General features: G+C 47.7%; 53 protein-coding genes (2 of these 53 cut by a window edge). 21 read left to right on the top strand and 32 right to left on the bottom strand.

What is annotated here, in order from left to right:
• Positions 1 to 245, bottom strand: partial view of a hypothetical protein gene (locus KE626_RS21745; RefSeq protein WP_211975088.1) — the 5' portion only. It extends 79 nt beyond the left edge of the window; only the first 245 of its 324 coding nucleotides appear in the window; the start codon lies at positions 243 to 245; the stop codon falls past the left edge of the window.
• A 191-nt stretch (positions 246 to 436) separates the two neighbouring features.
• Here KE626_RS21745 and KE626_RS21740 point away from each other — a divergent pair, with 191 nt between their 5' ends.
• On the top strand, positions 437 to 1,117 hold the full coding sequence (locus KE626_RS21740; RefSeq protein ID WP_211975087.1) for an RNA polymerase sigma factor: 681 nt from the start codon (positions 437 to 439) through the stop codon (positions 1,115 to 1,117).
• Here the strand turns inward: KE626_RS21740 and KE626_RS21735 are convergent.
• Positions 1,095 to 1,580, bottom strand: coding sequence for a MarR family winged helix-turn-helix transcriptional regulator (locus KE626_RS21735; protein ID WP_211975086.1), 486 nt, complete (start codon positions 1,578 to 1,580; stop codon positions 1,095 to 1,097). The two genes, KE626_RS21740 and KE626_RS21735, sit on opposite strands and share 23 nt — an antisense overlap.
• A gap of 19 nt (positions 1,581 to 1,599) precedes the next feature.
• Positions 1,600 to 4,047: an outer membrane beta-barrel family protein gene (locus tag KE626_RS21730; protein ID WP_211975085.1), complete on the bottom strand. Its 2,448-nt coding sequence runs from the start codon at positions 4,045 to 4,047 to the stop codon at positions 1,600 to 1,602.
• A gap of 235 nt (positions 4,048 to 4,282) precedes the next feature.
• On the opposite strand from KE626_RS21730, the gene KE626_RS21725 reads away from it, so the two are divergent.
• Positions 4,283 to 4,966 carry a TMEM175 family protein gene (locus KE626_RS21725; protein ID WP_211975084.1) on the top strand — a complete coding sequence of 228 codons (684 nt, stop codon included), beginning with the start codon at positions 4,283 to 4,285 and terminating at the stop codon, positions 4,964 to 4,966.
• 17 nt (positions 4,967 to 4,983) lie between these two features.
• Here the strand turns inward: KE626_RS21725 and KE626_RS21720 are convergent, their stop codons facing one another.
• The gene (locus tag KE626_RS21720) at positions 4,984 to 5,550 is read right to left on the bottom strand and encodes a dihydrofolate reductase family protein (RefSeq protein ID WP_211975082.1); all 567 of its coding nucleotides are present in this window, start codon (positions 5,548 to 5,550) and stop codon (positions 4,984 to 4,986) included.
• Between the two features lie 11 nt (positions 5,551 to 5,561).
• Positions 5,562 to 5,906 carry a DUF1801 domain-containing protein gene (locus KE626_RS21715; protein WP_211975080.1) on the bottom strand — a complete coding sequence of 115 codons (345 nt, stop codon included), beginning with the start codon at positions 5,904 to 5,906 and terminating at the stop codon, positions 5,562 to 5,564.
• Positions 5,907 to 6,110: 204 nt separating this feature from the next.
• Here KE626_RS21715 and KE626_RS21710 point away from each other — a divergent pair, with 204 nt between their 5' ends.
• Together KE626_RS21710 and KE626_RS21705 are read left to right on the top strand one after the other, a co-directional pair.
• The gene (locus tag KE626_RS21710) at positions 6,111 to 6,902 is read left to right on the top strand and encodes a hypothetical protein (protein ID WP_211975079.1); all 792 of its coding nucleotides are present in this window, start codon (positions 6,111 to 6,113) and stop codon (positions 6,900 to 6,902) included.
• On the top strand, positions 6,899 to 8,830 hold the full coding sequence (locus tag KE626_RS21705; RefSeq protein ID WP_211975077.1) for a prolipoprotein diacylglyceryl transferase family protein: 1,932 nt from the start codon (positions 6,899 to 6,901) through the stop codon (positions 8,828 to 8,830). Before KE626_RS21710 ends, KE626_RS21705 begins: the two co-directional genes overlap by 4 nt.
• A gap of 122 nt (positions 8,831 to 8,952) precedes the next feature.
• Here KE626_RS21705 and leuB read toward each other — a convergent pair whose 3' ends face one another.
• The 12 genes from leuB to KE626_RS21645 all read right to left on the bottom strand — a co-directional run bounded on the left by leuB (position 8,953) and on the right by KE626_RS21645 (position 21,316).
• Positions 8,953 to 10,026, bottom strand: a complete 1,074-nt coding sequence (leuB, locus tag KE626_RS21700) for a 3-isopropylmalate dehydrogenase (RefSeq protein WP_211975075.1) — start codon at positions 10,024 to 10,026, stop codon at positions 8,953 to 8,955.
• Positions 10,027 to 10,045: 19 nt separating this feature from the next.
• Positions 10,046 to 11,569 (bottom strand): alpha-isopropylmalate synthase regulatory domain-containing protein, encoded by a 1,524-nt coding sequence (locus tag KE626_RS21695; RefSeq protein WP_211975074.1) that lies wholly within the window; start codon positions 11,567 to 11,569, stop codon positions 10,046 to 10,048.
• 18 nt (positions 11,570 to 11,587) lie between these two features.
• Positions 11,588 to 12,184, bottom strand: coding sequence for a 3-isopropylmalate dehydratase small subunit (gene leuD, locus KE626_RS21690; protein WP_211975072.1), 597 nt, complete (start codon positions 12,182 to 12,184; stop codon positions 11,588 to 11,590).
• 40 nt (positions 12,185 to 12,224) lie between these two features.
• The gene (gene leuC, locus KE626_RS21685) at positions 12,225 to 13,628 is read right to left on the bottom strand and encodes a 3-isopropylmalate dehydratase large subunit (RefSeq protein ID WP_211975070.1); all 1,404 of its coding nucleotides are present in this window, start codon (positions 13,626 to 13,628) and stop codon (positions 12,225 to 12,227) included.
• 321 nt (positions 13,629 to 13,949) lie between these two features.
• Positions 13,950 to 14,393, bottom strand: coding sequence for a hypothetical protein (locus KE626_RS21680; protein ID WP_211975068.1), 444 nt, complete (start codon positions 14,391 to 14,393; stop codon positions 13,950 to 13,952).
• A 108-nt stretch (positions 14,394 to 14,501) separates the two neighbouring features.
• The gene (locus KE626_RS21675; protein WP_211975067.1) at positions 14,502 to 15,614 is read right to left on the bottom strand and encodes an ABC transporter permease; all 1,113 of its coding nucleotides are present in this window, start codon (positions 15,612 to 15,614) and stop codon (positions 14,502 to 14,504) included.
• Entirely contained in the window at positions 15,611 to 16,717 is a 1,107-nt protein-coding gene (locus tag KE626_RS21670; protein ID WP_211975065.1) for an ABC transporter permease, read from the bottom strand. Before KE626_RS21670 ends, KE626_RS21675 begins: the two co-directional genes overlap by 4 nt.
• Before the next feature lie 9 nt (positions 16,718 to 16,726).
• A complete protein-coding gene (locus KE626_RS21665) occupies positions 16,727 to 17,470 on the bottom strand; it encodes an ABC transporter ATP-binding protein (protein ID WP_211975064.1) in 744 nt (247 codons plus the stop codon).
• 12 nt (positions 17,471 to 17,482) lie between these two features.
• Positions 17,483 to 18,397, bottom strand: a complete 915-nt coding sequence (locus KE626_RS21660) for an ABC transporter ATP-binding protein (RefSeq protein ID WP_211975063.1) — start codon at positions 18,395 to 18,397, stop codon at positions 17,483 to 17,485.
• Positions 18,394 to 19,344 carry an HlyD family secretion protein gene (locus KE626_RS21655; protein WP_211975062.1) on the bottom strand — a complete coding sequence of 317 codons (951 nt, stop codon included), beginning with the start codon at positions 19,342 to 19,344 and terminating at the stop codon, positions 18,394 to 18,396. Before KE626_RS21655 ends, KE626_RS21660 begins: the two co-directional genes overlap by 4 nt.
• A 13-nt stretch (positions 19,345 to 19,357) precedes the next feature.
• A complete protein-coding gene (locus tag KE626_RS21650; protein WP_249207625.1) occupies positions 19,358 to 20,629 on the bottom strand; it encodes a TolC family protein in 1,272 nt (423 codons plus the stop codon).
• A 66-nt stretch (positions 20,630 to 20,695) separates the two neighbouring features.
• Positions 20,696 to 21,316 (bottom strand): TetR/AcrR family transcriptional regulator, encoded by a 621-nt coding sequence (locus KE626_RS21645; RefSeq protein ID WP_211975061.1) that lies wholly within the window; start codon positions 21,314 to 21,316, stop codon positions 20,696 to 20,698.
• Positions 21,317 to 21,436: 120 nt separating this feature from the next.
• On the opposite strand from KE626_RS21645, the gene KE626_RS21640 reads away from it, so the two are divergent.
• On the top strand, positions 21,437 to 22,150 hold the full coding sequence (locus KE626_RS21640) for a DUF2071 domain-containing protein (protein WP_211975060.1): 714 nt from the start codon (positions 21,437 to 21,439) through the stop codon (positions 22,148 to 22,150).
• Positions 22,151 to 22,291: 141 nt separating this feature from the next.
• On the top strand, positions 22,292 to 24,826 hold the full coding sequence (locus KE626_RS21635; protein WP_211975059.1) for a phosphocholine-specific phospholipase C: 2,535 nt from the start codon (positions 22,292 to 22,294) through the stop codon (positions 24,824 to 24,826).
• 230 nt (positions 24,827 to 25,056) lie between these two features.
• On the opposite strand, the gene pafA is transcribed toward KE626_RS21635, so the two are convergent.
• Positions 25,057 to 26,715, bottom strand: a complete 1,659-nt coding sequence (gene pafA, locus KE626_RS21630) for an alkaline phosphatase PafA (protein ID WP_249207623.1) — start codon at positions 26,713 to 26,715, stop codon at positions 25,057 to 25,059.
• A 358-nt stretch (positions 26,716 to 27,073) separates the two neighbouring features.
• On the opposite strand from pafA, the gene KE626_RS21625 reads away from it, so the two are divergent.
• Together KE626_RS21625 and KE626_RS21620 are read left to right on the top strand one after the other, a co-directional pair.
• The gene (locus KE626_RS21625) at positions 27,074 to 29,380 is read left to right on the top strand and encodes a WG repeat-containing protein (protein ID WP_211975058.1); all 2,307 of its coding nucleotides are present in this window, start codon (positions 27,074 to 27,076) and stop codon (positions 29,378 to 29,380) included.
• A 13-nt stretch (positions 29,381 to 29,393) separates the two neighbouring features.
• Positions 29,394 to 31,697 (top strand): WG repeat-containing protein, encoded by a 2,304-nt coding sequence (locus KE626_RS21620; RefSeq protein WP_211975056.1) that lies wholly within the window; start codon positions 29,394 to 29,396, stop codon positions 31,695 to 31,697.
• 105 nt (positions 31,698 to 31,802) lie between these two features.
• Here KE626_RS21620 and KE626_RS21615 read toward each other — a convergent pair whose 3' ends face one another.
• Positions 31,803 to 33,404 carry an ABC-F family ATP-binding cassette domain-containing protein gene (locus KE626_RS21615; RefSeq protein ID WP_211975054.1) on the bottom strand — a complete coding sequence of 534 codons (1,602 nt, stop codon included), beginning with the start codon at positions 33,402 to 33,404 and terminating at the stop codon, positions 31,803 to 31,805.
• Positions 33,405 to 33,712: 308 nt separating this feature from the next.
• Here KE626_RS21615 and KE626_RS21610 point away from each other — a divergent pair, with 308 nt between their 5' ends.
• The 4 genes from KE626_RS21610 (at position 33,713) to KE626_RS21595 (ending at position 35,573) form a co-directional block, all read left to right on the top strand.
• On the top strand, positions 33,713 to 34,234 hold the full coding sequence (locus KE626_RS21610) for an RNA polymerase sigma factor (protein WP_211975053.1): 522 nt from the start codon (positions 33,713 to 33,715) through the stop codon (positions 34,232 to 34,234).
• Complete coding sequence (locus KE626_RS21605; RefSeq protein ID WP_211975052.1) at positions 34,215 to 34,472, top strand: hypothetical protein; 258 nt, start codon at positions 34,215 to 34,217, stop codon at positions 34,470 to 34,472. Before KE626_RS21610 ends, KE626_RS21605 begins: the two co-directional genes overlap by 20 nt.
• A gap of 1 nt (position 34,473) precedes the next feature.
• Positions 34,474 to 35,097: an ATP-dependent Clp protease proteolytic subunit gene (locus KE626_RS21600; protein ID WP_211975051.1), complete on the top strand. Its 624-nt coding sequence runs from the start codon at positions 34,474 to 34,476 to the stop codon at positions 35,095 to 35,097.
• A gap of 104 nt (positions 35,098 to 35,201) precedes the next feature.
• On the top strand, positions 35,202 to 35,573 hold the full coding sequence (locus KE626_RS21595) for a VOC family protein (protein WP_211975050.1): 372 nt from the start codon (positions 35,202 to 35,204) through the stop codon (positions 35,571 to 35,573).
• Here KE626_RS21595 and KE626_RS21590 read toward each other — a convergent pair whose 3' ends face one another.
• The 3 genes from KE626_RS21590 to KE626_RS21580 are packed head-to-tail and all read right to left on the bottom strand — an operon-like array spanning position 35,574 to position 41,343.
• Positions 35,574 to 36,962: an efflux transporter outer membrane subunit gene (locus KE626_RS21590; protein ID WP_211975049.1), complete on the bottom strand. Its 1,389-nt coding sequence runs from the start codon at positions 36,960 to 36,962 to the stop codon at positions 35,574 to 35,576. It abuts the gene before it with no gap.
• Between the two features lie 41 nt (positions 36,963 to 37,003).
• Entirely contained in the window at positions 37,004 to 40,162 is a 3,159-nt protein-coding gene (locus KE626_RS21585; RefSeq protein WP_211975048.1) for an efflux RND transporter permease subunit, read from the bottom strand.
• A gap of 41 nt (positions 40,163 to 40,203) precedes the next feature.
• Positions 40,204 to 41,343, bottom strand: a complete 1,140-nt coding sequence (locus KE626_RS21580) for an efflux RND transporter periplasmic adaptor subunit (RefSeq protein ID WP_211975046.1) — start codon at positions 41,341 to 41,343, stop codon at positions 40,204 to 40,206.
• Positions 41,344 to 41,685: 342 nt separating this feature from the next.
• Here KE626_RS21580 and KE626_RS21575 point away from each other — a divergent pair, with 342 nt between their 5' ends.
• On the top strand, positions 41,686 to 42,825 hold the full coding sequence (locus KE626_RS21575) for a TlpA disulfide reductase family protein (protein WP_211975044.1): 1,140 nt from the start codon (positions 41,686 to 41,688) through the stop codon (positions 42,823 to 42,825).
• Positions 42,826 to 43,043: 218 nt separating this feature from the next.
• Here the strand turns inward: KE626_RS21575 and KE626_RS21570 are convergent, their stop codons facing one another.
• From KE626_RS21570 to KE626_RS21555, 4 genes are all read right to left on the bottom strand, one after another.
• Complete coding sequence (locus KE626_RS21570; RefSeq protein ID WP_211975043.1) at positions 43,044 to 43,460, bottom strand: VOC family protein; 417 nt, start codon at positions 43,458 to 43,460, stop codon at positions 43,044 to 43,046.
• A gap of 101 nt (positions 43,461 to 43,561) precedes the next feature.
• Positions 43,562 to 44,668 (bottom strand): ABC transporter permease, encoded by a 1,107-nt coding sequence (locus KE626_RS21565; protein WP_211975042.1) that lies wholly within the window; start codon positions 44,666 to 44,668, stop codon positions 43,562 to 43,564.
• Between the two features lie 14 nt (positions 44,669 to 44,682).
• A complete protein-coding gene (locus tag KE626_RS21560) occupies positions 44,683 to 45,450 on the bottom strand; it encodes a DUF1295 domain-containing protein (RefSeq protein ID WP_211975041.1) in 768 nt (255 codons plus the stop codon).
• Entirely contained in the window at positions 45,447 to 46,427 is a 981-nt protein-coding gene (locus KE626_RS21555; RefSeq protein WP_211975040.1) for an NAD-dependent epimerase/dehydratase family protein, read from the bottom strand. The genes KE626_RS21560 and KE626_RS21555 overlap by 4 nt, the downstream gene beginning before the upstream one ends.
• A 125-nt stretch (positions 46,428 to 46,552) precedes the next feature.
• On the opposite strand from KE626_RS21555, the gene KE626_RS21550 reads away from it, so the two are divergent.
• The 4 genes from KE626_RS21550 to KE626_RS21535 all read left to right on the top strand — a co-directional run bounded on the left by KE626_RS21550 (position 46,553) and on the right by KE626_RS21535 (position 49,836).
• On the top strand, positions 46,553 to 47,380 hold the full coding sequence (locus KE626_RS21550; RefSeq protein ID WP_211975039.1) for a helix-turn-helix domain-containing protein: 828 nt from the start codon (positions 46,553 to 46,555) through the stop codon (positions 47,378 to 47,380).
• A 423-nt stretch (positions 47,381 to 47,803) separates the two neighbouring features.
• The gene (locus tag KE626_RS21545; protein WP_211975038.1) at positions 47,804 to 48,709 is read left to right on the top strand and encodes an SMP-30/gluconolactonase/LRE family protein; all 906 of its coding nucleotides are present in this window, start codon (positions 47,804 to 47,806) and stop codon (positions 48,707 to 48,709) included.
• A gap of 57 nt (positions 48,710 to 48,766) precedes the next feature.
• Entirely contained in the window at positions 48,767 to 49,129 is a 363-nt protein-coding gene (locus KE626_RS21540; protein ID WP_211975037.1) for a hypothetical protein, read from the top strand.
• Between the two features lie 65 nt (positions 49,130 to 49,194).
• Positions 49,195 to 49,836, top strand: coding sequence for a murein L,D-transpeptidase catalytic domain-containing protein (locus tag KE626_RS21535; RefSeq protein WP_249207621.1), 642 nt, complete (start codon positions 49,195 to 49,197; stop codon positions 49,834 to 49,836).
• Here the strand turns inward: KE626_RS21535 and KE626_RS21530 are convergent.
• Both KE626_RS21530 and KE626_RS21525 read right to left on the bottom strand, forming a co-directional pair.
• A complete protein-coding gene (locus KE626_RS21530; RefSeq protein ID WP_211975035.1) occupies positions 49,819 to 50,823 on the bottom strand; it encodes a phosphotransferase in 1,005 nt (334 codons plus the stop codon). The genes KE626_RS21535 and KE626_RS21530 overlap by 18 nt on opposite strands.
• A 30-nt stretch (positions 50,824 to 50,853) precedes the next feature.
• Positions 50,854 to 51,390, bottom strand: coding sequence for a GNAT family N-acetyltransferase (locus KE626_RS21525; RefSeq protein ID WP_211975034.1), 537 nt, complete (start codon positions 51,388 to 51,390; stop codon positions 50,854 to 50,856).
• Between the two features lie 49 nt (positions 51,391 to 51,439).
• Between KE626_RS21525 and KE626_RS21520 the strand changes: the two genes are divergently transcribed.
• Positions 51,440 to 52,117 (top strand): YiiX family permuted papain-like enzyme, encoded by a 678-nt coding sequence (locus tag KE626_RS21520; RefSeq protein ID WP_211975032.1) that lies wholly within the window; start codon positions 51,440 to 51,442, stop codon positions 52,115 to 52,117.
• Between the two features lie 28 nt (positions 52,118 to 52,145).
• Here the strand turns inward: KE626_RS21520 and KE626_RS21515 are convergent, their stop codons facing one another.
• The 3 genes from KE626_RS21515 to KE626_RS21505 form a co-directional block, all read right to left on the bottom strand.
• A complete protein-coding gene (locus KE626_RS21515; protein ID WP_211975031.1) occupies positions 52,146 to 52,589 on the bottom strand; it encodes an SRPBCC family protein in 444 nt (147 codons plus the stop codon).
• A gap of 38 nt (positions 52,590 to 52,627) precedes the next feature.
• Positions 52,628 to 52,966, bottom strand: a complete 339-nt coding sequence (locus KE626_RS21510; protein WP_211975030.1) for an ArsR/SmtB family transcription factor — start codon at positions 52,964 to 52,966, stop codon at positions 52,628 to 52,630.
• Between the two features lie 157 nt (positions 52,967 to 53,123).
• Complete coding sequence (locus tag KE626_RS21505; protein WP_211975029.1) at positions 53,124 to 54,299, bottom strand: alpha/beta hydrolase-fold protein; 1,176 nt, start codon at positions 54,297 to 54,299, stop codon at positions 53,124 to 53,126.
• A gap of 94 nt (positions 54,300 to 54,393) precedes the next feature.
• Here KE626_RS21505 and KE626_RS21500 point away from each other — a divergent pair, with 94 nt between their 5' ends.
• The 3 genes from KE626_RS21500 to KE626_RS21490 are packed head-to-tail and all read left to right on the top strand — an operon-like array spanning position 54,394 to position 56,446.
• Complete coding sequence (locus KE626_RS21500; protein WP_211975028.1) at positions 54,394 to 55,170, top strand: GDSL-type esterase/lipase family protein; 777 nt, start codon at positions 54,394 to 54,396, stop codon at positions 55,168 to 55,170.
• Positions 55,171 to 55,186: 16 nt separating this feature from the next.
• Positions 55,187 to 56,095, top strand: a complete 909-nt coding sequence (locus KE626_RS21495) for a DUF6929 family protein (RefSeq protein ID WP_211975027.1) — start codon at positions 55,187 to 55,189, stop codon at positions 56,093 to 56,095.
• Between the two features lie 36 nt (positions 56,096 to 56,131).
• Positions 56,132 to 56,446 (top strand): hypothetical protein, encoded by a 315-nt coding sequence (locus tag KE626_RS21490; RefSeq protein WP_211975025.1) that lies wholly within the window; start codon positions 56,132 to 56,134, stop codon positions 56,444 to 56,446.
• Here KE626_RS21490 and KE626_RS21485 read toward each other — a convergent pair.
• A protein-coding gene (locus KE626_RS21485) for an ABC transporter permease (RefSeq protein ID WP_211975024.1) crosses the window boundary here: on the bottom strand, positions 56,427 to 57,671 show its 3' portion. It continues 1,158 nt past the right edge of the window; only the last 1,245 of its 2,403 coding nucleotides appear in the window; its start codon lies off the right edge, out of view; the stop codon is at positions 56,427 to 56,429. The genes KE626_RS21490 and KE626_RS21485 overlap by 20 nt on opposite strands.

Here is a 57,671-nt window from a genome sequence, read left to right as displayed (position 1 = left end):
TCCAGCATTTCCATGAGCAACAGCTTCCTTGCGGAGCCGTTCTGCCCGGTAAGTTTCATACCTTCGTATTTGGCCAGTTGCTCGTGCAGAGAGGCTTCCATCGTTTTTAATAAGCCGGGAAATGCGTCCATGCTGGTAGCGGTGATCAGCTTACCCTTGGGTGTTTGTTTTAGCTCCTGGATGCGCTGATGGGTTAATTCAGGCATTTTTATTCCCTGGAGGTTAAAAATTTTGCTCTTATTCATCGGCATACACGGGTTTAAAGGTTAATACTAATACACAGTCATGGGTTAAAAAGGTACCATAACACTGGTATTTCTGTCGTCTACGTACAGGCTTCCAGGTTATTAGAGTACAAAAAATGGCGCGGGTTACAAATAGCTGAAACTTTTTTGTAACTTTTCTGATATTGATCCTCTAATAAACATTAAGACCTATGGAAAAAGCGTCGTTAACCGAAATGGAAATTGATAATGAGATTATCAATAAGATACTGGCTGGAGATAAAAAACTGTTTGAACAGCTGATGCGTCGTCACAATGCCAGCCTTTTCAGGATTGGTATGTCGATCCTCAACCATGATGCCGACGTGGAAGATGTAATGCAGACCACCTATATCAATGCTTATCAGCACCTGGCCGGTTTCAGGCAGGAAGCGGCCTTTGGTACCTGGTTAAAGCGAATAATGATTAATGAATGTAATCAGCAGCTGAAGCGGCGGAAAAAGATGATAAAGGAAGACATCTCCGTATTAGATCACCAGGCCGATAGTACAACCGGCACAAAGGAGTCGCCGGTGGCCACCGTTATTAACAAGGAATTGAACCAGGCGCTGGAGCAGGCTTTGCTTCATGTCCCGGAAAAATACCGGATCGTATTTGTAATGCGGGAAATAGAACAGCTCGGTAATACGGAAACGGCCCGGCTGCTCGATATTTCGCCGGTGAATGTAAAAGTAAGATTGCTGAGAGCCAAGCTGATGCTGCGCGGCAAAATATCAGCGTACTATAAACAGGACCTGGTTTTCCCGTTCCACCTGATCAGGTGCGACCGGATTGTTTACGGCGCCCTGGATCAGCTGGGGATAACACCGCTCAGGAATTTTCCAACAGCGTAATTTTTATCCGTTTATACATGCTTCGCTCGTCGAGCGATTTTTCAAGTTCTGTTAGTACCTGTAACAAATCGGCGCTGGCGGTAGACAGCCACTTCCTGTTTTCTTCTTTAATAACTTTTAAAACAGGACCAATCTTTTTATGCATTTGTTTGCCGGCAGGAGTCAGCGAGAGCAGTCTCCTCCGGCCATCTTTGCTATCCACGGCGGCTTTGATCAGTTCTTTCTCCAGCATCTGTTCGGCAAACTGTACTACGGCGGCATGACTCAATTGTAAAGCCGTGGATATTTCAGTGATGGCCATCACTTTTTCCCTGCTAAGCAGCTCCAGCACCAGGTACCATTTGGCCTCAAAGTCCAGTTCGGATTCCCTGTAGATCTGGCTTACATCCTGCGACAACCGTTCGCTGAGCCGCTTTAAGCGGGTAGCCAGGGCCAGTTCCTCCAGTTCGTTTACTAAGTTCATGCAGTGAATGTATAAATTTTTATCCGGCCCTTCGTTTTTCTTCCTCCGCACCGCCCGTTTTTCTGCGGATGGCGCCGGCATTATTACCGCCAAATTTATAGCTGAAGGTAATGGTGGCTACACGGGTATCTCTTTTTTGAATAAAGGTTTCGCCATAGCCCGTCAGCCTTGTCACGGCATTGGTTTTATTGGTAAAAAAGATGTCGCTGATATTTAGTTTCACGGCGGCTTTCCGGTTCCAGAGTTGCCGCTGGGCGCCGGCGTTGATGAACCAGAAGCTGCCCACATCGAGGAAGCCATAGTAGGACCGGCTTTCATAACTGCCGGTAATTTCCAGGGTAGTCAAACTGTTGATGGTAATGGTATTTACAGAATTGAAATTAAATGATATCCTGCTAACATCGAGGTTGGTATTAACCAGGTTGCCAATATACCGGCCATAGTACAGCAATGCAGTGTTGGTGCTGCTCAGCCATTTGCTGACGGTGATAGGAAAACCAAAGCTCACATTGTAGTAGTCGTACTTAGCCAGGTTCCTGTTGGTTTGGATCACCGTATTGGGATCGGTATCGGGCGACAATACAGACAAGATATTATCTTTCGTTCTGCTGTAGCCAATCTTTGTAATGTACTGCTGGCGGAAGGTATGTGTTAACTCAAAAGAATTGGTGATTTCTGGCAGCAGGAAAGGGTTGCCGGTGGAAGAGGTAAGCGGGTCCAGGAATACCCGGAAAGGATTTAGCTGGCGATAGGAGGGCCGGTCTATCCGGCGGCTCATAGACAATCCCAGGTCATGCTGTTTATTTATTTCATATCCAATGTAGCCGCTTGGAAAAAGCTGTGTGTAGTTGCGGTTGAAATTTTCTGTATTGGTGATCTGTTGCCCTTTGGCAATCGTGTTTTCCATCCTTAATCCCAGTTGTATGCTGAGTTTGGCCCATTTTTTTTCGGCGTTGACATAGGCCGCATTGATATTTTCTTTATAAATAAAATGATTGCTTTTCCCTTTGTCCGGTATGTTGCCACCGTTGCTCCGGTCAAAAAACTGCACATCGTTATCGGAGGTTACCCAGCTGCTTTTGATACCGGCATCCAGTTTAATGCCGGCATTTTTCAAGGGATGGGTATAGTCAATTTTGAAAGACCGGATACTGAGTTCCCCGTTTAAGTCACCGAATAATTGATAGGGCGCCCGGTATTCATTTTCATGTATATCGAAATAGCGGGTGTTGTATAGTTGGGTTTCGCCAAGCGTATACCGGGCGTAATCCAGGTCGGCCGTAAGTTCCCGGCCGTTGCTGTCCAGTGTATGTTTATAGTTCAGGTTAATGCTGCCATTGTTCCGGCCCGGTTGTGTATTACCCAGCGTAATAAACGAACCGGTGTTTTCCTGTTGTGCATTTATCGTATGTGCTACACTGTTAGTACTGATCCTGTTGGTACTGAAAATTCCATTGGCAGCAAAACCTACCACAATGTTTTTTCCTATGCTGTAGTCTGCACCAATGCGGGCATTGTGGCTGCTATTGCGGTATTTGAAAAAGTTGTTGTAGTTATTGGCCCCGGTGAATTCGTCTTTGTTATTATAAAATTGCCGGTAGATAGTAAGATCATTGAGGTCTTCCCGCCACGTGTAATTATAGGAACCAAAAATATTCAGGTGCTGCTGTTTGCTGTTGAAGCTGAGCGACGGATTTAATTTAGGATACCTTCCCTGTCCGTAACTGAATGACACATTCCCATTGGTACCGGCTTTTTTTCCTTTCTTCAACCGGATATCAATGATACCGGCATTGCCGGCAGCATCATACCTGGCAGAAGGATTGGTGATCAGGTCGATGTTTTCTATCTGGCTGGCCGACATATTTCTCAGCATATTGGCCAGATCCTGTCCTGTCATTGGTACCTGTTTACCATCAATCATAACGAGTACGCCCTGCCGGCCGCGCATCGCTATATTATCGTTCTGGTCAATGGTAATGCCCGGCGCCTTTTCCAGTACCTCAAGGGCGGTGCTGCCAACTGCCGTTAGAGAGCCGGCTACATTCAATACGGTTTTATCGTATTGCTGTTGCACAAAAGGTTTGTTGGCCACTACCGAAGCCTCTTTCAGACTGGTGCTGCGCGGTTGTAAGGTAATGGTTCCCAGTTGCGTGGACTGGTGATGGACAATAGGCGCCGATTGGTAGGGGCCGAAATACATGCTTTGCGTTACAAGCAGGTAGGTGCCGGCGGGTATCTTTTCAAAATTAAAATTACCAAGTGTGTCGGCATATTCTATCTTGATGAGTTTCTTGTCTGCTGCCAGCAGTAGCTGGATGATAACATCTTTCACCGGCGCGGGTTGCTCCGCTGCGATCCGGCCGCCTATGTCGAAAACAGGCGCTTTTGCCTGGGGATAGCTCTTATTTATGTAAGTAGTAACGGAAATTAATAAAGCAAATAACCACTTGTATTTATAGTTCATTTAGGTGCTTTTATGCTGTTAAATTAGTTGTTTAAGGGGTATTTTGCGATGAATTTGGATGTGTGGTAAATGTAATGGCTTACTAAGTATTTTTTAAAAGAAGAGTGGTAAGGGACGTCATGGGCCATATGACGGCGATCACTGCATTTTAACTGCAGTTAATACCTTTAGTATTGCTGCTGAGCTGTTTTTTCGGCTGTACTGTATTCACCAAAATCTAGCCTCCCTATTTGTTATGTCACATTCCCGGACACGTTTTCAGATCGAACGAATGATCCTGTTCAGCGATGCTGTATTTGCCATTGCGATTACCTTACTGATCATCGAAATCAAAGTTCCGCATTTACAGGATGACTACAACAATGCCCGCGTAATACATGCCTACCTGGAGCTGGCGCCGAAGTTCCTGGGTTTTTTTGTCAGTTTTTTCTTTATAGGATTATACTGGACGGTGCATCACCAGCTGATGGGCTACCTGGTAAACTATAATCAGCCACTGGTATGGCTTAACCTGTCATTCCTGCTATCTATCGTGTTATTTCCATTCAGTACTGCGCTGGACAGCGAGTACGCGGGTACAAATTTTATCAGTCCTTTCGCGGTGTACACGCTGAACGTGGTATTTTCCGGTGTGATGATAGCCGTTTTATGGAAGTATATCAGCGATCCCCGGCATCAGTTAAGCGAAGGATTGGAAAACCGGTTATTTGTGAGATACCAGCAGAAAAGAGCGCTGACTGTTCCTGCGGTTTTTGCCGGTGTATTTCTGCTGGGGTTATTGTTGCCGTATCACGGTATGAGTCGTATATTCCTGCCCGTTATACCGTTTGTGATGGTGGCGTTAAAACGAAAATACGATAAGCAGATGAAAGTGCCGGTAGTGGCGACCGCAGAGGAGACGGCAGAAGGGGAGGCGTAGCCTCCCCCCATTCACCATTATTTTTTCTCATAGTGCAGCATCATCACGCCGGAAGTAAATGCGTGACTGTTCAATAGTTTGAGGCCCACTTTATCTTTGATCCCTTTGAATAAAGGAATACCTTCTCCGAGTAATACGGGGTTCACAAACAGCCAGAATTCGTCCACCAGGTTGAATTGCATCAGTGTTTGGGTGGCGCCGGGGCTGCCGAACATGATGATTTCCTTTCCTTCTTTCTTTTTCAGATCACCGATCTGCTTATCGATATCATGACTGATCACCGTAGTTTTATCCCGCTGTTGCCCGTTCATGGTTTTGGAGATCACCAGTTTGTCTACGTTGTTATACCAGGCGCCGTGCTCTATTTCATGCTTGCCGGCATTGGGCTGATCGGCTGCTGTAGGCCAGTAGGCATCCATCATATCAAAGGTTACGCGTCCGTAGATAGCGGTATCGGCATTGTTGGTGCGGTCGCCGGCGAAATCAAATATTTCGTCATCTACATGGATCCAGTCCATTTCTCCATTTAGGCCGGCTACGAAGCCGTCGAGGGACACGTGCATAAAGGAAACTATTTTTCTCATATAGTTGTTTTTTAAAGTGATTTACTTGCTTTTTTTAACAGGTCGCCCAGTTGTTTATAATCAACCGCCTGACCGTCTTTGATGGTGGCTGTTTTCCGGTCGGCCGCGGTGGTCGGCTGGAAGAAACCCTTGATCTCCGCCAGTTCTGTGGCGTTGAAGATCATAAAGGACATCTTATCTTTTGCAGCATGTATGACCGCTGCATATTTCCCGTTTTTCAGGTAATGCGGCTTGCCGTACTGCAGGCGTTCTTCGGCATCAGGAATCGTTTTTAAGATCGTTTTACGCAGCTCTGAGGCAACAGTTACCTGCCAGGGCTGAAGCTTTTCAATGTAAAGGGTTACTTCCTGGTTCATAGTTGTTGTTTTTAGATGACAGGACAAACTTACCGCGGAAAAATAATTTTGAATAGGTGCAATTAAGACAATTAAAGGGGCAATTACGTCAAATGGGGGTAAAACGACAAAGGGAAAATATGTATTTTATTAAAAAAGGCGTGAGGTGTTTTTTTCTGCCCAGGATTATTAATTTATATTCATTCCCGGAATACCGGGCACACTATGATTTCTGTAAAGGAAAAAGAGAATTTTCATTTAAGCAAATGGTATCTTGATACGATTGATGAGAAAGGCGATGCCGTTATTTATTACATCGCACATTTGCGTTGGAAAAACCTGAATTTATATTACTATAACCGGCTATCCTATACGGCCGGTAAAGGGGTGGAGAATAAAATCAGGCTTAAGCGTGTACCTATACCTGAATGGGAGGGAACCACACTCCGGTGGAGCCATGCAATGGAAGTGGCGGAATGGCAGGCTCAGATACCTCCGGTAAGGGAAATTCTTTTGTATTCAGAAAAAGGACACATTGAATGGAATTGCCTGTTACCCCATGGTCGTACTACGCTGACAGAAGGTAATCGAAAGATAGAGGGCCTCGGTTATGCGGAGCAGTTGAATATGACCCTGTTGCCCTGGAAGTTTGACATCGGGGAATTGTACTGGGGCCGTTTTCTTTCGAGTGAGCATAGCATCATCTGGATCGAGTGGAGAGGCCCTATTCCCAAATTCCTGGTGTTTCATAATGGCAGACGTTATGATAGTGGTGTGGTGTCTGAAACAGCAGTATCTTTTGATGGATTCAGGCTGATTTTTTCCGAGCAGCAGGTATTAAGAAATGGCAGTTTATGGCAAACGTTGTTCTCCTGTTTTCCCTGGTTCAAACAAATATTCCCTTTGAAAATATTGCTGACCGTTGAGTGCAAATGGAGAAGCAAAGGCACATTATATACCGAAGAAAAGGAGCTGGAAAAGGGTTGGTCTATTTATGAAAAAGTTACCTGGAAATGAGCAATACTAACCTGGCCGGCAAAATTGCCTATGGAGTCGTTTTTATGCTTGGAGTGCCTTTTTTGCTGGTATGGTGGGCCTCGTGTACCAGTCCACTGATAACGCTTCCGGTACCGGGAAGTCCCTGGCTGGCCTATCCCGTTTTATTGGCAGGCCTGGCCATCATGTCGATGGCCATGTGGCAGCTATGGCGCTATGGCAAAGGATTGCCTATGAACGCATACCCGCCGGCATACTTCGTAAGCCGGGGATTATACCGTTATATGGCCCACCCGATATACGCCGGAGCAATATTGACGGTGATAGGTGCTGCTATGTTATGGCAATCTCCCGGCGGTTTCTGGCTGGTCAGCCCCATTTTTGCGCTCGGATGCACAGCGTTGGTGCTGGGTTTTGAAAAGCAGCACATCCGGCAGTTTTTTGGCGAACAGGAACATCCCATAGCGATTGCCATCCCGGTCGCTACTGAAGAAGCGCCTTCGATAGCAGATCGTATTTCCGTGTATGTGCTGGTGCTGCTACCCTGGCTGCTGTTATACGAATTGAAAGTATTTATTGGTGTGCCGGAGAACCCCGTCGATACACATTTTGCATTTGAGCAGCGCTTGCCGGTTATCAATTGGTCGGCAATGTTTTATATCCTCATTTACCCGCTGGTAGTTTTATTCCCTTTGTTGGCTGTTACAAAAAAGAGATTGCACAGCTTCTCCCGGCTTTCACTATTCGCTACAGGTTTGGGCATGTTTCTATTATACCTGCTCCCCGTGATCAGCATCGCACGAATCAACGATACGGGCGATTGCTGGAGCCGGTTACTTCGATGGGAAAGAGATCATGACAGCATAGCCGCTGCTTTCCCTTCCTTTCATGTTGTCTGGGCACTCATCATCGGCCGGGAGTATGGGCAGAATTTCCTACGCCTTAAATGGATCTTTTATTTGTTGTCCTTCCTGGTTATTGTTAGTTGTATTACCACAGGGGTACATTCTCTTGCAGACCTGGCCATGGGCATAGTTGTATTCGTCAGTGCTTTCTTCAGGAGCCAGCTATGGTCCTGGAGCCGGGATGGCGCCCAGTATTTCGCTAACTCCTGGAAAGAATGGCGTATCGGCCCTTTAAGGATCATCAATCATGCATTGTATCCGGGTATTGCTGCGTTTACCGGCATATTGATTGTTTACTCTTTTGTACCCTGTATGAATGCTATAATTGTTCTGTTGGTGTGCAGCCTTGTCTGTGCAGCTTTATGGGGGCAGCTCATAGAAGGATCTCCTGCGCTGTTACGTCCTTTTGGTTATTATGGATCGGTTATCGGTGGGGCGATCGGCGTGGTGATTGCCCACTACCTGTACAATCTTGACGCTATGTTGTTAATGGCTGCACTATCTGTGGCCGCCCCGTGGGTACAGGCGATAGGCCGGTTGCGTTGCTGGGTTCAGGGGTGTTGTCATGGAAAGCCTTGCTCGGAAAGGATCGGCATAAAGTATTATCATCCAAAATCGAGAGTATCCCTGATATCAGGCTACCAGCATATTCCATTGCATAATACACAACTGTATTCTATTGTAACCAATATATTTACCGGGATTATTCTGTTGAAATTAGTATCAGTATCTGCATCATGGAACATGATCATCGGGTTGGCGCTTATACTGAATGGGTTGGGCCGTTTTGTAGAGGAAGCCTATCGCGGAGAAACTCAGACCCGGATCATCTTTAAATTGCGGTTGTACCAATGGTTGGCATTGTTTTCAATGCTCGCAGGTGTGATTGTTTCCACGATGCCTGCAGGTGGTAGTCTGGCGTTGGTGATTCCTTCCGGTGCTGAAGTATTGCCTGGTGCCCTCGGGGGAGGCCTGCTTGCAGCCTTTGCCATGGGGATGGATTTTCCGGCCGGGCGTTTCCGGTTTTCGAGGCTTTCAGGCTAAAGGAGAAGTGATCCCGAGCACCAACACTTGTTTGAATTATAAAAGCGCATATTCCCAAAGGGATAAAAAATCGGCTACAAGCCATAACCAGTATAACTTGTAGCCGAATTAGTTTTTTTTGTCTACAAAAATTTCAGCACTTCGGCGCCCATGGCGTCTGTACCAAGAATTTTATCTGCCGGTGTTTGCTGGTCAGCGATGTCGCGGGTACGGAAACCTGCTTTTAATACCTGGTCAACGGCGCTGATCACCAGTTCGGATTCTGCTTTCATACCGAAAGAGATATCCAGCAGCAGGGCTGCCGACAGGATGGAAGCCAGCGGATTGGCTACGCCTTTGCCGGTGATGTCGTGCGCAGAGCCGTGAATAGGCTCGTAAACGCCCGTTCCATCGCCAACGGAGGCAGAGGCCAGCATACCCATGGAACCGGCAATCTGTGAAGCTTCATCGGTGAGGATGTCGCCAAACAGGTTCGCCGTTACCACCACATCAAAACGACGCGGATCTTTGATCAGCAACATGGCCGTGGCATCTACAAACTGGTGCTCTACTTCCACATCCGGATATTCAGGAGCTATCTTTTGTACTACTTCTCTCCAGAGACGGGAGGTTTCAATCACATTGGCTTTATCTACAGAGCAGAGCTTTTTCCTGCGGGTTCTGGCGGCTTCAAAAGCTTTGCGGGCAATACGTTCTACTTCATAACGACTATATTCCGCGATGTCGTATGCGGTGTCGCCATCATTCTTTCTTCCCTTCTCTCCAAAATAGATATCACCGGTCAACTCCCGGAAAAACAGGATGTCGGCGCCTTTTAATATTTCAGGTTTGATGCTGGAAGCGCCCAGCAATTCATCAAACAGTTTAATAGGACGGAGATTGGCATACAGTCCCAGTTCCTTGCGCATTTTCAGCAAACCCTGTTCAGGTCTTACTTTGGCAGAAGGATCGTTGTCGTATTTCGGGTGGCCAACGGCGCCAAACAGCACGGCATCTGATTTTCTCATTTTCTCCAATGACTCATCGGGCAAAGGATTGCCGGTAGCCTCAATGGCCACATGGCCAATCAGCGCTTCATCATAGGTAAAGGTATGTCCGAACTTAGCAGCGATCTTATCCAACACTTTTTTGCCGACTGCGGTTACTTCCTGTCCTATTCCATCACCGGGAACGATTAATATATGTTTGGTTGCCATTCAGTTGTTGTTATTGAGTTTAAATTAGATTCAGCATTTTCAGGGTTGCCTTGATAGCAGATACGGTTTGATCGCTGTCGAGCCCTCTTGTTTTGAATTCTTTAGTGCCTCTTACCCAGGTGATAATGGTTTCACACAGGGCATCGCTTTTACCGCCGGGAGGAATACGTACCGCGTAATCTGCCAGTGGAGGCAGCTCCGTTTTAAGCTGCTTGTACACTTTCTTCACGGCGTTCATAAATGCATCGTATTGCCCGTCGCCCTGTGCATGTTCTTCAAACAGCTGACCTTTCACCACAATCCTGATGGTAACAGAAGGGTTCATATTTTTGGCGTGCGTTAATACGTAGTTTTCCAGTATAACGTGCTCCTCTATACGATTACTGTCGAGTACATCGGAAATGATATAGGGTAAGTCGGCCTGCGTGAGTACTTCTTTCCGGTCGCCCAGTTCGATGATACGCTGGGTCACTTTTTTCAGATCGGGGTCCGACAGTTTAATGCCCAGCTGTTGCAGGTTGTTTTCTATATTGGCCTTTCCGCTGGTTTTACCAAGTGCATATTTACGTTGCCGTCCAAAGCGCTCGGGCATCAGGTCGCTGAAGTAGAGTTTATTTTTTTTATCGCCATCTGCATGAATACCGGCAGTCTGGGTAAATACGTTTTCACCTACAATCGGCTTGTTTACCGCGATGCGGAAACCGGAAAACGTTTCAACCAGTTTGCTGACCGTATACAACGATGTTTCCACTACCGAAGTTTTAACGGCGGGTAAAAAGTCGTGCAGTACCGCTATGGCGCTGGCGAGCGACGCATTACCGGCTCTTTCACCCATGCCATTGATGGTGAGGTGAATGCCCCTGGCGCCGGCTTTTACACCTTCCAGCACGTTGGCGGTGCCCAGGTCGTAATCATTGTGTGCATGAAAATCGAAATGGATATCCGGGTAGCGCGCAACGATCGCGGTAATAAATTCGGTGACTTCATCGGGTGTGAGTACGCCGAGTGTATCCGGCAACATGATCCTTTTCACGGGCTGGTGTTGCAGGAAATCGAGGTATTGAAACACATATTCCCGGGAGTGGCGCATACCATTGCTCCAGTCTTCCAGGTAAACATTACATTCAAGCCCTTTCGTGTTGGCCAGCGAGATCACCGCGGCCACCTCTGCAAAGTGCTCTTCCGGAGTTTTCTTTAACTGATGCGTTAAATGATTCAGGGAGCCTTTGGTGAGCAGGTTCATTACTTTGGCGCCGGCGCGGAGCATCCATTCTACGGATACATCGCCGTCTACAAAGGTTAATACCTCTACCTTATTTAAAAAACCATTTGCCTTTGCCCATTGGGTAATTGACTGAACCGCCGCAAATTCACCGTCAGATACACGGGCTGAGGCGATTTCAATCCTGTCAACTTTTACTTCTGTTAATAAAAGCTGTGCAATGGTTAACTTTTCAGAGGGTGAAAAAGAAACACCGCTGGTTTGTTCACCATCGCGGAGTGTGGTGTCCATTATTTCAACGTGGCGCTGGGTCACTGGCATAATCGTTTATCGGATGTTTTAGTACAGACTCTTGTCAGCGAACAACTTGATGTCGTCTTTCATCGCCTGCAGGTAATCAATATCATCATAACCATTCATCATGTTCAGCTTTTTATAGCTGTTGATGGCAAAGGATTCGCTTTCTCCGGTGGCAGGGATGGTAATGGTTTGCGCTTCCAGGTTCACTTCCAGTTCCGCTTTCGGATCTGCTTCGATAGCGGTGAATATTTTATCTAAGAACTCAGGGCTTACCTGTACTGGTAATATGCCTACGTTTAAAGAGTTGTTTTTGAAGATGTCGGCAAAAAAGCTGGACACTACGCAACGGAATCCATAGTCGTAGATGGCCCATGCAGCGTGCTCACGGCTGCTGCCGCTGCCAAAGTTTTTACCGCCAACCAGGATTTTACCTGAGTAGATAGGATTGTTCAGTACAAAATCTTTTTTGGGTGTGCCATCTGTTTCATAGCGCCAGTCGCGGAACAGGTTATCACCAAAACCTTTACGCTCTGTGGCTTTTAAAAAACGTGCGGGAATGATCTGGTCCGTGTCCACATTTTCAATTGGCATGGGTACTGCGGAACTCCTCAATATTGTGAATTTATCGTAAGCCATTTTTTGAGTTGTATCGTTTATTATAATTATTAAAAAAGGATTAGGCAATCAGCTCTCTCGGATCAGTTACCACACCGGTTACGGCTGCTGCTGCGGCTACCAGCGGGCTTGCGAGCATGGTCCTGGAACCTGGTCCCTGTCTGCCTTCAAAGTTCCGGTTGCTGGTACTTACGGCGTATTTGCCGGCGGGTACTTTATCGTCGTTCATCGCCAAACAAGCGGAGCATCCTGGCTGACGCAGCTGGAAACCGGCTTCTGTCAGGATATCGAGGATACCTTCATCTTTGATCTGCTGTTCTACGATGTGTGAACCGGGAACGATCCAGGCAGTTACATGGTCTGCTTTTTTCCTTCCTTTTACAATAGAGGCAAATGCACGGAAATCTTCGATACGTCCGTTGGTACAGCTGCCTATAAATACGTAATCTACTTTTTTGCCCAGCATAGCCTCTTCTTCATGGAAGCCCATGTACTGCAGTGACTTTTCATAGCTCGATTTGCTGTCACCCGCCAGTGCGGAAGGGATATGTTTGGTAATGCCCATACCCATGCCCGGGTTGGTACCGTAGGTGATCATAGGCTCAATGTCTGCCGCATCATAAGTGAATTCTGCATCAAACACGGCGCCTTCGTCGGTAGCCAAAGTTTTCCAGTAGGCGAGGGCTTTATCCCATGCTTCGCCTTTTGGCGCTTTTTCACGGCCTTTGATATAATTAAAGGTGGTTTCGTCCGGTGCAATAATACCGCCACGGGCGCCCATCTCAATGCTCATGTTGCAAACGGTCATACGACCTTCCATGCTCATGTTTTCAAACACTTCACCGGCATATTCCACGAAGTAGCCGGTGGCACCTGCTGCGGTGAGCCTGGATATAATATAAAGTGTAACGTCTTTTGGCGTAATGCCCTTACCCAGCTTACCCGTTACGTTGATACGCATTTTCTTTGGCTTCGGCTGCATAATGCACTGGGAGGAAAGTACCATCTCCACTTCAGAAGTACCGATACCAAATGCAATGGCTCCAAAAGCGCCATGGGTAGAGGTGTGGGAGTCGCCGCATACGATGGTCATGCCCGGAAGGGTAATGCCGTTTTCCGGTCCTACCACATGCACAATACCATTCTTCGGGTTACCCAATCCCCAGTGGGAAATACCATACTTGTTGGAATTCGTTTCCAGTGCCTTCAGCTGGTTGGCGGAAAGCGGGTCCTGTACCGGCAAATGCTGGTTAATAGTTGGCGTATTATGGTCTGCTGTTGCAAAGGTCTTTTCAGGAAACATCACCTTTAATCCACGGCCTTCCATTCCAAGGAAAGCCACCGGGCTGGTTACTTCATGAATAAAGTGGCGGTCGATAAAAAATACATCCGGACCATCTTCGATTTTCCTCACAACATGTGAATCCCACACTTTGTCAAATAAGGTAGCAGGTTTATTGCTCATTTTTCAAAATTTTAAAAGTAGCTACTTGATTGTTCAAATTTATTCATAAAATCTATTTTATTTCAATATTTTTTCTAAGGATACCCGTCAAATAGTAGTGAAGAAGTAGGAGGGGAAAGCGTTTGAGTGTATTTTACTATGTATTTTGCTGATAGTCAGTATTATGTAATTTTTCCGGATAATAGTTGGCAGGTAATTTATTTTTGGCGATGCCGGCTGCATGGCCGCCGGGCAACCGTTGCAGGGGAGGAGAAGGCAAAAAAACGACGGCGGCGGAGTTACCGCCGCCGCTGTCATTAGATAGCTTTATATAAAAATTAATTAGTAAGTATATACGGAAAGACGGCTTCCGTCCGGCGCAATATTTATCGTGTATTTTTTGAAGCCGCCAAATAAAGGGTCTTTCTGTAAATAGGCAACCAGTTTATCAGACAGCCCTTTGAGTTTTATGCTGTCGGTATACACCGGGTTAGCAATAATCGCCACATGAAGCTCTTCCTTTTTAGTATGCTTCATCACCTTTGAAAATTCCGTTTCATGCGCATCTATAATAAGGGTGGTGTCTATTTTCTCGTCCGAATTATTCACCCCATCAAAATTAAAGTTGCAGATCAGCAGGTCATTTTTAAACACGCTGTTAAAATCAGCACTATCTTTTATAAAGGCACTAACCCCGCCGCCTATATGAACATTGGTGGGCTGGCTGGAACAGGCCATCAGGCAGCAGTAGAGAGACAAGGGTACTAACAAAAAGGCTTTCTTCATTGCACTGGATTGATTGATAAATGTTTTTTACGAATAGTTTCGTAGACGAAGATAGTGAAAAGATTAAGTTGGCCTTATTTATTTCAGCACAAGAAAAGAAAAGTAGTATTAACTGGTTTTCCGGTAATTGAAAATAGCCCAGCCATTCAGCACCACAGCAAATATGGCGAGGTATAAAAGCTCCGGATACACGTCCGCAAAGCCGCTGCCTTTTAATACAATCATCCTTATCACCTTGATAAAATGAGTCACCGGCGTTAAATTGGCGATCACCTTTGCCCAGGGCGGCATACTATCGACCGACGTAAACAGGCCGCTCATCAGCATAAAGATCATGACAAAAAAGAACGCCACAAACATAGCCTGCAACTGGCTGTTGGTATAGGTAGATATCAGCAGGCCAAAACCAAGCAACGCTACCAGGTACACCGCGGCGAATACATACAACGTGATAAAACTGCCCACCGGCCAGATCCCATATATCCCCCAGGCCACCGCCAGTCCCAGCGTAAACACGATCATGCCCATCACCCAGAAGGGGATCAGCTTACCAAGGATAAACTCCCATTTCTGAATAGGGGTTACATTGATCTGCTCTATGGTACCCACTTCCTTTTCCCTTACAATATTGAGGGCCGACATAAAACCGCCGATCAGCGTGAGCAGCAGCACCAGCACTGCCGGCACCACATAAAAACGGTATTCTGCCAGCGGGTTAAACCAGTTGGACCAGGTAATGTTAATCAACCCGGAAGGAGGAGCGGCATTAGCGGTATTAATGGGGAGCTGTTTATTAAAGTCGATGACCACGGCTTGCAGGTAACTGCCGCCAATGGCGGCTTTGGTGCCGTTGATGGCATCTACCGAGATACCCAGTTTTTGCTCGCCCTCTCTTACCAGGTTCCTTTCAAAACCCATCGGTATTTCCAGTACCAGGTCGGCCTGCTCTTTTTCAATATAGGTTAATGCGGTCCGGAATGAAGGTGCTGCCGCCACCGTTTTAAAATAGCCGGAAGCCCCAATTTTGTTGATCAGCTGCCGGGAATAGGAACTATGATCATTGTCGACCACGGCCAGTTTTACATGCTTCACGTCGAAATTCATCGCCAGCGGGAGAATGATCAGCTGTATCGTGGGCATGGCAAACATCATGGCCAGGATCGTTTTATCCCGGAAGATCTGCCTGAACTCCTTTTTCAGAAGATATCGTAACACTTTCATGATAACCGGGTTTTAAAGTTTTTGAGGGCAATGGTGAGGGCAGCCACCGTCATGCCCAGCATTACCAGCGTTTCTTTCCAAACATAGCTAAACCCAAGCCCCTTCAGCATCACGGCCTTTACAATCAGGAAATACCAGCGGGAGGGGATCAGGTTGGAAATGACCTGGAATACCTTCGGCATGTTTTCCAGCGGGAACATAAACCCGGTAAAGATCATAGTAGGAATCATCATCCCCATCATCGACAACAGCAACGCAGTTTGCTGTGAGTTGGTGGTATTGGAAATCAGCAGCCCCAGTGATAAGCAGGTAATGATGAACAACATGCTTTCCAGGAACAACAAAATAATACTCCCTTTTATGGCCACATCCAGCACAAATACTGCCAGCACCAATATGAGGATAAAGTTTGCCAGCGATAATATCAGGTAGGGAATGGCTTTGGCAATCAGCACCATCAATGGCTTAAAAGGAGATACCAGCAGGATTTCCATCGTGCCCAACTCCTTTTCCCGCACCACCGATACCGAGGTGAGGGCGGTACACACAATCATCAGCACCAGCGCCATTACGCCGGGAATAAAATTCAGGGAGCCATTACCTTCCTCATTATATAACATCCTTGTTTCCGGTATGATAACAAATGGCAGCCGCTGCGAGGGACTTACCTGCTGCTGATAAGCCGTGGTGATGGCAGTGATATAGTTCACCACCGTTTTGGCGGTATTGGGGTCGGAACCATCTGTGATGATCTGTAACTGTACCTTGCCGCCATGTTGCAGGTCATCGCCAAAGCGGGCCGGAAAAATCAGCGCGCATTTTGCCCTGCCTTTTTTAAAGTCATCCGCAATCCTGTTGTAATCCCGGGTCGATTCATTCACGACAAAATAAGAAGATGACTTTATTTTACTGATCAGCTGCTGTGTATTTACATCTCCCGATTGATCAATAACAGTAAGTGTAATGTCCTTTACTTCACTGGTCAGCGCAAAACCAAACAGCACAATTTGTGCTACCGGCAGGCCAAACATAATGAGCAGGGTCCGTCTGTCGCGGAATACATGGAAAAACTCTTTCCTGATAAATGCAAGGAACTGTTTCATAAAAATATTTTAGTCGCCCGACCTTTTAGCGCCCCGCGCCAGCCGGTAAAAAACTTCATCCATATTGTCCGCATCGAACCGGGCCTTCAGATTGGCAGGCGAGTCCAGCGCTTCCACTTTGCCATCCACCATAATGGTAATACGGTTACAATATTCCGCTTCGTCCATATAATGAGTGGTTACAAAAATGGTGATGCCCGAGGCGGCTGCTTCATAAATCATATCCCAGAACTGCCGGCGGGTAACGGGATCCACACCGCCCGTCGGTTCATCGAGGAACACGATCCTGGGCTGATGAAAAATGGCCACCGAAAATGCCAGTTTCTGTTTCCATCCTAACGGCAACGCGCCAACGAGTTTTTTCGCTTCTGCCGTTAATCCCAGCTTCCGCACCAGGTTATCACTCCGTTCTTTTATTTCGGCAGCAGGCACGCCATATACGCCACCGAAAAATTCGATGTTCTCCAGTATGGTCAGGTTTTCATAGAGCGAAAATTTCTGACTCATGTAACCAATATTTTTTTTGATGGCTTCTGTTTGTTTGTATACATTGAAACCTGCTACTGTAGCCTCCCCGGAAGTAGGGTGGGAGAGGCCGCACAAGATCCGCATCGCCGTCGTTTTGCCGGCGCCGTTAGCCCCCAGGAAACCAAATATTTCTCCCTTGTTTACATCAAAGGAAATTTTATTGACTGCATAAAAATCACCAAAACGCTTGGTCAGCTCCCTGCATACAATCACTTTTTCTTCCATAAACGATATGATTTAAGCCTGGTTCATCAGCCGGATGAAACTATCTTCAATGCCCGGCCGTATTGCTTTTGCTGCTACATGGGCATGTCCCTTCTCTTCCATTTGCTGCCGCAATGTGTCAATATCACTGCCATTGCGCAGCGTAATATGTATGTATTCACCAAAGGCATAGCTGCTGTCTATTGCCGGCTCATTTCTCAATGCTGTCAGCAACCGGTAAATGTCGTCGGCCTTGATGGCATACAGTGTTACCGGGAACTGCGCGATGATATTATCCGGCGTATCCACCGACATGATTTTGCCGCCCTGTATCAGCGCTATCCTTTCACAGCGCATGGCCTCGTCCATGTAAGGGGTAGATACCACGATGGTAATGCCCTGTTGCTTCAGGCTTTTCAGCATAGCCCAGAACTCTTTGCGCGATACCACATCCACGCCGGTGGTGGGTTCATCAAGGAACAGCACCTCTGGTTTGTGGATCAGCGCACAACAAAGCGCCAGTTTTTGTTTCATCCCGCCGGACAATTTCCCTGCGCGCCGGTCATTAAAGGGTTTGATCTGTTCGTATATATCCCTGATCAGGTCATAATTTTCTTCAATGCTGCTGCCAAAAAGGGTGGCAAAAAAATCAAGATTTTCTTTTACCGTCAGGTCCTGGTACAGGGAGAATTTCCCCGGCATGTAGCCTATCCTGCTGCGGATGGCTTTGAAGTCTTTCACACAGTCATATCCCCTCACGGTGGCGCTGCCTTTGTCGGGCAGCAATAAGGTAGTGAGTATGCGGAACAGGGATGTTTTACCAGCACCATCGGGCCCAATCAGTCCAAACAGTTCCCCTTCGGCTACCTGCAGCGATACATCATCTACCGCAACGACTTTTCCGTCGTCGTACGTTTTTGTGATATGATCAAGAACTACTGCGCTCATTTGTTTTGATTGTTGATCAGCATTTCTCCATACATGCCTATTTTCAGATACCCATCATTCTTTACCCTTACTTTAACAGCATATACCAGGTTGGCCCGTTCGTTTTTTGTTTGAATCGTTTTAGGCGTAAATTCAGATTTATCCGATATCCAGGTAATGGTGCCCGGGTACGATTTATAATTTTTTTCTCCCTGGTCAATACGCGCCGTTACGGTTTGCCCCAGTTTAATACCCGGGAGTTTATCGCCCGTAATATAGGCTTTGAGGTACAGGGTGTCGATGTTGGCAATCTTGTACAGGGGCTTGCCGGTAGCGGCCATTTCTCCTTTCAGCGCATACCTGGATAACACCACACCATTCACGGGGTTGATGATTTGCCCTTTACGGATCTGTTCTGCATACTGGGCCAGCGATTTTTCAAGCGGTGCTTTTTCGCTGAGAATAGTCCGGTTTTGCGTGGAGGTATTGGCATTGTTCAGTTTTATCTGTTGCCGCGTTACGCTGATCTGTCGCTCCAATTGGTCAATCAGTGCGTTGATATCATCGAGCTGTTTCTGTGTGGCAGCGTCGCTTTTTACCAGGTTTTCGGTACGCTTCCTTTCCCGGTACTGCTGTTGCAACTGGGCTTCCTGTACGAGCAGCTGCCGTTTCACCAGTTCTGTTTGCGGCAGCGGGTCGTGGGTTTTATCTTTCAGTGCATTGATGGAAGCCTGTACCTGTTCCCTTTGAAGGGTAGGTATGGTGACATCAATTTGTCCCACGGTTTGCCCTGCCGTGAGCCGGTCGCCTTCCTGGACAGAGAAGTCCAGGATCTGGCCATTTTGCTGGGCGGATACCATTACTTCATCTGCTTCAAAATTTCCGGAGGCATCATAGCCGGGGGCGCCGTTTCCACAGGCATTCATCAACATCACGGTGGCGATTCCTATTATTATGTTGTATTTCATATGCAATAATTGATCAGTTGCCGGAAGTGTTTTTATAATTGTATTGAGCCTGTAATAATTGTATACTATGCAGTATGCGGGATTGTTTGGCGAGGTTTTCCGCGTTGAGTTGCGCGATGTATTCGTGCACAGTGATCACCCCGTTATCCAGCTGCGCCTGTGCGGATTTTCTAACGGACGAGCGGAGGGTAATGGCATCGTCGTCCTGGTTGATCAACGCCGCATACTTTTCTATGTCCTGGTTTTGCTGCCGTAAATTCAGGTTGGTGTTAAAGAGAAATGTTTCTTTGCTGATATCCAGTTGGCGGCGGTTGATGTCGAGCAACTGCCGGTGATTTTTCAGTGAATATAAACTGCCGAGCGACCAGTTTAACCGCACGCCGCCCATCCACCAGGGACCAAATTTATTTTCAACAATATTCAGGGTAGGGCGGCCATAAGCGCCCTGCAGGAAAGCGTTCAGCTTTGGCAGGTAATTAGATTTCAGCTGTTTCTCCTGTACATCAAAAGCCTGCTTTTGTATATCATAGTAAGAGATCTCGGGCCGGTTAATACCTTGTTGCGGCGCCACGGGGGCGGGGTAGGTAAGAACGGTGTTGTCGTCCAGCGGCTGATTGATAAATACCGACAGCATTTTCATATAGGCTTTACGGTTAGCACTAAATTCTGTGGCGGCCATTTCGGTGTTCACGATCTCTGCTTTCAGTTCATCTACATTACTGCGATAAGCAACGCCGTTGACAAGGGCTGCCCGGGCTTTATCGGCTGCGCTTTGCAGGTCTGTTTTCCTCAGCTGATTTTGTTGCAGCTGTGCTTCCATCAGCAAAATAGCAAAGTAGAGCTGGGTGATGCGGTCTTTGATCGCATAAAGATTTACTTCCAGTTGCTGCTGCTGAATGGCTTCATTCGCCCGGCTGCTTTCTTTCTGGTATTTCATTACACCGCCGTCATACAGCTGTTGGGAAATCTCTGCCTGGATCTTGTATTGATCTTTGCTGAGCTCAGGCGGATGAAGCCCGGGCAGCGCCGGCAATACATCGCCGAAGTCGATGGTCTGCGACTGGTAGCTGGCTTGTCCGCTAATGTTCAGCTGCGGGAGATAAAGCTTTCCCGCATTTTCCACGGAATACCTGCTGCTGCGCACAATCAGATCGTGTTGTTTAATCAGCGGATAATTCTGCCGTGCCAGCCTGAAACACTCATCAATGGTGAGTGCCTGGTCTTGTGCCTTTCCGGATAACGCACCGAATAATAAACAGCAACACATTGCTTTGAATAAGTTCATGATGCAATATTCAGTTTGAATGATTGTTTTGAAAAGTTGTTCAATTTCCGGGCAAAAAAAATCCGGTTATTTCAGCATACCTTTTATCCAGACGGGGATCAGCTTCCGTCTTTCTTCCATCAGCGCTTTAAATTCACTCGGCTTTACCACCTTATTCCTTTCCAGTAAGGGCCGGGCCAGGAAAGGCATTACCACAAAACCAATCATGTTCATCATCAGCTGGATAGGCGTTACGGATAGTTTGCCTTCCTGGTGCAGGGCGTGGAGCTGCTGGAAAAAGTGCGACTGGAAAATGGCGTTTTTCCGGTTGTCTTTCGACAGTTCATCACTGCCCGCAAATATTTCATTGACCATGAAAAGCGGGAAATCGGGATTGCTCAGTAGCAGGTTGATATAATGATCTACTACCTGTTCTACTTTCTGCTGCACCGATAGCTGTTCATTATTTAATACCAGCACCACGGTGGTGATCAGCTTCTCCACTACCTCCGCCATTACAAACTGGAATAATTTCTCTTTGCTGCGGAAGTAGTAGTTGACCAGCGAAAGGTTAATATCCGCTTCTGCCGCGATGTCCCGCACTTTGGTGGCCTGGTATCCCTTCTTGGTAAACACGATCCTGGCCGCCGCTTTAATCCGTTCTTCTGTAGAATCATCCATCTTTACTTTCTTTTCACTTAAAGGCATAATCAGTTCATTATTTGACAAAGATACAAAATTGAACAACTTTTCAAAACAATTGTTCAATTTTTAATTTTGAAGCCGGTAGGGAGATAAAGCTGTACCTTGCAGGTCAATACTCCCTATATGCAGTTACCCACTATTCATGGTTATATAGACCGCCGTATTCTAGTCAATTTTACAGTGACACCTTCTGCGATACAACCCTTACTGCCAGATACTTTCCGGCCGAAGCTCTATAAGGGAAAGGCTATTGCGGGTATTTGCCTGATCCGGCTAAAACATATCAAGCCGAAAGGCTTACCCGACTTTATAGGGCTGTCGTCCGAAAACGGGGCGCACCGCATCGCGGTAGAATGGGAGGAAGACGGCGTCACCAAAGAAGGTGTGTATATTCCACGGCGCGATACCTCCTCCAGGTGGAATGTGTTTGCGGGTGGTCGCTTCTTTCCTGGTAAACATCATCTCGCACGGTTTAATGTAAAAGAAGAAAACGGGCATTATCATGTTGATTTTACCAGTTCAGATGATACGCGCATCTCCATAGATGCAGGTGTTACTAACGAATTTCCCCGGGACTCTGTATTTGAAACCCTCGATAATGCGTCCGACTTTTTTGCCCGTGGTGCAAACGGATATTCTCCCAATAAGCAGCATACGCTGGATGGCCTGCGCCTGGAAACCTATAAATGGGAAGTGAGCCCCCTGCGCATGACGCAGGTGCATTCCAGTTTCTTTGAAAATACTTCGTTGTTCCCTGTCGGCTCCGTACAATTTGACAATGCGTTACTCATGACCCGGGTGGAACATGAATGGCATACGCTGAAAACAAAAGGATGAATCCATCCTGTTTTTTAAGCCGCACATGGTTGTTCGGCGGCATGATTACATTTAATTAATGAGCAGGACCATTGCATTCTTTGGGAATGTTTTTTATTTTGTTTCCAACAGGGCAATGTAAAAAATCTACTCAAACATACTATGGACTCACGCAGAGAATTCCTTAAAAAATCATTTTTGTTATCCGGAGCAGCAGGGTTGTCGACCATGATGCCCGCTTCTATTCAACGGGCATTGGCAATAGACCCGGCGCCAGGCAGCACCTTCCTGGATGCAGAACATATCGTGATCCTGATGCAGGAAAACCGTTCTTTTGATCATTGTTTTGGCACCCTCCGGGGCGTTCGCGGTTTTAATGATCCACGTGCCGCATGGCTGCCGGATGGTAACCCCGTATGGTTTCAAACAAATGAACATGGTGATACCTATGCGCCGTTCCGCCTGAATATAAAAGATACCAAAGCAACCTGGATGGGCGCATTGCCGCACTCCAGGCCCAGCCAGGTAGATGCGTATAATGGTGGCCGTTATGATAAATGGCTGATAGCCAAACGGCCGGGCAACAAGGAATATGCGGCCATGCCGTTGACCATGGGGTATTATACACGTGAAGACCTGCCCTTCAATTACGCCATGGCAGACGCTTTCACGGTATGTGACCAGAACTTCTGTTCTGCCATGACCAGCACCACACCTAACCGCTCTTTTTTCTGGACCGGAAAAATTGTACACGAAGAAGATGGTATTCCCAAAGCGCATATCCGCAACGACGATTACAGTTATGCCAAATTACCTTGGAAAACATTTCCCGAATTGCTGGAAGAAAACGGCATCGCCTGGAAATTTTACCAGAATGAAATTAGCTGTGGCGGAGGATTTAAAGGAGAAGAGAGAGCCTGGTTGGCAAACTTCGGCTGCAACCTGCTGGAATTTTTTGCCGTCTATCATGTGAAGTTTTCTGACCGCTATATCAACGGTTTGATGAAACAGGTGGAAACATTACCGGACGAAATCAACAAGCTGCAGGAAGCCAGTCCCTCTTCTGATGATGCTGCCGCAAAGATCCGTACCGAGATTGCTAAGAAACAGGAAGTACTGGACAACGCCAGCAAAGAGTTGCTGAAATGGAATAGAGAAAGCTATGAGAAATTAACGCCCGAACAGAAAACACTGTATCAGCGCGCGTTTGTAGTCAATAGCAATGATCCGGCGTATCGCAATGTAACCAAGGTGGGGTATAAAGACGGGCAAAAGGAACGTGAAATAACAGTACCCGCCGGTGATGTGCTGCACCAGTTCAGGAAAGATGTAAACGATGGCGCACTGCCTTATGTGTCCTGGCTGGCAGGGCCGCAAAATTTCTCCGATCACCCCAGCGCCCCCTGGTATGGCGCCTGGTACGTATCAGAGATCCTCGATATTCTTACACAACGTCCGGAAGTATGGAAGAAAACTATTTTCATCGTAACCTACGATGAAAATGATGGCTACTTCGATCATGTGGTACCGTTCTCGATCTGCGACAACAACAAACCGGGTACAGGAAAATGCTCGGCGGGTATTGATACGGAAATAGAACAGGTAAGGCTGGCGCATGAACTAAAGCAGGGCGTGCCGGAGAAGCAGGCAAGGGAAGCCCCGGTAGGACTGGGTTTCAGAGTGCCGATGATGATTGCTTCGCCATGGAGCCGTGGCGGTAAAGTATGTTCGCATGTTTTTGAACATACCTCCACTTTACAGTTCCTCGAAACATTTTTTAATAAGAAGCTGAATAAAAAACTGCACTGCGAAAATATCAGTCAGTGGAGACGGACCATCAGCGGGGATCTCACGGCGGCCTTTAGTCCGTTTAATACCACTACGCCGGCAAAGGAAATATTTTTGAACCAGCGCCGTGTGGTGGAAAATATCAACAACGCCCGCTTCAAAGATGCGCCTACCGGCTTCACAAAGATCACGGAAACGCAAACAACAGCTTATAAAAATAACCGCCGGCCGGTATCCCTGCAACAGGAGAACGGTACCCGCCCGGCCTGTGCCTTAACCTATGAGTTGCTGGCGGATGCACAGTGGCAGCCGGAGCAACAGCAGTTGTTACTGAAGATGACGGCTGCAAAGGAATTATTTGGCGAAGATGCTTCCGGTTCTCCCTTCACGGTATATACCGCACTTCCCTATAAGGATGAAAAAGAAAGTACCCCGGATGCCTGCAGAAGCTGGGCATTTGCAGTAGCCGCCGGTGATACACTCACGTATGAATGGCCTGCAAAAGCGTTTCCCGATGGGCATTATCATTTGCACCTGCACGGACCCAATGGTTTCTACCGCGAATTTGCCGGCACACCCAGGCATCCGCAGCTCGATATTCAGCTGGGTTATGAAAGCGCCGGCGCATTAAAAAAGAAAGCAACCGGGAATCTTACGTTACGTATAGCCAACACCGGTAGTGCCAGCCGCGATATCAGCCTCGTAGATAATGCCTATAATGGAAAGATCATCCAACGCAAAGTGGCTGCGGGCCAGCACCTCGACCTGGTACTGCCCCTGCAGAAAAGCCAGGGTTGGTACGACTTCACTATCAAGGCGAGCGGCTTTGATACTTTCAGCCAGCGCTACGCCGGTAAAGTAGAAACAGGAGCGGAAGGGACAACAGATCCGTTCATGGGGAGAGCGTAAAGCGGAGGGGAACGCCTTCGGCGTTTGTCTTTGGGCAGGATTAATGTGATTATCATGATTATGATGATTTTATTTCTTCATTGAAGGACGCTTACTTCTTTTTGAAAGTGTTCGCTAACATGATAAAGATATAGCTCTGAAAAAGCTAAAATCAGTACAATCATCATAATCACATTAATCCTGCCCAAAGACAAACGCCGAAGGCGTTCCCCTCCGCTTTCAACATTCGCTTAAGGCAGCATACTAACTACCGGTTTCCCTACGCAACCGCTGGGCATCTGTATATGCAGCATCGCGGCAAGGGTGGCGGCAATATCTGTCATATGCACGGTTTCATTGGTAGTGCCGTGTTTTACATGCCAGCCCATAAACACCAGCGGAATATGAATGTCAAAAGGATTCCAGTTACCATGTGTGGTGCCTTTCAATGAACCTTCAAACCATCCCGGTTCAGGAATAACAATGACAGAACCAGTACGTTTGCGGTTGTAGCCATTGATGGCCATGGTATTGATTGGCTCCGGTAACGGGTTATTGCCGATATTGTCAAGGTCGGCTGCAAACTGTATACCGGGTTGCACTTCAAAATATTGGATTGTTGCTTTCTTTATGGCATCATAATCAAGTTTCGAGGCGGCTATCTTTGCTTTATCATAGCTAACATGATAGTTCATAAAGGAAGATACCAGTTTACTTACACCAAAACGCGCTGTCAGCGTGCTATCCAGGCCACTGATCAGTGTCCGGCTTTCTACAGGGCCGGATGGTAAGTTGTGTTCCTGCATAAATTTGATAGCGTGTGCTGCGCCATGATCGGCGGTGAGGAACACGAGGTAGTTGCCTTTTCCTACCTTCTGGTCGAGGTAGGTGAAGAAAGCGGAGAGGTCCTTATCCAAACGCAGATAGGTATCTTCTATTTCAATGGAGTTAGGACCATATTTATGGCCTACGTAGTCGGTGGAGGCACAGTTGATTGTCAGGAAATCAGTAGCCGTGCCGTTGCCCAGGTCATATCCTTCCACTGCTGCTTTGGCGAAATCGAGGGTGAGGGTATTACCGGAAGGAGTAGAGCGCAGGTTGCCCGGCTCTTTTTTATACACGTCCTTCATCTGGTGCGGGAATACAGGCGCTTTTTCGCCGGGGAAAGTACCTTCCCATGCTGCATTGTCTTCGCTGCTTTGCGCGTAGGTATGAATGGGGTATAATGTTTCCCATGGCTTCGACATGAGTTGCTGCGGCTCCTTGCGGTCGTTGAAGCTTTTTACCCAGGAAGGCAGTTCCTTCATATAATAGGTGCTGGTGATAAAGCTACCGTTGCTGTCGTCCAGCCAGAAAGCGCCATTGGGCGTGTGTCCGGCAGGAAGGATAGAGGCGCGGTCTTTCAGCGATACGCCTACTACTTTGGAGCGGAAGTTGGTAGCCAGTTTCAGTTCATCGGTAATGGTGGAGGCCAGCAGGTTACGCGGCGACATTTTTCCTGCGCTGCTGCTGCTGCCAACAGATTGCACGGTGGTATCTTCGGTGCAGTACCATTTCCTGCCGGTGACCTGGTCTGGCCAGTCGTTGCCGGTAATCCCATGGATAGCGGGCACGCTCCCTGTATATATGGTGCTGTGTCCTACAGCGGTAAAGGACGGTAGGTGACTGATAAAAGTGTTTTCACAGGAAAATCCATCTCCCAGTAAGCGTTTGAAGCCACCGGTTTCATAACGGTCATAATAACGGTACAGGTAATCCCAACGCATCTGGTCTACCACAATACCCACAATCAGCTTGGGCTTTTCATTGACTTGGGCAACTGCCGTCATCCCTTGAAACGCCGTAAATGCGCCCAGGATAGCGGAGGCCATCGTTTTCGTCATGCCATTCATAATGCAGATTTTTTTCATTTTTTTGGTTCACACCCCAAAATGGGAATCGACAAACGTAACAAAAAATTAACAAACGATCCATCTCTTTTACATGAACGAATGTTAACTACTGTTAAAGATATTTTTGAGAGATGCAGATCTCAGGAGTGATGAAAGATACGTGGGTTTGGCAGGTTGCATTTCGCAGAATGAATACAGCAAAGGGTTTTACACGGCTGTAGTTGTTTTGTAGATCCTGTTGTATATACGATGTAGGGATATAAATTTGGGTAGTAATGCGAAAGAGCAACATCTTTGTGCCAGTTTTTTCAGCAGGAGCCAGGGAGCTCCTGCCGTAAAATGAAATCATTGCTTATCAAAAAGCCCCTGCATTGAAATGAAAGGAAAATACCTGGCCATTGTATGTTTGCTGTCGGGTGGACCGTTATCCGCCCAGCAACCCGTTATCGCCGACTATCTCGACCGGTTCGACGGCGAGTTTGCCACCGTGATGATCGCCCGCCAAAAGCAACTGCTTCATCATTCCGGGAAAGTACTGATAGATAAGCTGGAAAACATCAGCTACTACCGCAGTGCGGTGGGAGTGAAACACAATGCGTATGGCGCATTTAACGACGCCGGAAAGATCATAGCACCGTTTAAGTTTGACGACGTAACGATCCGGGACGAAAAAGATGAAAAGTACCCGGAGAAAAATTATCATTTTGCTATTACCCGCCTCAATGGCCGGTATGGGGCTGTCGATAGCGAAGGTAAGCAGCTCTGTGCACCGGTATACAATGAAATTGACGGGCTGTCGCCCCGGCTGATAAAAATAAAAAGAGATGGCTTGTGGGGTTGGGCGGATATGAAAACAGGTAAAGTGTTGCAATCTCCCAAATATGAACAGGTTGATAACAGCTATGTACGTGACAGTACTGTACAAATAACACAGGACGGCAAACGTGGGCTGGCGGCGGAAGACGGCAGCATCATTGTAAAACCGGCATATGAATCGTTTAATTACCTGGGCTACCAGGGCAGTACTTTTTTTGGTTATACTATCAATGGTAAAACCGGGATCATGAACAAAGCGGGCCATCCTATTACGCCTGCCATCTATGATAAATGCAGCCGCGGGCCCTCACCGGTGCTGTTTGCCGTTACGAGTAATGACAAAACCGGTATTACAGATGCTGCCGGGAAATTGCTGCTGCCGCTGCAGTATACCCGTGTAGAAGGCGTGGCCAATGCCATGAAGGCTTACATCGGCACCAAATGCGGGATCATCGGCGGAACCGGCAAAGAAATAATACCGGTGCAGTATGATGATATCAAAGCTTTCAATACAGCAGGGCAGGAGATGTACGACCTCATCATTTCCGACGGTAACCAGAAAGAGGAAGCCGCGCAGCCTTATTATTTTATGGTAAGAAAAGGCGCCCTTACCACCTTATTTGACCAAACGGGAAAACAACTGTTGCCTTTTAAGTATGCGAAAACAGCACTCTATGCTTATCATGATAGCCTGTATATACAGGTAACCGAACAGGGTAAAACGGGGCTGCTGGATCTGCAGGGCAAAACCGTGCTGCCCCTGGTATATGAAGACCTGTTATCCGGATACAACGATGGATTTTCTTACCAGGATGATGCTGCCGGAAAGGATAGATCTGATTACCTGCCGGTATTAAAGAATGGAAATCTGGGCTTGTATAACGTACGCAGTGGTAAAGAAATGCTGCCTCCTGTTTACAACCGGATCCGGTGGCATAACAGCCATATCCTTTCTTTAAGCAGCGGAGATAGCGCTTCGATGGCCGACAGGTCGGGCAGGGTGATCAAAGCGGCTAAAAAGTATGGATTTTTTACCGCGGTTGATACCAACCGCATCGTGGAAACACAATACCCGGATAATGGAACTACCCTGTGTATACTCACGGACCTCGCCGGTAATAAATTATACACAAACCCAAGCTGGGAGTTCAAGGAAGATACCTATTCCCGCGCGCTGTTGCCGGCAGAGGAGAGAAACGGCCATGCGCAGTTTAACAACGGTCTGCTGAAAATATGGGGCGATCCGCGTAACAATGTATTTGTAGATGAACAGGGAAAAGAAGTGGTGTTTGAAAACTACAGTTTTGTAGGCGACTTCCGGAATGGGCTGGCCCTGGCGGGAAAGGACCTGTCGCCGGAGCATACGGTTTACGGCATCATTAACCGCCAGCAACAGGTGGTGTTGCCTGTTAATTTAAATGATATCACCACCTTTCAGGATAGTATTTTAATGATCCGGCAGGCGGATATGAAAGGATTGATCCGGAAAGACGGCAGCATACTGCTTCCCGTAGCATATGAGCGGATAGATAAGATGTATGGTCAGCCATATATTAAAGTAACCGCGAAAAAGAAAGAGGGAATTACAGATATCAACGGAAAAATAATATTGCCCGCAGTGTATGACGAAGTATCGTACTATGAAAAAGCAAAATTGTTCAAAATAGAAAAAGCAGGAAAAAGCGGTATCGCTGATGCAAAAGGTAACATAGTCATCCCTGTATTATATGATGAAATGGAAGTGAACAGGAGTTACGACAATATTTTCCCGCTACTGGTGAAAGAAGGGAAATGGTTTTTCTATCTCGATAAAGATGGAAAACCATTCCCTTACCGTTCGCTGAAGAAAAAAAGCTACAATGATTAAAATGACCCGGACTATGACCATGCGATTGTTCCTGGGCGCCGCCCTGTTGCTGGCTGCCGCCGATACTGTTGCGCAGAAAGGATCTGTGTTTGTGAATGGACTCGCCCGCGTAGAAGAAAACGGGCAGAGTTGGTATATCAATACAAAAGGCGAAAAAGTGTTTGACTCACCCCTGGCCGTTTATCATCCTGCCGATGCGCTGGCAGGTACCGGCGAAGGTCACTCGATCGTGTATACCAACGAAAAAGAACAACTCATGCTGGTACGCCGCGATCATAAAACGGGCCTGATATCCGATCAGGGTACCTGGCTGCTGCCACCGGAGTATGATACCATTGATCTGCAATGGAAGACTTACCTGCGGTTGAAAAAGGACGATAAAGTAACCTATGCCGATACCCGCGGAAAGTTATTGCTGCCACTGCAGTTCGAGGAAGTTGGCATTTTGGATGACGATCATTTTGATGTAAAAACAAACGGAAAGTGGGGCATATTCAGCACGCCGGAAAATAAACTCGTTATTCCCGCTATCTACGATGGTTTTGATTATTGCGGCGGCTGCGGCAGTAAAGGAGCCTATGTATTTGCACAGAAAGATGGCAAATGGGGAGTAGTGGATTTTGAGAATAAAACACTGATCCCTTTTGAATACGAACATGAACATATGTTTATGCGCAGCGATAACTGGATCCTGTGCTTTAAGAAAGCAGGAAAGGAAGTAGTGCTGAATCTCTCGGCCAACAAGGAATACCTGGCGCCGGAATATACCGATATGGAGCTGCTGGGTAATGGCCTGCTGAAAGCCCGGAAAAATGGCCACTATGGTCTTATCAGGGAAGATGGTACCCTGGCGGCAGATTTTGTATATGATGAAATAAGCAGTTCTTATGGAGAGGCTGACGCGGGGCCCTTCCTGGAAATTACCAGGAATAAAAAAACAGGGATCATCCGGGAAGACGGTAAAATCATCATCCCGCCAACATATACGGGCAACATCACCTGTTTTGCGGATTGCTTTATCGTTCCTGTAAATGGTAATTATAACTTACTGGATACGATGGGCAAAAAGTTGCTGGCAAAAGATTACAACGAAATCACCGGTATGTATACCACTTTTGAAAAAACTACCGCACAACCTTTGTTTAAGCTGAAACAGAAAGCGCTGTACGGATTTTATAACCCGGTAAATAAGAAAACCGTTGAACCGGCTTTTTTCGACATAGACCGTACAGATCCCGAATCCTCGCTGGCTGGTTTACTGGAAGTAGTATACCAGGAGAAGAAGGGCTTGTATAACGTATCAGGAGAACAGCTGCTACCCGTGGCTTACCGCAGGTATGCAGCTTTGTCGCCCGCCTTACTGGCCATAAAGGTGGGAGAACATGCCGGCGTATACGATATCAAAAATAAACGGATGCTGTTGCCGGCGAATTTCGATGATATCACTGTACTGCCCGACAACAACCTGTTGCAGGTCACCATCACCCAGGAAGATGGCAGTTATAAAAACGGCATTTACGATATTAAGGGAGGGACAGTGCTGCCCCTCGCATACAGCAGTGTGCAGCCGCTAAGGGATCATCAGTATTTGCTTACCGCCGATAAAGGGGATAAGCGTCAATACATCCTTTTTAATGGTATTAGCCGCCAACAAACGCCGCTGCCATACGATAGGATAGCAATGGAAGAGGCGTCGGACAGGATGCTGGTCAGCCGTGGAAATAAAGCCGGTATGATCAATGCAAAAGGGGATATCATCCTGCCATTGGAATATGATGAAATCACTTTTTTAAAGAACAACAATATCCTGCGGCTGATAAAGAAAAAAAGCGAAACGGAATGGCTGTACGGTTATGCAGATAGCAACGGAAAAATACTGGTACCACTGGTATACGATTATGATAACGACTATGGTTATGTAAGCGACCGTGATACTGCTTATCTGGCGTTATCGAAAAGAAATAAAGATGAGTATACCAGGGGCCTCGCTACTTTACAGGGGGCAATACTAATACCGCCGGTGTATGACAGGGTGCTGTACGAAGAGCATGGGAGAGGCTTCCTGGTGAAGAAAGACCAGCAGTTTGCAGTGTTGAACAATACCGGGCAGCAGGTTACCACACAGTTGTTTGATGATGTGATGCTGGCTGCGCCAGCGGGTTACGGCGCAGGCAGTGTTAGTTATTCATTCCCCCTGCTTTGCAGGGATGGGGATCATTATCAGTACCTGGGAGAAGACGGGAAGCCATTGTCTTTCCGGCTAACGGAAGTAATACCGTTTGCGCCGGAAAACTATGATGGCATCCTGGAATTGTAGTAACGCGCAAGACTGAAAGCATAAAGCTCATCGAAGCGAATGAACCCGGCAGATTTAAATATGCCGTCTTCATCATCCGCTTCGATGAGCTTTCAGCTTTTTGCTTTACGCTTTTGCCAATGCAATTTCAGTTCCCGCATTTACCTCCCTGATAAAGTTTTTATCGTGAGATATCACCAACAATGTTCCTTTATAATCAGCAAAGATCTTTGTCAGGATATTAATATTGGCAAGATCCAGGTTATTGGTGGGTTCATCGAGCATAATCATATCCGGTGTTTTGTTTTGCAGGGTCATACTGCAAAGCGCCAGCCGCAACATTTCCCCTCCGCTCAGCACCGCGCAGGATTTATCCCAGGTGTCGGGTCCGAAAAGGAAATTCACCAGTACCGTTTTTACCATGGCGGTTTCGAGACCGGTTTCATTAAAGGCCAGCACCTGGTCTAATACGGTTTTACTGCGGTCTATCAGGCTGTAATCCTGGTCCAGCAACAAGGTGCGGGTATCGGCTACGTATAATTGCCCGGTAGTGGGCATCACACGACCCAGTATCAGCTGGAATAAACTGGATTTACCGCTGCCATTGGGACCAGTAATAGCCAGCCGGTCGCCACTGCGGATAGTAAACGAGCGTGGTGATTCCCACAGCAGTTGGCCGTCTGTCCAGCCGTAATTAAGCCCGTTTGCCTCCACCAGTATTTTTCCGCGATGTAATCCTGACTGTTCGAAGAAGCCTTTCATGATGCGTTGTAACTGTGCCATGGCGGCCACTTCCTGGTATTCTGCCCGCAGCTCGCTGACTTTATCGGTATGTAGCTGGTCCAGTTTGGCGGTGGATACTTCCGCGGCGTTCTTCCGGCCATTCAGCAAAATTTTTGGTATACCACCTGTCTTCGCTTTTTTCCTGGCCTGGGCGTCTGCATGCTGTTTGCGTTCTATCGCTATCTGCCGCTGTTTTTTTGCTTCCTTCCAGGTTTTTTCCTGGTGGGCGATGCGCTGCTGCAATGCATTTGTTTCCACCTCTTTTTGTGCTGCGTAAAAATCATAGTTACCGCCATAGGCTTTGATACCATCGGCCTGCAGTTCCCAGATGGGGTGGCAGAGGCGCAGCAGTTCTCGGTCGTGGCTTACAACCAGCAAGGTGCAATTGGTGGTGGCCACCCATTGATACAGCTGTTCCCGCGCTATATAGTCGAGGTGATTGGTGGGTTCATCCAGCAGTACTACCGGAGGTTCAAATATATCGATACCGGAAAGAAACAGTCTTGTTTTTTCACCGCCGCTCAGCGCTGATAGCGGCTGTTCCGGCCGGATGGCCGGGATGCCCCATTTTTCAATGGCAGCCTCGTAGCGGGCGGCAATATCCCAGTCGTCGCCTATGATGTCAAACAGCTGCGGATCAGTGTCTCCGTCGATCACGGCCGATAGGGCGCGTAACTTTGTGTCGATACCAGCGGCAGCGGCTACACTGAGCTGGTTGAAATGCCCGAAGTGTTGCGGTACATAATATAGTTGCTCACTGGCCGCAACGGTACCTGTATAGGCTTTTTCCTGGCCGGCAATGATCTTTAATAAGGTAGACTTGCCCGCGCCATTATGCCCGGCAATGGCCGCCTTTTCTCCTTTGTTAAGCGTAAAATAAATATCCTGGAACAGTGTTTCTCCGGAAGGGAGCCGGTAAGCAATATCCTGTGCGCTGATAAGCATATAATAATATCGTTTTGAAATGAATGATCATGGACATAGTCCGTTTGCAAGGGCGGGAGATGATGGTCATCATTTTCATGTCAGTAAATTTAAATGAACAGATCAGCGTATGCTTCGGCATCGCTGTATTTTTTGCAGTGAATAAAATACTTATGTATGGAAAAGCACGCCGGGTGGCGTGTTTACAGGATGAGCCTGATGGTGATATGTGGGTTATAATTTCATGATGGGGCAAAGGTAAAAAAATAATCTTAAATTTTGGGTGATATCCCTTCATTTTCTGACACTGGTATATAAAACGGTTTCATATGCGTAATCATGAAGACCAATGGCTGGAGGAAATATACAGGAACTTGCTTCCACAGGTAGCAAGAATGGTACACCGTATGAATGGTAACCTGGAAATGGCCAAAGATGTGTTCCAGGATGCAGTCATCATCTACCTGGAAAAACAACGGCAGCAAACATTGCCTGCCAATGTTCCGGCACAGGCATATATTATGGGGATCGCCAGGATTTGCTGTATCAGGAAAATGAAACAAACGGGGCGTTATACATCTCTCGAAAATATTAACAGCGACATCAGTGTACCGGCAGATTATTATGCGCTGCCGCCGGTAGAGCGATCTGTGCTCAACTACGTAAAAGCCGCCGGGAAACGGTGTTTGCAACTGTTGCAGGCATTCTATTATGATCATCTTTCCATACAGGAAATAGCAGCCGGATTTGATTTTAAAACTCCGCATTCTGCCAGCGTGCAGAAATACAAGTGCCTGGAAAAAGTAAGGGAACAGATTAAACAGTCAGACTATGCGGAAACAGTTAGCTGAAATACGGGAAATAGACCGCTACCTGTTGCAGGAAATGACCGCCCCGGTGCGACTGGTATTCCAGGCCCGTATGCTGGTTGCACCGGCCTTGCGGGAAAAAGTACGCTATCAGCGGAAAGCCCTGCAGCTCTTGTTTTGGCTGGCCAGGGAAGAAAAACGCGCACAACTGGATATTGTTTTTCAACGGCTCATGAAAGAAGATCACTTTCACCAATCCATCACTTCAATTTTTAAATAAAATGGCATTTCTTGTTCCTACGGTTATCGACGGCGATAGCCGCGGCGCCTTTGATATATATAGCCTGCTCCTGAAAGAACGGATCGTTTTCCTCGGTACGGCTATCGATGACCAGGTGGCTAACCTCATGGTGGCGCAGCTCCTGTACCTCGACAGTGAAAACCACCGGCCCATTAATATGTATATCAACAGTCCCGGCGGCGTTATTTACGCGGGACTGGCCATCTACGACACCATGAAAATTCTTAAGTCGCCGGTATCCACCATGGCCGTGGGTTTCACAGGTAGTATGGGCACCATTATTCTCACTGCCGGTGCTACAGGACAGCGGTTTGCGCTGCCCAACGCCACTATCCACATGCATCCATCCAGTGGTGGCGCCAAAGGATATACAGAGGATGTAGGCATCGCTTTCCGGGAGCAGCAACGGTTACAGGATAAAACATTCCAGGTAATATCAAAACATGCCGGTCGCACTGTTGAAGAAGTAGCCGCGGCATTTAAGAATGATCACTTCATGACCGCCATGGAAGCAAAAGAATTTGGATTGGTGGATGAAGTGCTGAACACTACAGAAACCTTGCCTGCATTGCCTTTTCGCCAGGAGCTGCTGATAGGGGCTTAAATTTTTCCATTATCTTATTGTCATTGTATTGATTTTTGCTGCACGGGTAAACAGGATGTTGTAAATTCAGCCTACTGTATCTGCAACAAAAGCATTGTATTGTCATGAGATTAAGAGTCGCCCGGCACACCACTTCATTAGATCAGATCATCACTTTTTACCAGGAGGTATTAGGCTTCCGGCAATTAGGATCTTTCCTGGATCATAACCGCTATGATGGCGTATTTCTCGGTATTCCGGGAGAAAACTGGCACCTGGAGTTTACGGTATCGGACGAGCCGCCCCAACATCAGCCCGACGATGATGATGTGCTGGTATTATACCCCGAAACAAGGGAGGCATTTACCCGTATACTGGAGAAGGCCAGGAAGGTGGGTACTCCGGAAGTAAAAGCAAAAAATCCTTACTGGAACAAACATGGTATTACCCTGGTAGATCCCGATGGTTTCCGGCTGGTGCTGGTCATGGTGACATAGTTATTGCCATCCGCCACCCAGTGCACGGTATAGGAATACAATGGCCTGCAGCTGTTGCAGGTGATCATTTATTTTATTGAGTTGGGCAGACAGCAAACTTTGTTGTGCATTCAATACCTCCGTATAGTTCGCGAACCCGTATCTCACCAGTTCCTGGGTATATTCTACCGACAACTGCAGGTTTTGCAGCTGCAACCGCCGTGAGTTGGCCTTTTCCTGTGCTGTTTGATACGAATACAAAGCATTGGATACTTCCTGGCCGGCCGTTAATACCGCTGTGCGGAAGCCGAGTGCTGCCTGTTGCTGCTGTTCCTGCGCTATTTTCAGCCTCGTTTTGTTGACGCCCTGGTTAAACACCGGTTGGGCAAGACCGGCAGCCAGGTTACTCAGCCAGGACCCCGGGCCGGTGAGCGAAAAATAGCTGGTGTAACCGCCGGAAGCACTGATGGTAAGGGCAGGGTAGAAGTAGGTACGCGCTACATTGGTCTGTTCAAAATAATACCGCAGGTTATATTCCGCTGCCCGCACATCCGGCCTGTTGGCGAGCAGTTGTGCCGGCACGCCTGTTTTTAATAGCATCACGGGTTCCTGCTGATCAATACTACCTCTTGCTACAGGGCCGGAAACCCTTCCCAGCAAAAGGTTTATCGTGTTTTCCGTTTCCCGGATAGATTGCTTCAGGTCAGGAATTGTTACCTCCGCGGCGTAGCGGCTTGCTTCACTTTGCACCACCGCCGCCCCGGTTACCACATCTGCTTTTTTCAGCTCCTTCATAACCTCCACGGTGGCCTGCCAGTTGACTACTGTTTTTTGCGTGATAGCCAGCTGCTGATCCAACGCCATCAGGTTGTAATAGTTGTTCGCAATATCGGCAATTAAACCCGTTTGTACCGCCTGCGCGTTGGCAGTGGCCTGTAACATGGCCGCAAGACCCGCACGCCGGCTGCTGCGCAGCTTACCCCATATATCAGCTTCCCAGGTGGCGGTGAGTTGCGCACTGTATTGTTGCGGTATAACGCTCCTGCCTGTACGCTGTTGATTGGAGGCGCCGGCAATGGTTGCCCCGGCGTCCGCATTCACCGCAGGATACAGCGCTTGCCGGCTTTGTGAGTAGCTGGCGGTAGCCTGCCGCATACGCGACCAGGCTACCTGGAGATCCAGGTTATTACGGATGCCTTCCGCAACCAGTTGCTGCAGCAGGGTGTCGGTAAATATTTCTTTCCAATGCAGCGTAGCGATGGTATTGGTATCGGTGGCGGCTATATCCCGGTAAAGATGGTTGTCGGCGATAACCGGCGACTGGTAGGGTTTTATAATATGGCAGGCCGATAATAGTAATGCTATACCGCCGCTTAGTAAAATAATATGTAATGAAACACGAAAACGCATGTACTAATATTTTGATGCCCTGTTTATGACAGGCGTTAATTTTAAGAGAGGGTCGGCGCTGTTTGCGGAGGCCCGTCCGTTTCATCTTCATCCTCTTCCGGTGCGCGCTTTATTTTTTCCTGGAATGTCTGGAAGACGATAAACAAAGCAGGGGTAATGAATATACCAAAAACAGTACCCACCAACATACCGCCCACTGCGCCTGTTCCGATAGACCGGTTGCCGTTGGCGCCCGCGCCGGTGGCCAGCATCAGCGGTACCAGGCCCAGGATAAAAGCAAAAGAAGTCATGAGAATAGGCCGTAACCTGGCCTTGGCGCCGCTGACCGCCGCTTCGGCAATGCTCATACCGCCTCTTCTTCTTTCTGCCGCATATTCCACGATCAGGATCGCATTTTTGGCCAGCAATCCAATCAGCATAATGAGCGTTATCTGCACATAAATATTATTGCTGATACCAAATATCATCGCAAATAGAAATGCGCCGGATATTCCTACCGGAATCGCCAGCAGGATGGCAAAGGGCAGCAGGTAGCTTTCATATTGTGCGCTGAGTAACAGGTATACGAAAATCAGGCAGAGAAGAAAGATAAAGATCGTTTGGCTGCTGCCCGCCAACTCCTCACGCGTGATACCGGAAAACTCAAAGGCAAAGCCCGGTGGCAGCGTTTCGGAAGCCGACTCCTGTATGGCAGCAATAGCCTGCCCCGAACTGTACGATGAATTGGGGGTACCGTTGATGCTGATGGAATTAAAGAGGTTGAACCGCGTAATGGACTGAGGGCCGTATGTTTGTGTAAGTGTTACAAACTCCGTGATCGGAACCATAACGCCCTCGGCTGTACGTACAAATACGGCGTTCATACTTTCCGGCGTCATCCTGTATTCCGGCGAGGCCTGTACCATTACCCGGTATTGCTGCCCGAATTGATTGAAGTTGGATGCATAGATGCCGCCAAAGTATCCCTGCATGGCATTGGTGATGTCCGTAACATTCAGCCCTGCATCCTTGATCTTCGGCACATTCACATTCATGAGGTACTGCGGAAAATTAGGATTGAAAGAGGTAGTGGCGAACTGTATTTCCGGCCGCTGGGTCAGTGCGCCCAGGAAGTCTTTGCTGACTTTGTAGAAATGTGCAATATCGCCCCCGGTTTTATCCTGCAGTTGGAATGCAAAACCGTTGGAAGCGCCAAACCCTTGTATGGTACCCGGCGCAAAGAATTTGATTTCTGCTTCAGTGATATCGGTGGCCTTTTTGTTTAATTCTTTAATGATCTGTTGTATCGTTCTTTTGCGCTGGTTCCACGGGATCAGGCGCATTACCACCATGGCGTAGTTGCTGCCGGCGCCGGAAAGCTGGCCGCGGCCGGTAACGGCCAGTACGTTGTTGATCTCAGGTACAGTGCCGGCGATCTTCTCAATTTTGCGCGCCACAATATCTGTCCGTTGCAAAGAGGCGTCTGGTGGCAGACTGATGTTGCAGTTAATAGTACCCAGGTCTTCTTCCGGTACAAAGGCAGTAGGCGTAAGCCGCGCCAGGATAAACAATCCCGCGCAAAACAGGCCCAGTACCGATAACGGGATCCATTTCCGTTTACTGAAAAACGTGAGGGTGCTGGTATAACGTGCAGTGAGTCGTTCAAATGCTACATTGAAAGCCTGGTAAAACCGTTGCAGGAAATTCTTTTTCGTATGCTCCTTCCCGTGAGGACGCAGGAAAATGGCGCAAAGCGCGGGACTCAGCGTCAGCGCATTAATGGCCGATAACACAATGGCAATAGCCAACGTAAGCCCGAACTGTTTATAAAAGATGCCGGAAGATCCCCCGATAAAACTCACCGGGATAAATACTGCCGACATCACCAGGGTGATGGATACAATGGCGCCGGAAATTTCATCCAGCGCATCAATGCTGGCTTTGCGGGCCGACTTATATCCCGTGTCCAATCGTGCATGCACGGCTTCCACGATCACAATGGCGTCGTCTACCACGATCCCGATGGCCAGTATCAGCGCAAACAGGGTGAGGAGGTTGATGGTAAAGCCGAATAATTTCAGGAAGAAGAAGGTGCCGATAATGGCCACGGGAACGGATATAGCCGGTATCAGGGTAGAACGGAAATCCTGCAGGAAAATGAACACCACTATAAATACCAGTATAAACGCTTCAAAGAGCGTATGCAATACTTTGTCGATCGATGCGGTCAGGAAGTCATCCACGTTTTGCAGCACTACATACTTTACTCCTTTGGGAAAAGTTTTGGAGGCATCATCCATTACCTTCAGCGTTTCGCGGATCACATCGCGGGCGTTGGAACCGGCTACCTGCGCTACGCTCACTGATACGGCCGGATAACCGTTGGTGCGGGTACTGTTGAAATAACTGAGGGCGCCCAGTTCTATCCGGGCCACATCTTTGAGGCGCAGTAAACGGCTGCGCAGATTGGACCGCAGGACAATATTGCCAAACTGCGTGGTATCTATGAGGGTGCCCGGATACTTGATGACATACTGAAAAGCCTGTCCGCCGCTTTCTCCAAACTGCCCGGGAGCAGCCTGTATATTCTGTTCCGCCAGTGCTGCGGTAATATCTGCCGGTATCAGCCCATAGGACGCCATGGCCTGGCTGTTCAGCCATATGCGCATGGAATAATCCATAGACCCCGACGCAGAAGCATCGCCCACACCTGGGATACGTTTGATGACCGGGGTGATATTGATGTCGGTATAGTTCTGTAAAAATGTTTGGTCAAAGGAGGGGTTGGTGCTGTATACCGAAAATATCAACAGGTTACTGGTTTGTTTTTTCTGCACGGTAACGCCTGCACGCGTTACTTCCTGTGGCAGCAGCGGAGTAGCCCTGGCCACGGCATTCTGCACATTTACGGCGGCCATGTTAGGATCGCTGCCTATTTTAAAACTTACCGTGATGTTGGCAGAACCGTCGTTGCCGGCGGTAGAGGTAATATAATCCATGTTCTCCACGCCGTTGATCTGCTGCTCCAGGGGTACCACCACACTTTTTAGTACCACATCTGCATTGGCGCCGCTATAGGAGGTTTGCACCTGGATAGTAGGCGGCGCAATGTCGGGGTATTGTGAAATGGGCAGCGATACCAGCCCCAGTATACCCAGGGTGACGATAATGATGGATACAACTGTTGATAATACCGGCCGCTCTATAAATCTTCTTAACATGATATTGTTTTAAATGGATCGGGCGAACATGATCCGTTTGCTCAGAGACTGTTATATACACTGTCGGCATTAACCATACGGGGATTGATCACCTGGTCTTCCCGCAGGTTGCTGATACCGTCGACTACTATTTTATCCCCTGCTTTTACGCCGTGTTGTACTACAAAAGCCTGTCCCGCCGCGGTAGCATTGGAACCTATATCTACCGAGCGCACTTTATTATCTGCATCCATCACATACACGAATAGTTTACCCTGGATCTGGTAAGTGGCTTTTTGCGGTACCAGCAGGGCCGTATCTATGGTATGGGGTACACGCACAATGGCGCTGCTGCCGCTGCGTACCAGTCCGTCGGGATTTTCAAAAGTAGCCCTCATATTCAATGCGCCGGTTTGCGGGTTAATCAGCCCGCTGGCGGTTTCTATGCGGCCTTTGCGGGGCAGGATAATACCATTGGCCAATACCAGCGATACCGGTGGCATGGTGGCCAGCTTGTCCTGCAGGGTGACGCCTTTGGAGGCCAGGAAAAAATCGAGTCCCTGCCGTTCATTGATGGAAAAATAGGCGTAGATCTGTGAAATGTTGGATACGGTGGTCAGTGGATTGGTAGTGGTACTGTTTACCAGGCTGCCGATTTTATAAGGAAGTATCCCTACCACGCCATCGGCCGGACTGGTAATCACCGTATAGCTTAAATTCGTTTTGGCATTGTTGAACGCCGCCTGGGCCTGGGCCAGGGCGGCCTGTTTGGATTGGAGGGTATAAACAGCTGCTTCCAGTTCGTAGGCGCTGACAATATCTTTTTCTACCAGCGGCTTTACCTTATTTACCTGCATCTGTGCGGAGTTTACATCCGCCACAGCTATTTTTATATTGGCCTGCGCGGTATTCACATTCTGCTCGTACTGCGGGGCGCTGATCCGGAACAACAGCTGCCCTTTTTTTACCGTGGCGCCTTCATCAATATAAATAGCTTCTACATAACCATCTATTTTGGGCCGGATCTCGATGTTCTGCATTCCCTGTACACTGGCGGGATAATCGGAGTTAATAACTGCGCTCTGCGGCTTTAGTACAATAACCGGGTAAGGCTTTACACCTGTTTGTTTGGTGCCGCTCTTATTGTTTTTACAGGCGCCCAGTACAATGATCAGCGCAAGCGCAATAGTACATTTACTCATAACATTACGGTTCGTTTAAGAAGAGCCACTCTTTTTGTTTTACAGTAACAGTGATCCCGGGATCAGCATTCCCGGTTACCGGACAATACAGACACCTTTCCCTTACCATGAGTAACTGTCCGTTTTGCGGTATTGTTCAAAAACGGGAGATAATTATTCCGCAGCTGCTACCGGAACCAGGAACAGTTAGACCGGGGCGTCGTTACGGGGTTTATTACCCCGATAGTTAAACTTTGTTAAACCTGCACCCGGTAAGGGATAGCGTGAAAAAATATAAGAAACGCTAAGATTTGGTGCGCTTCCGGCTTTACGGTATATAAACCAACTACCTAAACAGCATTTATGAAAACAGGGATGTTATTGGCAGCATTGGCCTTGCCAGCCATCAGCGCAGCGCAGCAGGCATATACTTTGAAAGGTACGCTTACCACCCGGGAGCCGGGGGCCAAAGCTTATCTCGATCGCCGTGTTAACGGTGAAACTTTCCTCGACTCTGCCGTTCTGAAAAACGGGCATTTCGAATTTAAAGGCACTGTAAAGGCGCCTTACCTGGCCATGCTGGTAGTGGATCACAAGGGCGCCGGACTCGCTAACCAGGGCATGGATATGGATCGCCGCCTGCTGTATCTCGATAAAGGCACTATCCTTATTTCGGGAAAGGATCAGATCAGCGACGCCGTTATCAGTGGTTCTGAAGTGAATAAGGAGCATGAACGGTACAAATTATTTATCTCCGCCTACGACACGGCGATGGCGGGTATCAACAGTGAATTTGGCGCGGCTACTGCTGCGCAGCGGAACGATACCGTATTTATGAATGGATTGAACGCCCGTTTCCACGAAGCTATCAATACAAAAAAGGGATTGCAACGTCGCTTTATCAGGGAAAACCCAGGTTCTTTTTTCAGCATTGTAGCACTAAAGGAACTGGCCGTGATGAATAACATGAACCTGGCGGAGCTTACACCAATGTATAACGGCCTCACTGCCGCATTGAAGAAAAGTCCTGCCGGGCAAGAGTTTTACCAGTCGATGGAAACGGAAAAAGCCCTTGGCATCGGTGCGCCTGCGCCGGACTTTACCCAGCCGGATATCCATGACAAACCGGTAAAGCTGTCGGATTTCAAAGGGAAGTATGTATTGCTGGATTTCTGGGCTTCCTGGTGTGGTCCCTGCCGCGCCGAAAACCCTAACGTGGTGGCCGCTTATAAAAAATTCCATGACCGGAATTTCGTGGTACTCAGTGTATCGCTGGATCAACCGGGTAAGAAAGCCGCCTGGCTGGGTGCTATTGAAAAAGACGGGCTGCAGGATTTTGTACACGTATCTGATCTTAAATATTGGGATAATGCCGTAGCGCGCCAGTATGGAGTGAGAGGGGTACCGACCAATTACCTGATAGCGCCGGACGGCAGGATCATTGCCAAAAATCTGCGCGGCGATCAGCTGGATAAGCGCTTAGGGGAGCTTGTTTCGCGTTAGGGCGGAGCGCCTTCGGCGCTTGTCTTTGGGCAGGATTTATGTGATTAAAATGATTGTACTGATTTTATTTCTTTTTTTGAGAGAAGCTAACTTTTTTTCGAAAGTATTCGTCAAAAAGATAAAGGCCCGGATCGGAAAAAGCTAAAATCAGTACAATCATTTTAATCACATAAATCCTGCCCAAAGACAAGCGCCGAAGGCGCCCCCATCCGCTTCAGTTACTGCACATAATCAAAGTTGATCAGCCACTGTATGCCGAACTTATCGTTAAACATGCCGAAATAGGCATTCCAGGGTGCTTTGGCCATGGGCATATAAGGATTGCCGCCGGCAGAAAGAGCGTTGAAGAGTTTGTCGGCTTCCGCTTCGCTGCTGGCCTGTATGGAAACGGTGTACTGGTTGCCTGCTGTAACCGGACCCATGCTGTCGTGTGCGTCGCTGCCCATTAAAACACTTCCTTTGCCGATAGGCAGGGCTACGTGCATGATTTTATCTTTATCGCCGGGACCACACATCTCGGGCATTTCGCCAAAACGGGCAAGGGTTTGGAATTCGCCGCCAAATGCGGCTTTGTAAAAGTCGAAGGCTGCTTCACAGGTGCCGCCGAAAGTTAAGTAAGGATTGACTGCTGCCATGATGAGTTGTTTTTGGAATTACTGTTAATATTTCAAAGGTATTATGATCCCTGTAAACGCAGGGTGGCCGGGCAAGACAATCATAGGGGGTAATTGTGACATCATTCCCATTTAAAGGACTTTACCGACAGTACGGCAATGAGCGCTGCCCAAAGTATTAAACCTGTTAACTGTACCGGTATCTGCCAGATATGCAAGCCTTCAAATGCAATCTTGCGCAATCCATCCACAAAGAAAGTAAGGGGCAGCAATTCGCAAAAAGTACGCAACCACACCGGGTAATTATCTACCGGAAAAAATAACCCGCATAACAATATCTGTGGTACGGTCAGGGTATTGGCTACAGGAGCAATGGAGCTTTCATTGCGGATGAGTCCACTGATAATAAAACCGATCCCCATAAATATGATCAGTCCGAAAACCGATAGCAGCAACATTTCCAGGAAAGTAAACAGGCCATTAACCAACGTAAAATCAAACGCGAAATAGCCCAGTGCGGTGATCACCACAAAGCAGATGATCTGGAACAGCAGCCGGCTGATCATTTCTCCCAGCAAGAGGAAAGAGCGTTTTATAGGCGTAACGTAGATGCGTTTCAGCACCAGGGTATGCCGCAGGTTAAACAGCAGGAAAGCGGAACCGAAAACACCGGCCATCAGCAATGAAAAGCCCAGTTGCCCGGGTAAAATAAAATCAATCTGCCGGTACACGCGACCGGGAATATTTACCAGGTGTACGCTGGCAGCCATCGGTTGATCGGGCAACAGGTGGCGGTTCACCCGGCTGGCGGCTTCCTGCAGTGCCGCCTGTATCAGCGGCAATTTATCGGCTACCGCGCCGCTGCCCAGCAAATCAGTACTTATCTGTGGCACGCCGTTTACCCGTGTTGGAGGATGCAGGTATAATATACCGGCGATCCTTCCTTTTTTCAAATCGGCCAGCATAGCGGCAGAATCGCTGCCGTAGGATAAATCAAATATTTTGATGCCCTTTACCGCCGCATACATAGGGCTGCTGCTGTCGCTGTGGGGCGACAATACAATTTTTACTTTTACAGCGGTGCTGTCGACCATGGCGCCAAACACCGTTACAAAGATGACGGGGAATAACAAAGCAAATACGATGGAAGTAGGACTGCGCAACGTGGCGATAAGACTCGCCTTTGATAATACCAACGCTGCTTTAAACTGACTATATTTCTTTGACATACGCTGCTTTAATGTTACCAGATAAAAGGTAATAATGCTTTACGATTGGCCGGGTATCCGGGAAATTGCTGCCGGTACCAGCGATGGTTTGCCAGCGCGCGGGGTATAAGGTTGGCGCAGGTCCAGATAAAAAAGGCCAGCGCAGGCAGGCTCCACGTAAGCAGGGCGTATCCGCCCCATTCCAGCATTTCGCCCGCCAGGTTAGGGGAGGAAATGTATTTGAAAATACGACCCTGCGGTATTTTATAACCGGTATCATTTTTTTTCCGGAGCTGTATCAGCTGGTAGTCTGCACGCCAGTTGATCAGCATACCGCTCAGAAAAAGGATGGTACCTGCTATAAAGGCAGGTGTGGTATACCAGCTATCGGGGTAATGACCGAAAACCGCAAACCAGATGCCCAGCAGGGAGCCGTTTACAGTATTAAATAACATGGCAGACAACATAATCACCACCGGCATTTTTTTTCCTTTGGTACGTATCATGAACGGATATACGAAACTGCGATGCAGGTAATGTAGCAGGAATAGAAAAATCATAACACCGGCAGGACTTTGCCAGTTAAAAGTTTTCACGGGTATCCAGGTAAAAAAGGAAACGAGCACGGTGGCTTCCATCAGTAGCCAGGCTAATTTGTTGCTGATCATGGGACCCCATTGTTCGTTGCTGTAACGTCCGTAGGGCGCCTCTTTGCGTAGGAGGTATAATCCTGCGCCAATGCCGGTAACGGCCCAGCAGCAAATAAAAATAATATATCCGCGGAGTGGTAAATAGTCAATCATCTGATAGCGCCGGTTTTTTTGAACCAATCAATAGTGTCCTGCAGGGTTGCTGTAAAAGCGCGGGGCCGGAACTTTAGTTCGGCCCGGGCCTGCGAATGATTTATTTTTTTATTGCTGTAAATAAGGTTGTATACAGACTGCCTCGTATAAAACGGCGCACCGCCACGCAAACGGGCCAGCATCCTCACCAGGGGCAGCAGGCTGAATACCAGCCACAAAGGTACTACCGGCAGCGATATCCTTTTTCCCTTTATCCTGCCTATTTCCCGGCTGAGGGTAACCAATGATGCCCATTCACCGCTTAGCAGGTAGGCTTTGCCCGGCGTGCCGCTGCTCATAGCACTGACGATAGCGCCTGCCACATCCCTCACATCCACAAAATCAACACCACCCGGAAACAGGGCTGGTATTTTCCTGTTGTAGATATTAACCACCGCTTTACCTATCAGTGAAGGCTGTTGATCATAAGGCCCCATTACGGCAGTAGGCGCCAGTACGATCACTTCCATGCCATTGCCGTTGTATTCCAGCGCAATGGCCTGTGATACGGCCTTGGAATGGTCGTAGCTGTGTTGCTGGTCATTTGCCGGGGGGCGGGTTTCATCCATCGGCTCATCGTAAGGCGCCTGGCTATAGGCAGTGACGGAGCTGAGATGGATAAATCTTTTTACGCCGGCCTGGAGCGCGGCGGCGGCCAGGAGCCGGGTACCGCCGGTGTTTACCCGGAAGAGCGTTTCATCCGGCGCATCATTTACCGAGATCATGGCAGCCAGGTGTATCACCACATCTGCACCTTCTACCAGGTTCTGTAAACTGTCATTATCTAACAGGTTTCCATATACGAATGTAACTCCGTCCGGACTACTGTCCGGCAATGGTTTCCTGGTGAATACTTTCAGGGTATGTCCGTTGGATAATAATAAAGGCGTGAGCACAGTACCTATATAACCGGATGCACCTGTTATTGCGATTCTCATGTTTAAATATAAAATATATTAGCCGGTAAAAGATACCCCAAATCGGTCTCATTGGCTGTCTTTTTTATTTATATTTGTCCGGAGAGGAATCTGTACTGAGCACCTATAGCCGAAGAATATGTCCAATGAAATCAAAAGTTTATAAGCCACATCCGGCATTGCAGGATCTTGTGCATTGCATCAGTATTTACGGGGTAGACTTTACCCAAACGCCGGGGCTGACAAACATTTACCGGTTTGTGCCCGCTTATCAGCGTTATATTATTTTTTACCTCGAAGATCCGATCAAAGTATTGAAGCCCGGTAATGACGGATATATCACGAAAGCAGCCTGTGTAACCATTGGTCCCCAGGATCAGGCAGTCACCCTGGATATGGGACGCCGGCACCTGGCGCTGTGCATCGCCTTTCAACCAAGTGGGCTGCACCGGTTGTTAAGAATCCCTATGTCTGAAATATATGAGCAGGATTTTGATACCAGTCTGCTGCTGGGCAGCGAAATTGCGGAGATCACCGAACGGCTCAGGGAGGCAGATAACTGGGATCACATGATAAGTATCGTGGAGTTCTATCTCCTGAAAAGGGTGTCGGGGGTGAAGCCGTTACTGCCGGTAGACCAGGCCATGGCTGCATTGGTAGGGTCATCGGGAAATGTCAGTATGGAGGAACTGGCCTCCCTGGCCTGTTTGAGCCTGCGGCAGTTTGAACGGAAATGTACCGAACGGCTGGGCATGCCCCCAAAGCAATATGCCCGGTTGATACGTTTCTGTAAGGCATACCAGCTGAAGGAATTGTTTCCGCAGAAAACATGGACGGAAATAGCCTACCACACTGGTTATTATGACCAGATGCATTTTATCCGCGACTTCAAAAAATTTGCCGGCGTTACGCCCTCCTTTATCCACGAAGAAGAATTACAGCACACCATCCGTCTGCATAAAATAATGAGATGAGCACAAAAATGTCGTTTTTGTACTATGTGGAGGTCGTTACTCACGATAACTTTGCCCTCGTAATCAGTACAAGACCTGACCGGAACGCCATTCTAAAATCGGGTAATAGAAGTCATCCAGCGTTGGTTACCCCAAAATTATTTTGTTAACTGAGGTTCATCTCTTACACTGTCACAAATTTCCAATTTACCATTTTATCGACCATTGGACTGGTATCGAATGATATTTTGTTGTGCTATTAATTATTCCTATGCTTCTTGAAGCGGGTCATGTTTATGATCAGCAAACCGGCTGTGATCGGCAGCCAGATTACTTTGTGGATAAACGCTATCGAGCGTTTATCCTTTTTGTTGGAGGGTATCCGTTATTTTTAGAAAAAATTCTGCCACTTAATTATTACAATTGTAGAAATTGAGGATCATCATGAAATGCAGCTTTTATTCCACGTTGTTATTAGGTCTTTGCTATTGTATGAATGTCCGGGCAGCCCACCCCGATTCTATTCCCGCCACAGTGGCCGATAACGCCACGCTGGAACTTGTTTCAAAACAATTTGCGTTTACAGAAGGGCCAGTGGCTGATAAAAAAGGGAATATCTTTTTTACTGACCAGCCCAATAATAAGATATGGAAATATGATACCCGCGGACAGTTGTCCGTTTTCCTGGACAAAGCTGGTCGCTCCAACGGATTGTACGTAGATCGTAAAGGCAATATCATTGCCTGCGCAGATGAGAAGGATGAGTTGTGGTCCATTTCTCCCAAAGGAAAAATAAAAATACTGGTAAATAATTTCGGAGGACACCAGCTCAATGGGCCCAATGATGTTTGGGTAGCGCCAGGGGGCGGCATTTATTTTACAGATCCTTATTATCAGCGTGATTACTGGGAGCGCAAACAACCGGATATAAAAGAAGAAAGGGTGTACTACCTGGCGCCGGGCGCCAAAGAGCCGATCATTGCGGCGGAGGACTTTGTAAAACCCAATGGCATCATTGGCACGCCGGATGGCAAACAGGTATACGTAGCAGATATCAATGGCGGTAAAGTATATCGTTACAGCGTAAACAGTGACGGTACTTTATCGCGGCAGCAGCTCATGGCTTCCAAAACCACTGATGGCCTGGCGCTGGATGATAAAGGTAATTTATACCTGTGCGGCAACGGGATTACGGTGGTCAGCAAAGAAGGAGAGCAAACCGGTTTTATCCCGGTACCCGAAAGCTGGACCGCCAACGCCTGTTTCGGCGGAAAGAACAATGATATCCTGTTTATCACAGCCGGGAAAAGTATATATACGCTGAAGATGAAAGTAAAAGGAGGAGAATAACATCGCTGGTTTTGCGGGAAGTTGTAATATTGCGGTGTCAAACAAAAACATACCGTTATGTCAGTTGCGATGGATATTATGCGTGCCCTGGACCCCGCCGGGTTGGAAAGATTTAAAATTGAACTGGATACACCGGCGCAACCGGAAAAGATAGGAGAGGTGTGGACGCTGAAAGTAGTGCCTTTTGAACATACCGACACCAGCAGGAAAGCTTTTAACCAGTTGTTCGATAATCATAAAACCGCCAAATCATGGGTGGTGGAAAATAAAGCGGAAGCGATTGCCGTAGTACAGGAACTGTACCTGCAATATGCCGATAAATTACCGCAGCCTTTTGATGCGCAAAAATTAAATATCGACCATTACCCCGCCACCGGCCGGTATTCTATTCTTATTCATATCAGGGAGATCTGGGAATAACACTTATGCATCCGCTTTTTTTTGCGGATGCATATGGAAAATATTTTTGTCAGCATCTGTATGATATGACAGGTACATCAGCATGGTACAGGTGTGGAGTCGCCCTGCTTTTAGCGGGTTGTTTCTTTGCATGCAAAGAAAAGAAGCCTTCCCCCCATATTACACCACCGGTAGCAGCCGCACCGTCTTTGCCCATGGTACCGGATATGGCTACACTCCGTCACAAGGCGCAGGTACTGCAGGAATACGCCGTTAAGCATGGTTATAACACCCATTATGCCTTCCTGGCAGACTTCAGCGTGTTTTCCGGTAGAAAGAGATTTGTTTGCTATGACCTGGAGCGGCATCGTATTATCAGCAGTGGTTTGGTAGCGCATGGGCAGGGGCCTGATTTCAGGGCGGAAAAAGCCGTGTTTTCAAATGTACCCGGCAGCCGTTGTTCCTCACCCGGTAAATATCGTATAGGCGGCAAGTATAGTGGCCGCTTTGGAACAGCGTATAAGTTATACGGACTGGACAGCACTAACAGCAAAGCCTTTGAGCGTTTTGTAGTGCTGCATAGTTATTGGGCGGTGCCCGGGGAAGCGCAGCAGCAGGGGATTTGCCGCAGCGATGGTTGCCCTATGCTGAACCCTGCTTATCTTGCTACGTTGGAACCCTACCTGGACAAGGCTTCCCGCCCGGTATTATTATGGATTTACCGTTGATGCGGCAGGCAGATATAGTTCATAATAACGTTTAACCAGCACCGTTATAAACCGTTTCAGGTACGCCTCGTTGAGGAACGAATTAGACCAGTTGTCGTAACGCTGGCATTGTATGCCGAGGTAAAAGAAATACATGCATACACCCAGCATCGGTAACAAACGTTTTTCTTCTTCGCTGATAGGGAGTACAGCATTATAGCCCTCCAGGAAGCGATCCAGTTTTGCCTGGCATTCGGGCATTTCGCGGATCAGGCTATGAAGCTGCAGGATGTAATAGGCGATATCAAGGCATTGCCAGCCGTTTCCGCAGAAGTCAAAATCAAAAATGGTGATCTGGTTATCGTGATTGATATTCATGTTATCAAACCAGATATCCATATGTACTACGCCCTGCCTGATTTTGCTGGTGTCGGCGGCGGCATATGCCCGGAGCAGGTATTGCTGCGCGCTGAGCAGGAATGCCATTTCAGGCGTATCGGCATCAAGGAATTTTTTTACCTGCTCCAGGGAGTCTTCCAGTAAAATTTTCGAGGTATAGGTGACCCGGTTCAGCGGCAGTTGCTGCGTGAGCTGATGCATGCGTGCCATAACGGCGCCGGTTTTAAAATGTATTTCATCGGCGTAATGGGTAAGCTTTTCACCGGCGGCATAAGTAAATAGTACGCCAAAACGCTCTCCCTCCGGAGCTTGCAGTGTTTGGATATAATTACCGGTAGCATCAGCTACCGGCCAGGAAACAGGGATGCCCTGATCTTTCAGTAATATCAACAGGCGCAGCTCTTCCGAAATTTCTTCCCGGGTTCTCCACTGCAGGCTATATACACGGAAAACGTATTTACCGGTATCGGTGGTCACCTGGTAAGTATCGTTCACTCCCGATTTGATCAGGCGACAAGCAACACCGGGTGCTGTATGGTACTGCGTTTGCAGGAACAAAGCCAGGTGTGGCGCAGAAAGATTAGAACTGGTAACGGGGAAAGGATTCATAAGCCGCGCTTTGAGTTGAAAAAGATAATGTTATTGTAATCTTTGCAAGGGCAAATTTAAGCGCATAAGAATATCTGTTTGTTGTTCGTTGCCCAGCATAAATGAATGTTTGTCGAAGTCAAAGAAACCGTTTTTCCGGTAAAAGGCAATTGCTTTGGTATTGTGTTCCCATACACCCAGCCAAAGGAAGGGGGCTTTGTATTCCGAGGCGATTGTCAATGCCTGGTTGAAGAGATGTTGCCCGATCTGCTGGCCCTGATGCGATTGTAATACGTATATGCGTTCCAGTTCGACCGCCCTGCTATTGAATTGTTCGGTTTGGGCGCTTCTGAAATTCAGCTTCATATAGCCTACCGGTTGGGTTTTCAGCATGGCAAAATAGAATTCGCTGTCGGGGTTGGTCATTTCGGCTGTTAGTTTTGGGATATTGAAGCTTTCCTGCAGGTACTGCTTCATATTTTCCGGGGTATTTTGGGCGGCAAAACTCTCCATGAATGTTTGTTTACCAAGCTGCTGCAATAGTTCCACCTCCGCAGTAATGGCGGGCACGATAAGTAAGTTGTTCATTTTTTGTGGCTTATAAATAATAGGATCTATTTTTACAAAAATATCGGGTATGACAGTTTTCAAAAAAGCGACGGTCTCCATCCTGTTGCTGCTGGCGGTTGCCAGTGCACTGGTAGCAGCGCGTACGCTTGGGTCAAATACATTTATTTCAAAAAAATTGCCGGTAGCTACGCCGGATGTACAGGAAGGCGATATTATTTTTCAGATCTCGGAATCAGATTTAAGTACCGCTATTCAACTGGCAACACACTCCAAATATAGTCATTGCGGGATAATTTTTAAACAGAATGATGATCAATGGTATGTTTATGAGGCGCTGCAGCCCGTGAGGTATACGCCGTTGCGGCAATGGATAGCGCGGGGAAAGAACGGGCATTTTGTAATAAAGCGGCTGAAAGATGCCGGCACAGTGCTTACGCCACCGGTGATCAGCAAAATGAAGGCAGCCGGAAAAGAGTATAATGGGAAAGATTATGATTTCTATTTTGGTTGGTCAGATGAGCGGATCTATTGTTCCGAACTGGTCTGGAAAATATATAAGGCCGCTACCGGGCTGGAAATAGGGCGGCTGCAAACGCTCCGTGAATTTGACCTGAACAGCACTGCGGTAAAACAGCAGATGAAAGCCATCTATGGCAGCCAGATCCCATTAGAGGAGAAGATTATTTCCCCGGTCGCCATGTTTGAATCGCCTTTGCTGGTAACGGAAGCAGCTGTTAGCCATTAGCTTTTAGCTAACAGCTAATGGCTGTCAATCAGCCAACCGGCGATTCTTTGGCCAGGAAATCTGTCAAACTGGTGCCGAGTATATATGTCCATCCTTTTGTAAAACTTTCCACATCAAAAGCAGGATCCTGCTTGCCGGGGAAGCTGTCAAGACCGGTATGGGTTAACTTCAGTCTTGTTTTGCTGCCTTCGGGAAACAGCTCCCAGGTTACTTCGGAGTTGCCGGGGTAGTTTTCGTATCTCCAGGTATAGCTGAGTTTTTTACCGGGTTCTACTGCTGTTATTTTGCAGAGATGTGTATATTTTTTCTCCGGACTACCAGCTTCAAAACTGAATTCAAAGCCTACCACCGGCTCAAACGCCGGGAGCTGGAAATACCATTGTTTCATTTTATCGTTGTCGGTAATAGCTTCCCATACAGCTTTTACAGGAGCGTTTAACGTACGTTCAATGACGAGTGGACTGTTACTCATAATGAATGATTTTGTTATAGATGAACAAAGAAAAATGACTATTGTTTTTTTCTGCGGGGATTGACCGGACGGGCGGGTTTACCCAGGAAATTCTCCAGCGCATCCAGCTTGTCCATCCAGAAAGTATGGTACTGCGCCGTCCAGTCGGCCACCGTTTTTAATTGCTTCAGGTCCGCGCTGCAATAGCGTTCCCGGCCATCCTGTTTTATCGTTACCAGCCCGCATTCTGTTAATATCCTGATATGTTTCGATATCGCCGGGCGGCTGATGTCAAAGTTGTCGGCGATGCTGTTGAGGTTCAGCGTGGCATTTGCCAGCAAACCAATGATCTGCCGCCGGGTAGGATCAGCTATCGCCTGGAATACATCTCTTCTCAAAGGAATCTGTTTTAAATGGTGTAACCTTTCAGTTATAAATATACGTAACCAAATGGTTACGCGAAATTTTTTTCGGGAGAAGGGGGGCCTGTAAAAAATGTATAACTGCTGAAATGAAACGTACTACTTTGAAGCAAGAGCTAATGGCAGAGGACATTTATTTTTGTACGTTGTTTTCCAGCTTTTTCAGTGTTTCCCTTCTTTCTTCATTGTATGGGTCGAGCTCAACGGCTTTCCGGTAGTATCTGATAGCAGCCTCTTTATCTCCTTTTACCAGGCACGCTTCTCCCATACTATCATAAACATTAGCCGACCGTGGGTAGTTACTGATATTGTGCCGGAAAATATCCAGTGCTGTATCAAAATTTTTTAGCTCCAGTTGTTTGTAACCACAGGAATTGACAAAGTCTTCATTGGGTTTGATATCGTATCCGAATTCGGTGGACAGTTTTTTGAAGTGGGTAACAATGGAAGTATAATCCGATATGGTGGTACTTTGGTCAAAATCCACATGCCAGTTGGCATAAATAAACCTCAGTCCGTCGTACATGGCTTTGAGTGGCATGGAGAAATGGTCTTCATCGGGGTAGGACTTAAAATCCCATTTGAGTTCCGGACCAGCAGCGTTTTTTAGCTGTAGTAGCAGAGAATCTATTTTGTCTGGTTTTTCATCGCCAAGGGCCAGGAACATACGCATTTTCAAGTCCTGGTTTTTTTGCAGGAAAGGGGTGACGTCGGACAGGATTTTATTATTACCGCCATAAAAAGCAGGGCTCATGATGATGCTGGCCTGGAACAGGGAGGGAGCAGTTATTTTGCAATATACGGCAAAGAGGCCGCCCAGTGAGGCCCCGGCGAGTATACGGAAAGGGTGTGTGCGGTAGTGGTGATCGATGTAGGGGGCCAGTTCTGTTTGAAGGAACTCGAGGAACTTCCCGCCTCCACCGGTAGTAGCGAGACTACTGTCTATTTTATCGTTGATCACCAGCGAATGAATAGGGGTGAAGTCCCTGCGCCTGTCTGTATTGACAATGCCGACAATAATGACGGGAGGCATCCTGCCGCGGTTGACGAGGTATTCTACCAGGGCGTCGGTGTACTTAAAATGGACTTCACCGTCCAGGAGGTACAGGACCGGGTATGCTTCACCGGAGTCATTATAGCCCACTGGTGTGGATATCCACAGCATCCTGTTTTCCTGGAGTACTTTTGAAAAAATGCGTACGTGCGACTGGTGGGTAGGTGGAATGCTGTCGTTCGCCTGGGAGAACGCTGATGGAATTATGAAGCAAACTATTACAGCTATTGTAACGGCGATATAAGTACGTTTCATCTCCTAAGATAAGAGTTCTTTGGCTTAATCGTTACACATAAATACCCAATTATCCGCTGAACATATTATTTTAGAGGATTGAATGCTTACAGTTATGAAAAACAGACTTTTCTTTTTCGCGTGCCTGCTTTGCCTGCTTGGCAGCATGACGGCGATGTCGCAGTCAAAACAAATAGACATCGTTTTTATTGGTAACAGTATTACACATGGAGGCGGACTGGCACACCCGGAGCAGGACGCACCGCCGGTGAAAGCCTGCGAATGGCTGAAACAAGCCATGCCCGTTGCAGCCTTCAATTTCAGCAACCAGGGCGTAAGCGGTTCCACTACGGTAGATTTTTTGCCCGCTACCAATCGTTTATTCAATAACGTTATAAAGGCTGCTGATGTGTTTAAAAGCGATAAAGATGCCACCCTGGTGTTTTCCATGGTATTAGGTACCAACGACAGCGCTATTGAGGGACCCAATGGCTCGCCCGTATCGCCGGCCGACTATAAAACAAACGTGATTACTATTGTAGACCGCCTGTTAAAGGATTATCCCGGCTGTATTGTTATTTTACACCATCCTACCTGGTATAGCCCCAATACCCAGAACAGTTCCCGTTATCTGGCAGAAGGACTGGCGAGACTGCAGTCCTATTTCCCGGTATTAAAAGCTGTTGTTGCCGGCTATCGGACTACGCATCCCGGGCAGGTGTACACCGGTTACACCGGCGGATTCAAATATTTCCGGCAACATCCTGAACTCTTTATCCAGGAACACGGAAAAGCAGGTACCTTTCAGTTGCATCCCAATGAAAAGGGCGCCGCAGAACTGGGTGTTTTCTGGGCAAAAGCGATAAAGGGGGTGGTAACGAAATTAAAATAACTTACCTGCAAGTTTCATGAAAGCAGCTATTACCTTACTGTATACATTGCTGTTGCCTGATTTTCCGTCAGCGTCGGCGATAGAATATTTCAACGGCAAACTGTACGTGGTAGGCGACGATGCCACCTGCATCCTGGTGCTGGACCGGGATTACGGGGTACTCAACAGCATCCCGGTCATGACTGCTGCCGGCAAAAGAATACCCAAAAAAGAGAAACCGGATTTTGAGGCATCTGCATTAATACAGTTGCAGGGTAAGCATCACCTGATGGTATCCGGTTCGCTGGCAACAGAAAAGCGGCGCAGGATATTACTGGTGGCGCTCGAAGAAGAGCGCACCGGCATGCAGCAGCTGGATTACCCGGCTGCCTTTATCAGGCAACTGCTGGCCGCCGGGATTAATGAGCTGAACATAGAAGGGGCTACAGCAGTGGGCAACAGGCTGCTGCTCAGCAACCGGGGAAATGATACATTCCCGGTTAACCAGGTGATCGTTACCAGCAATGATTTCTGGAAAAGTGAAATGCCGGATCAGTTTTCCGTATTACCGTTAACGTTAGTAACGCCGACGCGGGTATTTGCAGGCGTATCGGAGTTGTGTTATGTGCCCGGGAAGGATATGTTGCTATGCACATTGTCGTCAGAAGCCACCGCCAATGCGTATGACGACGGCGCCATCGGCGACAGCTATATTGGCTGGATCAGTAACATCTCCCAAAAACTTTCCGGTACATCGCTGACGATGGAAGGATGGTTGAATCTTTCTGCCACACACCCGGCATTTAAGGCAGAAAAGATGGAGGGCATCTGCGTGGAAAGTGTTGATGGCAATACATTGCTGCTTCACCTGGTATCTGATAACGATGGGGGAGAAAGCCGCTTATTTAAAGTGACGTTGTCGTTCTTTCCGAACGAAGCAGTCTGATGGATGTGATTTAAACAAAATTAATACCTTCGCGATATGGATATAGCATTTGATGAACAGGAACTCGCCGTGAAATACGACGAAGATATTGATGATACCCTTTCCTGGGAAAAGGTTATCCGTATTTCAGGTTATAAAGTATATGCGTACCCGGGAGAAGCTACCTTCCTGGTATTTGAAACTGCTGACGGAGACACACTGGAGGTGTCTGATGAAATGAGCGGCTGGCTGGAACTCCTGGGAGGACTCCATAATATCTTCAAGCTGAATCCCGGCTGGGAAGAGGAACTGGCAGATATTGAGCCGGGAGGTGAAGATGTGGTTTTTTATGCTACTCGGACCGCAGACTAACCACAGGGTTAGCCAATGCGGCTTTTACCGCCTGGAAACTTACTGTCAGCAAAGCCACCAGTAAAGCGCCGGCACCGGCAACAATGAAGATCCAGGCGCTGAGCGGCACGCGGTAAGCAAAATCCTCCAGCCAGGTACTCATTGCCCACCAGGCCAGCGGGAAAGCGATCGTAGCAGCTATCATTACCAGTTTGATAAAATCTTTCGATAACAACTGTACAATGCCACCGATACTCGCACCGAGTACTTTACGGATACCGATTTCCTTGGTACGCTGCTCTGCTGTAAAAGATGCCAGCCCAAACAATCCCAGGCAGGCAATGCCGATCGCAAAAACAGAGAACAACATAAAGAGTTGACCCAGTCGCTGCTCCGCGCGGTATTGCCGGTTAAACGCTTCATCCTGGAAGAAATAATCGAACGACATGGAAGGCACCACGCTTTGCCAGGTTTTACCCAAAGCGGCTACTGTGGCGGCGGTATTGCGTGTATGAATTTTAAGACTGATATAGCCCAGCCAACCGGAGTTGTAAAAAATGACCATCGGCGTAACGCCTTGTTGCAGTGAATTAAAGTGAAAATCCTGGTATACACCGCAAACTTTACCCCAGCCCCAGTCGAATTCCTGTCCCAGCGCATCTTCCGGCTTCTTCCAGCCAAAGAAGGGGAGTGCGGCTTCATTGATCATAATATCGCCTGATTTGTTGCTGGTATCTTTTACCATACTGGGCAAACGGCCGGTGAGCAATTTAATATTATAGGTCTTAAAAAACTGGTCGTCTGCCGACAATAACCGGCAATCTGTTTTCTTCTCCGGGTCATTTTTGAGTCGTATCAGGTTATTGCCAAACTCTTGCCCCGGCACATTTCCCGAGGCAGTTACTGAAATAACATCTGCCTGTCCCTTAAACTTTTCCACCAGTGTTTGGATGTTCCTGCCTGCCTCGCCGCCGATGGCGGGCACCACCAGCACCTGCGACTGGTCAAAACCAAGGTCATGATTTTTCATGTATTGCAACTGCTTGTACACAATAATGGTAGCAATGATCAATAAGATGGAAATAGAGAACTGCGTAACCACCAGGGAGTTCCGGAGGAACTGCGTTTTCATTTGCAACCCATGACGCTGCACCATCCTGGAAGGATTTAAACCGGAGAGCACAATAGCGGGATAAACGCCCGCCAGTAATCCAATGATTAAACTGATGCCCAACCCGGCGCCGAT

Origin of the sequence: Chitinophaga hostae (assembly GCF_018224885.1) — a bacterium.
Taxonomy (GTDB): Bacteria; Bacteroidota; Bacteroidia; order Chitinophagales; family Chitinophagaceae; genus Chitinophaga; species Chitinophaga hostae.
The sequence above is the reverse complement of the archived record's forward strand: the minus strand, read 5'-3'. Positions and strand labels throughout refer to the sequence as shown.

What these genes read in the sequence shown, in the direction of transcription:
- KE626_RS21740 (WP_211975087.1), top strand. Translation starts at nt 437, where the DNA reads ATGGAAAAAGCGTCGTTAACCGAAATGGAAATTGATAATGAGATTATC.
- KE626_RS21735 (WP_211975086.1), bottom strand. Translation starts at nt 1,580, where the DNA reads ATGAACTTAGTAAACGAACTGGAGGAACTGGCCCTGGCTACCCGCTTA.
- KE626_RS21730 (WP_211975085.1), bottom strand. Translation starts at nt 4,047, where the DNA reads ATGAACTATAAATACAAGTGGTTATTTGCTTTATTAATTTCCGTTACT.
- KE626_RS21725 (WP_211975084.1), top strand. Translation starts at nt 4,283, where the DNA reads ATGTCACATTCCCGGACACGTTTTCAGATCGAACGAATGATCCTGTTC.
- KE626_RS21720 (WP_211975082.1), bottom strand. Translation starts at nt 5,550, where the DNA reads ATGAGAAAAATAGTTTCCTTTATGCACGTGTCCCTCGACGGCTTCGTA.
- KE626_RS21715 (WP_211975080.1), bottom strand. Translation starts at nt 5,906, where the DNA reads ATGAACCAGGAAGTAACCCTTTACATTGAAAAGCTTCAGCCCTGGCAG.
- KE626_RS21710 (WP_211975079.1), top strand. Translation starts at nt 6,111, where the DNA reads ATGATTTCTGTAAAGGAAAAAGAGAATTTTCATTTAAGCAAATGGTAT.
- KE626_RS21705 (WP_211975077.1), top strand. Translation starts at nt 6,899, where the DNA reads ATGAGCAATACTAACCTGGCCGGCAAAATTGCCTATGGAGTCGTTTTT.
- leuB (WP_211975075.1), bottom strand. Translation starts at nt 10,026, where the DNA reads ATGGCAACCAAACATATATTAATCGTTCCCGGTGATGGAATAGGACAG.
- KE626_RS21695 (WP_211975074.1), bottom strand. Translation starts at nt 11,569, where the DNA reads ATGCCAGTGACCCAGCGCCACGTTGAAATAATGGACACCACACTCCGC.
- leuD (WP_211975072.1), bottom strand. Translation starts at nt 12,184, where the DNA reads ATGGCTTACGATAAATTCACAATATTGAGGAGTTCCGCAGTACCCATG.
- leuC (WP_211975070.1), bottom strand. Translation starts at nt 13,628, where the DNA reads ATGAGCAATAAACCTGCTACCTTATTTGACAAAGTGTGGGATTCACAT.
- KE626_RS21680 (WP_211975068.1), bottom strand. Translation starts at nt 14,393, where the DNA reads ATGAAGAAAGCCTTTTTGTTAGTACCCTTGTCTCTCTACTGCTGCCTG.
- KE626_RS21675 (WP_211975067.1), bottom strand. Translation starts at nt 15,614, where the DNA reads ATGAAAGTGTTACGATATCTTCTGAAAAAGGAGTTCAGGCAGATCTTC.
- KE626_RS21670 (WP_211975065.1), bottom strand. Translation starts at nt 16,717, where the DNA reads ATGAAACAGTTCCTTGCATTTATCAGGAAAGAGTTTTTCCATGTATTC.
- KE626_RS21665 (WP_211975064.1), bottom strand. Translation starts at nt 17,470, where the DNA reads ATGGAAGAAAAAGTGATTGTATGCAGGGAGCTGACCAAGCGTTTTGGT.
- KE626_RS21660 (WP_211975063.1), bottom strand. Translation starts at nt 18,397, where the DNA reads ATGAGCGCAGTAGTTCTTGATCATATCACAAAAACGTACGACGACGGA.
- KE626_RS21655 (WP_211975062.1), bottom strand. Translation starts at nt 19,344, where the DNA reads ATGAAATACAACATAATAATAGGAATCGCCACCGTGATGTTGATGAAT.
- KE626_RS21650 (WP_249207625.1), bottom strand. Translation starts at nt 20,629, where the DNA reads ATGAACTTATTCAAAGCAATGTGTTGCTGTTTATTATTCGGTGCGTTA.
- KE626_RS21645 (WP_211975061.1), bottom strand. Translation starts at nt 21,316, where the DNA reads ATGCCTTTAAGTGAAAAGAAAGTAAAGATGGATGATTCTACAGAAGAA.
- KE626_RS21640 (WP_211975060.1), top strand. Translation starts at nt 21,437, where the DNA reads ATGCAGTTACCCACTATTCATGGTTATATAGACCGCCGTATTCTAGTC.
- KE626_RS21635 (WP_211975059.1), top strand. Translation starts at nt 22,292, where the DNA reads ATGGACTCACGCAGAGAATTCCTTAAAAAATCATTTTTGTTATCCGGA.
- pafA (WP_249207623.1), bottom strand. Translation starts at nt 26,715, where the DNA reads ATGAAAAAAATCTGCATTATGAATGGCATGACGAAAACGATGGCCTCC.
- KE626_RS21625 (WP_211975058.1), top strand. Translation starts at nt 27,074, where the DNA reads ATGAAAGGAAAATACCTGGCCATTGTATGTTTGCTGTCGGGTGGACCG.
- KE626_RS21620 (WP_211975056.1), top strand. Translation starts at nt 29,394, where the DNA reads ATGACCATGCGATTGTTCCTGGGCGCCGCCCTGTTGCTGGCTGCCGCC.
- KE626_RS21615 (WP_211975054.1), bottom strand. Translation starts at nt 33,404, where the DNA reads ATGCTTATCAGCGCACAGGATATTGCTTACCGGCTCCCTTCCGGAGAA.
- KE626_RS21610 (WP_211975053.1), top strand. Translation starts at nt 33,713, where the DNA reads ATGCGTAATCATGAAGACCAATGGCTGGAGGAAATATACAGGAACTTG.
- KE626_RS21605 (WP_211975052.1), top strand. Translation starts at nt 34,215, where the DNA reads ATGCGGAAACAGTTAGCTGAAATACGGGAAATAGACCGCTACCTGTTG.
- KE626_RS21600 (WP_211975051.1), top strand. Translation starts at nt 34,474, where the DNA reads ATGGCATTTCTTGTTCCTACGGTTATCGACGGCGATAGCCGCGGCGCC.
- KE626_RS21595 (WP_211975050.1), top strand. Translation starts at nt 35,202, where the DNA reads ATGAGATTAAGAGTCGCCCGGCACACCACTTCATTAGATCAGATCATC.
- KE626_RS21590 (WP_211975049.1), bottom strand. Translation starts at nt 36,962, where the DNA reads ATGCGTTTTCGTGTTTCATTACATATTATTTTACTAAGCGGCGGTATA.
- KE626_RS21585 (WP_211975048.1), bottom strand. Translation starts at nt 40,162, where the DNA reads ATGTTAAGAAGATTTATAGAGCGGCCGGTATTATCAACAGTTGTATCC.
- KE626_RS21580 (WP_211975046.1), bottom strand. Translation starts at nt 41,343, where the DNA reads ATGAGTAAATGTACTATTGCGCTTGCGCTGATCATTGTACTGGGCGCC.
- KE626_RS21575 (WP_211975044.1), top strand. Translation starts at nt 41,686, where the DNA reads ATGAAAACAGGGATGTTATTGGCAGCATTGGCCTTGCCAGCCATCAGC.
- KE626_RS21570 (WP_211975043.1), bottom strand. Translation starts at nt 43,460, where the DNA reads ATGGCAGCAGTCAATCCTTACTTAACTTTCGGCGGCACCTGTGAAGCA.
- KE626_RS21565 (WP_211975042.1), bottom strand. Translation starts at nt 44,668, where the DNA reads ATGTCAAAGAAATATAGTCAGTTTAAAGCAGCGTTGGTATTATCAAAG.
- KE626_RS21560 (WP_211975041.1), bottom strand. Translation starts at nt 45,450, where the DNA reads ATGATTGACTATTTACCACTCCGCGGATATATTATTTTTATTTGCTGC.
- KE626_RS21555 (WP_211975040.1), bottom strand. Translation starts at nt 46,427, where the DNA reads ATGAGAATCGCAATAACAGGTGCATCCGGTTATATAGGTACTGTGCTC.
- KE626_RS21550 (WP_211975039.1), top strand. Translation starts at nt 46,553, where the DNA reads ATGAAATCAAAAGTTTATAAGCCACATCCGGCATTGCAGGATCTTGTG.
- KE626_RS21545 (WP_211975038.1), top strand. Translation starts at nt 47,804, where the DNA reads ATGAAATGCAGCTTTTATTCCACGTTGTTATTAGGTCTTTGCTATTGT.
- KE626_RS21540 (WP_211975037.1), top strand. Translation starts at nt 48,767, where the DNA reads ATGTCAGTTGCGATGGATATTATGCGTGCCCTGGACCCCGCCGGGTTG.
- KE626_RS21535 (WP_249207621.1), top strand. Translation starts at nt 49,195, where the DNA reads ATGACAGGTACATCAGCATGGTACAGGTGTGGAGTCGCCCTGCTTTTA.
- KE626_RS21530 (WP_211975035.1), bottom strand. Translation starts at nt 50,823, where the DNA reads ATGAATCCTTTCCCCGTTACCAGTTCTAATCTTTCTGCGCCACACCTG.
- KE626_RS21525 (WP_211975034.1), bottom strand. Translation starts at nt 51,390, where the DNA reads ATGAACAACTTACTTATCGTGCCCGCCATTACTGCGGAGGTGGAACTA.
- KE626_RS21520 (WP_211975032.1), top strand. Translation starts at nt 51,440, where the DNA reads ATGACAGTTTTCAAAAAAGCGACGGTCTCCATCCTGTTGCTGCTGGCG.
- KE626_RS21515 (WP_211975031.1), bottom strand. Translation starts at nt 52,589, where the DNA reads ATGAGTAACAGTCCACTCGTCATTGAACGTACGTTAAACGCTCCTGTA.
- KE626_RS21505 (WP_211975029.1), bottom strand. Translation starts at nt 54,299, where the DNA reads ATGAAACGTACTTATATCGCCGTTACAATAGCTGTAATAGTTTGCTTC.
- KE626_RS21500 (WP_211975028.1), top strand. Translation starts at nt 54,394, where the DNA reads ATGAAAAACAGACTTTTCTTTTTCGCGTGCCTGCTTTGCCTGCTTGGC.
- KE626_RS21495 (WP_211975027.1), top strand. Translation starts at nt 55,187, where the DNA reads ATGAAAGCAGCTATTACCTTACTGTATACATTGCTGTTGCCTGATTTT.
- KE626_RS21490 (WP_211975025.1), top strand. Translation starts at nt 56,132, where the DNA reads ATGGATATAGCATTTGATGAACAGGAACTCGCCGTGAAATACGACGAA.